General features: G+C 64.2%; 54 protein-coding genes. 22 read left to right on the forward strand and 32 right to left on the reverse strand.

The window, feature by feature from the left end:
• Positions 1-466: 466 nt before the first annotated feature.
• Positions 467-2,119 (forward strand): AMP-binding protein, encoded by a 1,653-nt coding sequence (locus ABWO90_RS19725; protein WP_353192924.1) that lies wholly within the window; start codon positions 467-469, stop codon positions 2,117-2,119.
• 248 nt (positions 2,120-2,367) lie between these two features.
• On the opposite strand, the gene tcdA is transcribed toward ABWO90_RS19725, so the two are convergent.
• Positions 2,368-3,213, reverse strand: a complete 846-nt coding sequence (gene tcdA / locus ABWO90_RS19730; RefSeq protein WP_353192925.1) for a tRNA cyclic N6-threonylcarbamoyladenosine(37) synthase TcdA — start codon at positions 3,211-3,213, stop codon at positions 2,368-2,370.
• On the opposite strand from tcdA, the gene ABWO90_RS19735 reads away from it, so the two are divergent.
• The 4 genes from ABWO90_RS19735 to ABWO90_RS19750 all read left to right on the forward strand — a co-directional run bounded on the left by ABWO90_RS19735 (position 3,212) and on the right by ABWO90_RS19750 (position 8,783).
• Complete coding sequence (locus tag ABWO90_RS19735) at positions 3,212-5,302, forward strand: AsmA family protein (RefSeq protein WP_353192926.1); 2,091 nt, start codon at positions 3,212-3,214, stop codon at positions 5,300-5,302. The two genes, tcdA and ABWO90_RS19735, sit on opposite strands and share 2 nt — an antisense overlap.
• 288 nt (positions 5,303-5,590) lie before the next feature.
• Entirely contained in the window at positions 5,591-6,238 is a 648-nt protein-coding gene (gene pdxH / locus ABWO90_RS19740) for a pyridoxamine 5'-phosphate oxidase (RefSeq protein WP_353192927.1), read from the forward strand.
• Between the two features lie 113 nt (positions 6,239-6,351).
• Positions 6,352-7,563 carry a class I SAM-dependent methyltransferase gene (locus tag ABWO90_RS19745; RefSeq protein ID WP_353192928.1) on the forward strand — a complete coding sequence of 404 codons (1,212 nt, stop codon included), beginning with the start codon at positions 6,352-6,354 and terminating at the stop codon, positions 7,561-7,563.
• Positions 7,560-8,783, forward strand: coding sequence for a DUF72 domain-containing protein (locus ABWO90_RS19750; protein ID WP_353192929.1), 1,224 nt, complete (start codon positions 7,560-7,562; stop codon positions 8,781-8,783). The genes ABWO90_RS19745 and ABWO90_RS19750 overlap by 4 nt, the downstream gene beginning before the upstream one ends.
• A 128-nt stretch (positions 8,784-8,911) precedes the next feature.
• Here the strand turns inward: ABWO90_RS19750 and fabV are convergent, their stop codons facing one another.
• Together fabV and ABWO90_RS19760 are read right to left on the reverse strand one after the other, a co-directional pair.
• Positions 8,912-10,105 (reverse strand): enoyl-ACP reductase FabV, encoded by a 1,194-nt coding sequence (gene fabV / locus ABWO90_RS19755; RefSeq protein WP_353192930.1) that lies wholly within the window; start codon positions 10,103-10,105, stop codon positions 8,912-8,914.
• Positions 10,106-10,187: 82 nt separating this feature from the next.
• Complete coding sequence (locus tag ABWO90_RS19760; RefSeq protein WP_353192997.1) at positions 10,188-11,726, reverse strand: MFS transporter; 1,539 nt, start codon at positions 11,724-11,726, stop codon at positions 10,188-10,190.
• Positions 11,727-12,281: 555 nt separating this feature from the next.
• Between ABWO90_RS19760 and ABWO90_RS19765 the strand changes: the two genes are divergently transcribed.
• Both ABWO90_RS19765 and ABWO90_RS19770 read left to right on the forward strand, forming a co-directional pair.
• Positions 12,282-12,701 carry a hypothetical protein gene (locus tag ABWO90_RS19765; protein WP_353192931.1) on the forward strand — a complete coding sequence of 140 codons (420 nt, stop codon included), beginning with the start codon at positions 12,282-12,284 and terminating at the stop codon, positions 12,699-12,701.
• 374 nt (positions 12,702-13,075) lie between these two features.
• Positions 13,076-13,609 (forward strand): hypothetical protein, encoded by a 534-nt coding sequence (locus ABWO90_RS19770; protein ID WP_353192932.1) that lies wholly within the window; start codon positions 13,076-13,078, stop codon positions 13,607-13,609.
• 174 nt (positions 13,610-13,783) lie between these two features.
• Here ABWO90_RS19770 and msrA read toward each other — a convergent pair whose 3' ends face one another.
• From msrA to ABWO90_RS19820, 10 genes are all read right to left on the reverse strand, one after another.
• A complete protein-coding gene (gene msrA / locus ABWO90_RS19775) occupies positions 13,784-14,356 on the reverse strand; it encodes a peptide-methionine (S)-S-oxide reductase MsrA (RefSeq protein WP_353192933.1) in 573 nt (190 codons plus the stop codon).
• 158 nt (positions 14,357-14,514) lie between these two features.
• Positions 14,515-15,462: a formimidoylglutamase gene (gene hutG / locus ABWO90_RS19780; protein ID WP_353192934.1), complete on the reverse strand. Its 948-nt coding sequence runs from the start codon at positions 15,460-15,462 to the stop codon at positions 14,515-14,517.
• 18 nt (positions 15,463-15,480) lie between these two features.
• Positions 15,481-16,257, reverse strand: a complete 777-nt coding sequence (locus tag ABWO90_RS19785) for an amino acid ABC transporter ATP-binding protein (RefSeq protein ID WP_353192935.1) — start codon at positions 16,255-16,257, stop codon at positions 15,481-15,483.
• Positions 16,254-16,922, reverse strand: a complete 669-nt coding sequence (locus ABWO90_RS19790; protein WP_353192936.1) for an amino acid ABC transporter permease — start codon at positions 16,920-16,922, stop codon at positions 16,254-16,256. Before ABWO90_RS19790 ends, ABWO90_RS19785 begins: the two co-directional genes overlap by 4 nt.
• A 110-nt stretch (positions 16,923-17,032) precedes the next feature.
• On the reverse strand, positions 17,033-17,770 hold the full coding sequence (locus tag ABWO90_RS19795) for a transporter substrate-binding domain-containing protein (RefSeq protein ID WP_502922668.1): 738 nt from the start codon (positions 17,768-17,770) through the stop codon (positions 17,033-17,035).
• A 37-nt stretch (positions 17,771-17,807) separates the two neighbouring features.
• Positions 17,808-18,554, reverse strand: a complete 747-nt coding sequence (locus tag ABWO90_RS19800) for an IclR family transcriptional regulator (RefSeq protein WP_353192937.1) — start codon at positions 18,552-18,554, stop codon at positions 17,808-17,810.
• 244 nt (positions 18,555-18,798) lie between these two features.
• The gene (locus ABWO90_RS19805) at positions 18,799-20,349 is read right to left on the reverse strand and encodes a class I adenylate-forming enzyme family protein (RefSeq protein ID WP_353192938.1); all 1,551 of its coding nucleotides are present in this window, start codon (positions 20,347-20,349) and stop codon (positions 18,799-18,801) included.
• An 88-nt stretch (positions 20,350-20,437) separates the two neighbouring features.
• Positions 20,438-21,682, reverse strand: a complete 1,245-nt coding sequence (locus ABWO90_RS19810; RefSeq protein WP_353192939.1) for an acyl-CoA dehydrogenase family protein — start codon at positions 21,680-21,682, stop codon at positions 20,438-20,440.
• Between the two features lie 19 nt (positions 21,683-21,701).
• The gene (locus ABWO90_RS19815; protein WP_353192940.1) at positions 21,702-22,511 is read right to left on the reverse strand and encodes an alpha/beta fold hydrolase; all 810 of its coding nucleotides are present in this window, start codon (positions 22,509-22,511) and stop codon (positions 21,702-21,704) included.
• On the reverse strand, positions 22,508-23,557 hold the full coding sequence (locus ABWO90_RS19820; RefSeq protein WP_353192941.1) for a 2,5-dihydroxypyridine 5,6-dioxygenase NicX family protein: 1,050 nt from the start codon (positions 23,555-23,557) through the stop codon (positions 22,508-22,510). Before ABWO90_RS19820 ends, ABWO90_RS19815 begins: the two co-directional genes overlap by 4 nt.
• A gap of 160 nt (positions 23,558-23,717) precedes the next feature.
• Here ABWO90_RS19820 and ABWO90_RS19825 point away from each other — a divergent pair, with 160 nt between their 5' ends.
• The 5 genes from ABWO90_RS19825 to kynA all read left to right on the forward strand — a co-directional run bounded on the left by ABWO90_RS19825 (position 23,718) and on the right by kynA (position 27,934).
• Positions 23,718-24,236 (forward strand): flavin reductase family protein, encoded by a 519-nt coding sequence (locus tag ABWO90_RS19825; RefSeq protein WP_353192942.1) that lies wholly within the window; start codon positions 23,718-23,720, stop codon positions 24,234-24,236.
• A 28-nt stretch (positions 24,237-24,264) separates the two neighbouring features.
• A complete protein-coding gene (locus tag ABWO90_RS19830) occupies positions 24,265-24,711 on the forward strand; it encodes a MarR family winged helix-turn-helix transcriptional regulator (protein ID WP_353192943.1) in 447 nt (148 codons plus the stop codon).
• 228 nt (positions 24,712-24,939) lie between these two features.
• Positions 24,940-25,614, forward strand: a complete 675-nt coding sequence (gene kynB / locus ABWO90_RS19835) for an arylformamidase (protein WP_353192944.1) — start codon at positions 24,940-24,942, stop codon at positions 25,612-25,614.
• Between the two features lie 57 nt (positions 25,615-25,671).
• Positions 25,672-26,925 carry a kynureninase gene (gene kynU / locus ABWO90_RS19840; protein ID WP_353192945.1) on the forward strand — a complete coding sequence of 418 codons (1,254 nt, stop codon included), beginning with the start codon at positions 25,672-25,674 and terminating at the stop codon, positions 26,923-26,925.
• Between the two features lie 16 nt (positions 26,926-26,941).
• On the forward strand, positions 26,942-27,934 hold the full coding sequence (gene kynA, locus ABWO90_RS19845) for a tryptophan 2,3-dioxygenase (RefSeq protein ID WP_353192946.1): 993 nt from the start codon (positions 26,942-26,944) through the stop codon (positions 27,932-27,934).
• A 449-nt stretch (positions 27,935-28,383) separates the two neighbouring features.
• On the opposite strand, the gene ABWO90_RS19850 is transcribed toward kynA, so the two are convergent.
• Positions 28,384-29,232, reverse strand: a complete 849-nt coding sequence (locus ABWO90_RS19850; RefSeq protein WP_353192947.1) for an IclR family transcriptional regulator — start codon at positions 29,230-29,232, stop codon at positions 28,384-28,386.
• 229 nt (positions 29,233-29,461) lie between these two features.
• Between ABWO90_RS19850 and ABWO90_RS19855 the strand changes: the two genes are divergently transcribed.
• On the forward strand, positions 29,462-30,655 hold the full coding sequence (locus ABWO90_RS19855; protein WP_353192948.1) for an acyl-CoA dehydrogenase: 1,194 nt from the start codon (positions 29,462-29,464) through the stop codon (positions 30,653-30,655).
• A 227-nt stretch (positions 30,656-30,882) separates the two neighbouring features.
• On the opposite strand, the gene ABWO90_RS19860 is transcribed toward ABWO90_RS19855, so the two are convergent.
• A complete protein-coding gene (locus ABWO90_RS19860) occupies positions 30,883-31,521 on the reverse strand; it encodes a peroxiredoxin (RefSeq protein WP_353192949.1) in 639 nt (212 codons plus the stop codon).
• A 205-nt stretch (positions 31,522-31,726) separates the two neighbouring features.
• Between ABWO90_RS19860 and ABWO90_RS19865 the strand changes: the two genes are divergently transcribed.
• The 3 genes from ABWO90_RS19865 to ABWO90_RS19875 all read left to right on the forward strand — a co-directional run bounded on the left by ABWO90_RS19865 (position 31,727) and on the right by ABWO90_RS19875 (position 33,079).
• Positions 31,727-32,035: an ElaB/YgaM/YqjD family protein gene (locus ABWO90_RS19865; protein WP_353192950.1), complete on the forward strand. Its 309-nt coding sequence runs from the start codon at positions 31,727-31,729 to the stop codon at positions 32,033-32,035.
• Positions 32,036-32,130: 95 nt separating this feature from the next.
• A complete protein-coding gene (locus tag ABWO90_RS19870) occupies positions 32,131-32,514 on the forward strand; it encodes a phage holin family protein (protein ID WP_353192951.1) in 384 nt (127 codons plus the stop codon).
• Between the two features lie 13 nt (positions 32,515-32,527).
• A complete protein-coding gene (locus ABWO90_RS19875) occupies positions 32,528-33,079 on the forward strand; it encodes a DUF3318 domain-containing protein (protein WP_353192952.1) in 552 nt (183 codons plus the stop codon).
• Here ABWO90_RS19875 and ABWO90_RS19880 read toward each other — a convergent pair whose 3' ends face one another.
• The 8 genes from ABWO90_RS19880 to ABWO90_RS19915 all read right to left on the reverse strand — a co-directional run bounded on the left by ABWO90_RS19880 (position 33,080) and on the right by ABWO90_RS19915 (position 42,329).
• Positions 33,080-33,607, reverse strand: coding sequence for a GspH/FimT family pseudopilin (locus ABWO90_RS19880; RefSeq protein WP_353192953.1), 528 nt, complete (start codon positions 33,605-33,607; stop codon positions 33,080-33,082).
• Positions 33,597-34,232, reverse strand: coding sequence for a hypothetical protein (locus ABWO90_RS19885; protein ID WP_353192954.1), 636 nt, complete (start codon positions 34,230-34,232; stop codon positions 33,597-33,599). Before ABWO90_RS19885 ends, ABWO90_RS19880 begins: the two co-directional genes overlap by 11 nt.
• Complete coding sequence (locus ABWO90_RS19890; RefSeq protein WP_353192955.1) at positions 34,211-35,164, reverse strand: PilW family protein; 954 nt, start codon at positions 35,162-35,164, stop codon at positions 34,211-34,213. The genes ABWO90_RS19885 and ABWO90_RS19890 overlap by 22 nt, the downstream gene beginning before the upstream one ends.
• The gene (locus tag ABWO90_RS19895) at positions 35,161-35,373 is read right to left on the reverse strand and encodes a hypothetical protein (RefSeq protein WP_353192956.1); all 213 of its coding nucleotides are present in this window, start codon (positions 35,371-35,373) and stop codon (positions 35,161-35,163) included. The genes ABWO90_RS19890 and ABWO90_RS19895 overlap by 4 nt, the downstream gene beginning before the upstream one ends.
• 471 nt (positions 35,374-35,844) lie before the next feature.
• The gene (locus ABWO90_RS19900) at positions 35,845-36,102 is read right to left on the reverse strand and encodes an acyl-CoA-binding protein (RefSeq protein ID WP_353192957.1); all 258 of its coding nucleotides are present in this window, start codon (positions 36,100-36,102) and stop codon (positions 35,845-35,847) included.
• Between the two features lie 314 nt (positions 36,103-36,416).
• Positions 36,417-37,901 (reverse strand): AdeC/AdeK/OprM family multidrug efflux complex outer membrane factor, encoded by a 1,485-nt coding sequence (gene adeC, locus ABWO90_RS19905; protein WP_353192958.1) that lies wholly within the window; start codon positions 37,899-37,901, stop codon positions 36,417-36,419.
• A 3-nt stretch (positions 37,902-37,904) separates the two neighbouring features.
• Complete coding sequence (locus tag ABWO90_RS19910; protein ID WP_353192959.1) at positions 37,905-41,084, reverse strand: efflux RND transporter permease subunit; 3,180 nt, start codon at positions 41,082-41,084, stop codon at positions 37,905-37,907.
• A gap of 15 nt (positions 41,085-41,099) precedes the next feature.
• The gene (locus ABWO90_RS19915) at positions 41,100-42,329 is read right to left on the reverse strand and encodes an efflux RND transporter periplasmic adaptor subunit (protein WP_353192960.1); all 1,230 of its coding nucleotides are present in this window, start codon (positions 42,327-42,329) and stop codon (positions 41,100-41,102) included.
• Between the two features lie 469 nt (positions 42,330-42,798).
• Between ABWO90_RS19915 and ABWO90_RS19920 the strand changes: the two genes are divergently transcribed.
• From ABWO90_RS19920 to modC, 4 genes are all read left to right on the forward strand, one after another.
• Entirely contained in the window at positions 42,799-43,464 is a 666-nt protein-coding gene (locus ABWO90_RS19920) for a TetR family transcriptional regulator (RefSeq protein ID WP_353192961.1), read from the forward strand.
• A 383-nt stretch (positions 43,465-43,847) separates the two neighbouring features.
• Positions 43,848-44,651: a molybdate ABC transporter substrate-binding protein gene (modA, locus tag ABWO90_RS19925; RefSeq protein ID WP_353192962.1), complete on the forward strand. Its 804-nt coding sequence runs from the start codon at positions 43,848-43,850 to the stop codon at positions 44,649-44,651.
• Positions 44,652-44,666: 15 nt separating this feature from the next.
• Positions 44,667-45,365 (forward strand): molybdate ABC transporter permease subunit, encoded by a 699-nt coding sequence (gene modB / locus ABWO90_RS19930; RefSeq protein WP_353192963.1) that lies wholly within the window; start codon positions 44,667-44,669, stop codon positions 45,363-45,365.
• Positions 45,355-46,482, forward strand: coding sequence for a molybdenum ABC transporter ATP-binding protein (gene modC / locus ABWO90_RS19935; RefSeq protein ID WP_353192964.1), 1,128 nt, complete (start codon positions 45,355-45,357; stop codon positions 46,480-46,482). The genes modB and modC overlap by 11 nt, the downstream gene beginning before the upstream one ends.
• Before the next feature lie 101 nt (positions 46,483-46,583).
• Here the strand turns inward: modC and ABWO90_RS19940 are convergent, their stop codons facing one another.
• The 5 genes from ABWO90_RS19940 to ABWO90_RS19960 all read right to left on the reverse strand — a co-directional run bounded on the left by ABWO90_RS19940 (position 46,584) and on the right by ABWO90_RS19960 (position 49,625).
• A complete protein-coding gene (locus tag ABWO90_RS19940; protein WP_353192965.1) occupies positions 46,584-46,874 on the reverse strand; it encodes a pentapeptide MXKDX repeat protein in 291 nt (96 codons plus the stop codon).
• A gap of 46 nt (positions 46,875-46,920) precedes the next feature.
• Positions 46,921-47,739, reverse strand: a complete 819-nt coding sequence (locus ABWO90_RS19945) for a molybdopterin-dependent oxidoreductase (protein ID WP_353192966.1) — start codon at positions 47,737-47,739, stop codon at positions 46,921-46,923.
• Between the two features lie 5 nt (positions 47,740-47,744).
• Complete coding sequence (locus ABWO90_RS19950) at positions 47,745-48,380, reverse strand: cytochrome b/b6 domain-containing protein (RefSeq protein WP_353192967.1); 636 nt, start codon at positions 48,378-48,380, stop codon at positions 47,745-47,747.
• Positions 48,381-48,514: 134 nt separating this feature from the next.
• Positions 48,515-49,018 carry a winged helix-turn-helix domain-containing protein gene (locus ABWO90_RS19955; protein WP_353192968.1) on the reverse strand — a complete coding sequence of 168 codons (504 nt, stop codon included), beginning with the start codon at positions 49,016-49,018 and terminating at the stop codon, positions 48,515-48,517.
• Positions 49,008-49,625, reverse strand: coding sequence for an SRPBCC family protein (locus tag ABWO90_RS19960; RefSeq protein ID WP_353192969.1), 618 nt, complete (start codon positions 49,623-49,625; stop codon positions 49,008-49,010). Before ABWO90_RS19960 ends, ABWO90_RS19955 begins: the two co-directional genes overlap by 11 nt.
• A 346-nt stretch (positions 49,626-49,971) precedes the next feature.
• Between ABWO90_RS19960 and ABWO90_RS19965 the strand changes: the two genes are divergently transcribed.
• On the forward strand, positions 49,972-50,994 hold the full coding sequence (locus tag ABWO90_RS19965) for an XdhC family protein (protein WP_353192970.1): 1,023 nt from the start codon (positions 49,972-49,974) through the stop codon (positions 50,992-50,994).
• A gap of 132 nt (positions 50,995-51,126) precedes the next feature.
• On the opposite strand, the gene ABWO90_RS19970 is transcribed toward ABWO90_RS19965, so the two are convergent.
• A complete protein-coding gene (locus tag ABWO90_RS19970; protein ID WP_353192971.1) occupies positions 51,127-51,573 on the reverse strand; it encodes a carboxypeptidase regulatory-like domain-containing protein in 447 nt (148 codons plus the stop codon).
• A gap of 124 nt (positions 51,574-51,697) precedes the next feature.
• Positions 51,698-53,239, reverse strand: a complete 1,542-nt coding sequence (locus ABWO90_RS19975; RefSeq protein WP_353192972.1) for a DegQ family serine endoprotease — start codon at positions 53,237-53,239, stop codon at positions 51,698-51,700.
• A gap of 276 nt (positions 53,240-53,515) precedes the next feature.
• Here ABWO90_RS19975 and ABWO90_RS19980 point away from each other — a divergent pair, with 276 nt between their 5' ends.
• A complete protein-coding gene (locus tag ABWO90_RS19980; protein ID WP_353192973.1) occupies positions 53,516-54,022 on the forward strand; it encodes a hypothetical protein in 507 nt (168 codons plus the stop codon).
• A 60-nt stretch (positions 54,023-54,082) separates the two neighbouring features.
• On the opposite strand, the gene ABWO90_RS19985 is transcribed toward ABWO90_RS19980, so the two are convergent.
• Together ABWO90_RS19985 and ABWO90_RS19990 are read right to left on the reverse strand one after the other, a co-directional pair.
• Entirely contained in the window at positions 54,083-55,468 is a 1,386-nt protein-coding gene (locus tag ABWO90_RS19985; RefSeq protein WP_353192974.1) for an ATP-binding protein, read from the reverse strand.
• A complete protein-coding gene (locus tag ABWO90_RS19990) occupies positions 55,468-56,175 on the reverse strand; it encodes a response regulator (RefSeq protein WP_353192975.1) in 708 nt (235 codons plus the stop codon). The genes ABWO90_RS19985 and ABWO90_RS19990 overlap by 1 nt, the downstream gene beginning before the upstream one ends.
• Positions 56,176-56,548: the final 373 nt, after the last annotated feature.

The following is a 56,548-nucleotide window of genomic DNA, read 5'->3' on the forward strand; positions in this document are numbered from 1 at the left end:
CCCACGACCCCTTGGTTCGTAGCCAAGTACTCTATCCAACTGAGCTACAGCCGCGCTGTGAGAACAGAATTATGTAAGAAACCAGTCAGCCACGCAAGTGTTTTTTGCAATTCTTTTGTCACATCCCCGATTTGCCCGTCACTTTGCGCATTCCATGCGGGATTAGCGCGGAATCGCCTCCATTGGCAAGCCTTTGCCGCTAGAACATTTACTCCACGCAAACCCGCGTCAAATCAGGGCTTTCCATGTGCTCGCGGTGCAGACGGCACGGTATGCTACGGCTTTTTGCAACGCGACGATTAGTGCGTTCACTGCGCACGCGAGACCGGTTCGGGAACGAGACGCCCGCACCCGCCCCCCTGCTCTCGCGTCACCGTCAAGCAATGCGATGAAATGACGCACCGCGCGCCCTGGCACTTCCCCCGGCGACGACGATGCGATAAAAACCATATTCAAGGAGGCGCTCATGGAAAAAGTCTGGCTCAAGAGCTACCCGCCCGGCGTGCCGGCCGAGATCGACGTCAACGCCTATCGTTCGCTGAACGATCTGTTCCTGCAAAGCTGCCGGAAGTTCGCGGATCGTCCGTCGTTTACCAATCTCGGCGTGACGATGAGCTTCGCCGAGCTCGAGCGCAAATCGCGTGACTTTGCGGCCTATCTGCAAAGCCTGCCCGGGCTGGAGCGCGGCTCGCGCGTGGCCATCATGTCGCCGAACCTGCTGCAATACCCGGTCGCGGTCTTCGGGATTCTGCGCGCCGGCATGGTCGTCGTGAACGTCAATCCGCTCTACACCGCGGGCGAACTTGAGCACCAGCTCAAGGATGCCGGCTGCGGCGCCATCGTGGTCATCGAAAACTTCGCCGCCACGCTGCAAAAGGCGCTGCCGAACACGCCGGTCAAGCATGTCATCACGACCGCCATTGGCGATCTCGTGCCCGCGCCGAAGCGCTGGATCGTGAACTATGTCGTGCGTCACGTTAAGAAGATGGTGCCCGAGTGGCACATCGCGCACGCCGTGCCGTTCCGCACGGCGCTCGCCCAAGGGGCGCGCGCCAAGCACGAAGAAGCGCATCTGGATCACGACGACATCGCATTCCTGCAATACACCGGCGGCACGACCGGCGTGGCCAAGGGTGCGATGCTCACGCATCGCAACATGATCGCCAACATGCTGCAGGCCCGCGCATGGATCGGCTCCGGGCTGGAAGAAGGCAAGGAGATCATCGTCACCGCCCTGCCGCTCTATCACATCTTCTGCCTGACAGCGAACTGCCTGGTATTCCTGCAACTGGGCGCACTCAACCTGCTCATCACCAACCCGCGCGACATGCCGGGCTTCGTGAAGGAACTGGGCAAGTGGAAGTTCACGTTCATCACCGGCGTGAATACGCTTTTCAACGGCCTGCTCAATACGCCGGGCTTCGATCAGCTCGACTTCAGCTCGCTCAAGTGCGCCCTTGGTGGCGGCGCCGCCGTTCAGCGCGCGGTCGCCGAACGCTGGCAGAAGGTCACGGGCCATCCGCTGATCGAAGCGTACGGTCTGACGGAGACCTCCCCCGCCGTGTGCATCAACCCGATGAACAGCGAGTTCAACGGCTCGATCGGCCTGCCGATCTCGTCCACGGAAGTGAGCATCCGCAACGATGCCAACGACGCGCTTCCCCTCGGCCAGGAAGGCGAGATCTGCGTGCGTGGCCCGCAAGTCATGAAGGGCTACTGGAATCGTCCCGACGAAACGGCCAAGACCGTCACGCCGGACGGCTGGCTACGCACCGGTGACATCGGCACGATGGACGAGCAAGGTTACGTGCGCATCACCGATCGGAAGAAGGACATGATCATCGTGTCGGGCTTCAACGTCTATCCGAACGAAGTGGAAAGCGTGCTGGCAATGTGTCCCGGCGTGCTGGAATCGGCCGTCGTAGGGGTGCCGAGCGAGCGCACCGGCGAGGCCGTCAAGGCCGTGGTCGTGAAGAAGTCGCAGGACCTCACCGAGAAGGTCATCATCGACTTCTGCCGCCAGCACCTGACGAACTACAAGGTGCCGCACGTCATCGAGTTCCGCACGGAACTGCCGAAGACGCCCGTGGGCAAGGTGCTGCGCCGCGAACTGCGCTAAGGTCTCGCCAGCCCGAAATGCTTCGTCATACGTAGCGAAGCACGGCGATCCGGGCGAGCGGTCCAACAAAACGGCCGGGACAGTGAAAGACTGTCCCGGCCGTTTTTCATTCATCTATCGCGACAGTTTTCGAGAGATGCCCCGAGGCATCCATCAATACCGCCATCGCAAGGGCCGCGCGCGCTCGTAACTTTTCGTTACAGACACGATGCACCGGGCTTGGGAAAATTCCGGCACGTCGGTGCCCGTCAGGCGCTCACCTGCGTGACATGCTTCAAAACGTGCGCAGCGGCGGCCATGCCGAATGTCGCTGTGACACACATGCTGGAGCCGAAACCGGCGCAATTCAGGCCCTGCGGCCCGGCAGCCACATCGGCGGTATCGCCGGTATCGCCCGTCTCGCAGGCCGCTTCCGGGTAACGCAGGGGCTCGTCCGAGTACACGGCAGGCACATTGAACTTGGCTTTCGGCCCACGGACAAACCCATGTTGCTTGCGTAATTGCGCACGCACTTTCGCAAGCAGCGGATCCTGGATCGTGCGGGCAAGATCGTCGATACGAATGCGTGTCGGATCGATCTGACCGCCCGCCCCGCCAATGGTGACCAGACGCTGCTTATGCGCCACGCACCACGCGATCAGCGCCGTCTTCACCCGAACGCTGTCAATGGCGTCGACCACCCAGTCGAAGCCGCCGTTCAACATGGCGTCGAGGTTTTCCAGCTCCACGAAGTCCTCGACAAGCGTAAGCTGGCAGCCAGGATTGATGGCCAGAACCCGTTCGGCCATCGCGGCAACTTTCGGTTTGCCGTAGTTGCCATCCAGTGCGTGCACCTGACGATTGGTATTGCTTTCGGCGACGTTATCGAGATCGATGAGCGTGAGTCGGCCCACGGCGCTTCGCGCCAGTGCCTCGGCCACCCACGATCCGACGCCGCCGATGCCGATGACGGCCACGTGCGCTTCGCGCAGACGCGCAAGTCCGTCGTCACCGTATAAACGCGCGATGCCGCCGAATCGGCGGTTCGCGTCAAAATCCTCCTCCGATGGCGTGGCAGGCACCGGAGCAACAACGATCGACGGGGTACTGTTCATGATGCGATGGGTAACGTCCTTGAAATGGCTGGCGATCACGATAGTCGCCATCGTGCTGGCATTCGCGGCGTTCATCACGTGGTTTGACTGGAACTACGCCCGGCCCTTCATCAACCGGGAAGTGAGCACCGCGACCGGACGCCCGTTTGAAATCCGGGGCGACCTTTCGCTGCACTGGCTGGCCCCGAACGCACAGGCCCCGGGATTGGGGCGCTGGCTGCCGCGGCCTCGCCTGATCGCGAATGATATCGTGTTAGGCAACGTTACGTGGAGCCAGGAGCCGAACATGATCTCGGTCGGCCGGCTCACGTTCTCGCTCGAATGGCTGCCGCTGCTCGACAAGCACGTGGTGCTCCCCGAGGTCGCGCTGTCCGCACCGAAGGTGTTCGTCGAGGAACAGGCCGACGGGCGCAACAACTGGACGTTTGCCAAGGGCAACGGGCAGCCGTCGCCGTGGAAGCTGCGTATCGGCCGCCTGATTCTCGAAGACGGCGTGGTGCGCGCCAACATCGTGCCGCAGCAGTTGGACCTCACCGCCAACATTGCCACCATCGACGGCCAGGCCCCTTACGGCATCGGCGTCGCCCTGAAGGGGACCTTCCGAAAGGTCGCGGTATCCGGCAATGCGCGCGGCGGCGACGTGCTCTCGCTGGAGGATTCCGGCGACCCGTACCCGCTCGACGCCAACGTGCGTATCGGCCGAACACTCATCGCCGCGAAGGGCACATTCACCAATCCCGCCACGCTCTCTGCGCTCGACATGCACCTGCGACTTGCCGGGCCGACGATGGCAGACCTCTATCCGATCACCGGCGTGCTGCTGCCGGAAACACCGGCCTACGAGACGAACGGCCATCTCCTGCACACTGCGGGCGTGTGGCGTTACGAGCGCTTCCAGGGCAAGGTCGGCCAGAGCGATCTGTCCGGCACGCTGGTCTTCCGCCAACGTCAGCCCCGCAACATCCTGCAGGGCGCCGTGGTGTCGAATCAATTGCGACTGGTCGACCTCGGCCCGGTGATCGGCGGCAAGAATCCGTCCGGCGGGGGCGACCTGACGGGCAAGCCGAAGGCGCCGGCCTCGGACAAGGTGCTGCCCGTCGACCCGTTCAAGACAGATCGCTGGCGCACCATCGACGCCGACGTGCAGTTCACCGGCCGCAAGATCATCAAGGACAAGAGCCTGCCGATCGACAATCTCGTCACCCATGTGGTGCTGGACGATGGCGTGCTCTCGCTCAAACCGCTGGAGTTCGGCGTGGCGGGCGGACGCATTACGTCCAATCTCGTGCTCAACGGGCAAGCCGAGCCGATGAAGGTCGACTCGCAGGTATCGATGCGCCATCTGAAGATGAAGCAATTGCTGCCCGACGTCGATCTGATGAAGACGAGTGTCGGCGAAGTCAACGGCGACGCCGCGCTCACCGCCACGGGCAACTCGGTAGCGGCGCTGGCCGGGTCGTCGAACGGCGAGATCAAGATGCTGATCGACCGCGGCTCGGTGAGCAAGCTCATGCTCGAGTATCTGGGTCTGAACGTCGGCAACATCGTGCTGACCAAGCTCTTCGGCGACAAGCAGATCGAGATGCGATGCGCGGCGGCCGACTTCGCCGTGCGCGACGGCCTGATGGACGCCCGCACCTTCGTGATCGACACCGACGACACGAGCATCGGCGTGACGGGACAGGTCGACCTCAAGCGCGAGCACTTCAACCTGACGATCCGTCCGGAACCGAAGCACTTCGCCCTCATTACCTTGCGCTCGCCGCTCTATGTGCGCGGCACGTTCAAGCATCCGGACGTGGGCGTCAACGTGCCGACGCTGGTGGCGCGTGCCGGCGGCGCCATCGCGCTCGGTGTGCTCGCGCCTTACACCGCACTGATCCCGCTGCTCGAACTCGGCCCCGGCAAGGACAGCCCCTGCGGCGAACTCCTCGCGCATCTGCAACATCCGCCGAGCCGCAACCCGTCGAACGTCAAGGCGGTGCCCGACGCGAACGGCACCAAGGCGCCCGCCCGGGCCCCCGCGAACTCGCCGTCGCGCCCGGCCGCCACGCCCCCCGCATTCGGCCCGGGTCGCGAAGCGCCCTGAGCCGCCGACGGCGCGGCCGTCCCCCCTCGTTGCCGGGAAGCAAAGCCCATGCCACGCAGAGGGATTTACGGGCGGCTTCCGCGCCCGGTGCCCGGGGGCGGCGACGGCAGTCCCGCAAAATTACTTCACTCCTTAAATATCAAGCACATGGCGTGAAATGACCACGCCGTGCGGCATTCGGGCGAGTGGCGCGGGCGCAGCGCGACAAATCGTCACGTGCGCACGTTGGCAAACTCTTCGCTATACTGTGTCGCAACCCCCAACCGCCTCAGACCGACTACGATCGTCGTGACCCAGACGCTTTCTCTCGCGGACCTGCGCAAAAACTACGCCCTCGGCTCCCTTTCCGAAGCCGACGTGGCGCCTAGCCCATTCGATCAATTCCGACGCTGGTTCGAGCAAGCGCTCACGGCCCAACTGGCCGAACCGAATGCGATGACGCTCGCCACGGTCACGCCGGATGGCAAGCCCGATGCGCGCATCGTGCTGATCAAGGGCGCCGACGAACACGGTTTTACGTTCTTCACGAATTACGAGTCGCGCAAGGGGCAGGAACTGGCGGCCACGCCGTACGGCTGCCTGCTGTTCCACTGGATCGAACTCGAGCGCCAGGTGCGCATCGAGGGACGTATCGACAAGGTGAGCGACGCCGAGAGCGACGCTTATTACCACTCGCGCCCGGTGGGCTCCCGTCTGGGCGCCTGGGCCTCGGTGCAAAGCGCCGAAGTGGCCGATCGCAGCATCATCGAGCAACGCGAAGCGGAATTCCGGCGCCAGTTCGGCGACGCCCCGCCGCGCCCGCCGCACTGGGGTGGCTATCGGCTCGTGCCGGCATCCATCGAGTTCTGGCAGGGTCGTGAATCGCGCCTGCACGATCGCATCAAGTATTTCCGGCTTGCCGACGGATCGTGGCGCGTAGCGCGCCTGTCCCCGTAATCGTTGTGTCGGCCACGCCGACGCGGTACGCCTACCTGCCCGTTTGACGAGGAGACGTCACTGTGCCGTGCGGTACGGAGAACAGTTTTTTTGGTGACACTTGGAGCACATCCATGTTGTGGGAGAAAAAACTCGAAAACTGGGTCAGCGGCGTCAAGACATCTTCCAACCTGCCGATCCGCCTCGCGCTCTGGAATGGTCAGCACTACGATTTTGGTGCTTTCGATAACCCCAGCGTAACGTTACGCATCAACGGCCCCGCGGCCATGACGCGTCTGCTCAGCCCCAGCCTCGACAATCTCGGTGAGGCTTATGTGAAGGGCGAGATCGATGTCGAAGGCAAGCTGGCCGACGTCATCGACATGAGCTACGCGCTCGCCGGCAGCAGCCTTACGACCATCGGCCCGCTCGAGCGCGCCGTGCGTCACTTCAATCACAGCAAGAAGTCCGACAAGCGTTCGATCGAATTCCATTACGACGTGTCGAACGAGTTCTACCAGCTCTGGCTGGACAAGAACATGGTCTACTCGTGCGCCTACTTCGAGAATGGCGACGAAGACATCGACACGGCGCAAGAGAAGAAGATCGATCACATCCTCACGAAGATCCAGTTGCAACCGGGGCAGACGCTGCTCGACATCGGCTGCGGCTGGGGCGCCCTCGTGATTCGCGCCGCGCAGAAGTTCGGCGCCAAGTGTGTGGGCGTCACGCTCTCGCAGAATCAGTTCGATCTGGCGACCGAACGCGTGAAGAAGCTCGGGCTGGAGGATCGGATCGAGATCCGCATTCAGGACTATCGCGACGTGGAAGGTCAGTTCGACCGCATCACCAGCGTGGGGATGTTCGAGCACGTCGGGCGCAAGAACCTGCAAGAATACTTCGCCAAGATGGCCTCGCTGCTCAAGGACGACGGCATTGCCATGAATCACGGCATTACCTCGACCGATCCGGACAGCGGCGAGACGGCCATGGGCGGCGGCGAGTTCATCGACAAGTACGTGTTCCCGAACGGTGAGTTGCCGCACATCAGCCTCGCGCTCGAAGCGATGCAGCGCGGCGGGCTCGAAGCGAGCGACGTGGAAAGCCTGCGCCGTCATTACGCACGCACGCTCACCCTCTGGTCGGAGCGCTTCGAGGCCAACGCCCCGCGTCTGCGCGAGCTCGCGGGCGAAGAGCGTTTCCGCGTGTGGCGTGTGTATCTCGCGGGTTGCGCGTACGCCTTCGAGCACGATCACGTGTCGCTCTACCAGGTCATCTGCCGAAAGGCGGGGCAATCGGCCAAGCGTCTGCCCTGGTCGCGCCGTTACATGTACGAGAATCGATGAGTCAGTTCGATCTGTTTGGCGCGCCGCCTGACGATCCGCCGGCAGGCGGACGTGCCAGGCAGGTCGATAACTCCCGAACGTCCACCAGGTCCCCTCCCTCCGATTCGGACAGCACCGATCGTCGCCCGGGCGCCGCGCGCCGTGGCGGCGTCGGTGCGGCCGAACTCCCTCCGGCAATGCGCACGCTGGGCGGACGGTTGCCCGCCAACATCCGCCTGGGCACGTCGTCGTGGTCGTTCCCCGGCTGGAAGGGCATTGTCTGGGACGACGACTACAGCGACACCCGGCTCTCCCGTCAGGGACTCACCGCTTACGCGCGTCACCCGGTGCTGCGTTGCGTCGGCATCGACCGGTCGTTCTACAAGCCGATGTCGATCGTCGAGTATCAGAAGTATGCGCAGCAGGTGCCCGAGGATTTCCGTTTTCTGGTCAAGGCCCCGAGCCTCGTGACGGACGCGCTCGTGCGCGGCGAAAAGGGCGAAGGTCTCAACGCCAACCCGTGCTTTCTCGACGCGCGCATCGCCGGGGAACAGTTTGTCGCGCCCTGTCTCGCGGGCCTCGGCCCCAAGGCGGGCGTGCTCGTGTTTCAGGTCTCCCCATTGCCGTCCGAGTTGCTGCGTGACGTGCCGGGCCTGATTCAGCGTATCGAAGCGTTTTTCGCGGCATTGCCGCCGCTACCTGCAGGCGATGTGGCCGACGACGGCAAGCCAGCGCCCGGGCCGTGCTATGCGCTGGAGATTCGCGACGGCGCATTGCTCACCCCGCGTCTCATGCGAGCCTTGGGACAGTTGGGGGTGCGCTATTGCATCGGCTTGCACGCGCGCATGCCGCATGTGGAGCGGCAGGCGGCCGCGTTGGCGCTGCTCGACGAAGCCGGCGCCGGGCCGCTCGTGGTGCGATGGAACCTGAACAGCACGCACCGATACGAACAGGCCAAGGCGAAGTACGCGCCGTTCGACAAGATCGTCGACCCCGACCCCACGACACGCGATGTCCTCGCGGCGCTCGCAACGCATTACGCGCTCGCCGGCCACCCCGTCTACGTCATCGTCAACAACAAGGCAGAGGGCTCATCGCCGCTGTCGTGCGGCGCCCTGGCCGAGCGCATTACCGAGTTGGCCGGGACGACCGATGCGATGCCCGCCAGTGAGGCCGCCGAATCACCCGGATCACCGGGATCACCGGGATCACCGGCCCCGAACACCAACGGCACCGGCTAACGCTCGCCGTCGGCTGCGGCACGGACAGATTCCCGCCCATGAACGACGAAGGCCCGGGCCGGCATCATGCCGGGCCCGGGCCTTTGTCTTCCCGCGTATCGAATCCGCAGGATGGAAGCCAGAATGCCTTACGCCACCAGATGCGGGATCGGCACGTCGGGGTTCACGTCGGCGTCGTAATCCACGCCGTCGATCTCGAAGCCGAACAGGCGCAGGAACTCGTGCTTGTAACCGGCAAAGTCGGTCAACTCGTACAGGTTCTCGTCCGTCACCTTGCCCCACAACGCCGAGACTTCGCTTTGCACGTCCGGCGACAGTTCCTTCTGGTCCGTACGCACGCGGCCTTCCTCGTCGAGGCGCGGCGTGGCGTTGTACAGGCTGTCATGGTACAAGCCGTAGATCTGCTCGATGCAGCCTTCGTGCGTGCCCTTGGCCTTCATGACCTTGAACAGCAGCGACAGATAGAGCGGCATCATCGGAATGGCCGAGCTGGCTTGCGTCACGAGCGCCTTGAGTACCGCAACGCGTGCGTCGCCGCCGGTTGTGGCGAGCTTCGCGCGAATGCCCAGCACCTTCTCGTCGAGATCCTTCTTGGCTGCGCCGATGGAACCGTTCCAGTAGATGTCGTGCGTGAGCTTCTCGCCCAGATACGTAAACGCGGTGGTCTTCGCGCCCGGGGCGAGCACACCGGCCTCGGCCAGTGCATCCATCCACATCTGCCAGTCTTCACCGCCCATGACGGCGACCGTGTTGTCGATCTCTTCTTGCGTGGCCGGCTCGAACACCGACTCCTTGACGACTTCCTTGTCCGTGTCGATGCCGCGCAGCGTCACCGACTGGCCCACCGGCTTGAGTACCGAGCTGAACACCTGCCCCGTCTCCGGGTGCGTGCGGCGCGGTGCGGCCAAACTGTAGACGACCAGATCGACCTGACCGAGATCGCTCTTGATCGTCTCGATGGTCTTGGCCTTGATTTCCTTGGAGAAGGCATCGCCGTTGATGCTCTTGGCGTACAGGCCCTTCGCGCTCGCAAACTTGTCGAAGGCGGCGGTGTTGTACCAGCCCGGCGTGCCCGGCTTGGTCTCGCTGCCCGGACGCTCGAAGAACACGCCGAGCGTGGCGGCGTCGCTGCCGAATGCGGCCGTGATGCGTGCGGCCAGGCCGTAGCCCGTCGATGCGCCGATCACGAGCACCTTCTTCGGACCGTTCGCGATCGGACCCTGGGCCGTCACGTAGTCGATCTGTTGCTTGACGTTGGCTTCGCAGCCAACGGGATGGGTGGTGACGCAGATGAAGCCGCGCACGCGTGGCTTGATGATCATGGAAACCTCGTTCACAAAATTCGGTGATGCCGGCTCACCCGGCAAACACCGCGCATTGTAAACGAGGTCGGCGCCGCCCGGCTTATTCCGGCGCGGCCACGGCCGAGCGCTCGAGGTGCTTCGGGAATTGAATCTGGCGGATGCGGCGCACCAGCAGTGCCGCGACGACGGCGGCCACGCCCGTGAGCAGCACCCCGGCGTGAACGGCATTCACGAGCGTCTGCCGGGCGGTTTCGACCAGCGGCAGGCCGTCGATGCCCATCGCACGCAGGTCCGTGAGCAGATCGCCGCGCAGCGCCGGGTCGATCAGGATGCGCGGATCGAGCGCACGCGCCACGGCATGTGCCGCCGGGCTGCCATCGTAGGCCGAGACGGCGCCCGACACCCCGACGGCATACCAGTGATTGACCAGTGTGCCTACGATCGTCGTGCCCAGCATGCCGCCGACCATGCGCGTCGACTGAAGCAACGCGGTGGTAATGCCGAAGCGCTCGCGCCCGGCAATCTCCTGCCCGAACACGTTCATGTTGTTCAGGATGAAACCGATGCCAACGCCTGCGCACGCCATTGCCAGCGCCAGCAGCGCATGCGACGTGTCGCGGTGCGCCAGCCCGATCCCCGCCGACGCCGACGCGAGCAGGCAAAAGCCGAGGATCAGCATGTTCGTCGGGCGTGAGAGACGCACTACGATCGGCGTGTTGATGAAGCTGCCCAGGGCAATGCAGGCGGCAATGGGCGTGGCAATCAGCCCGGCGGCCTGCGGACTCAGCCCGAAGCCGCCCTGGAGCAGCAACGGCGCGAAGAAGATCAGCGAATACATCACGAAGCCGATCAGCACCGACAGCGTGAACAGCACCACCAGTTGCGGGTGGCGGAACATATCGAGCGGCACGATCGGGTGCGTGGCACGCCGTTCCGTGCGCAACAGCGCCCAGAACCCAACGACAACCACCGCGATCAGCAACAGATTGCCCAGCGAGGCACCATGCGCCGGCACATTCTCGATGAACACCTGAAAACCGCCGAGCACAACGGCGATCCACAGCGCACCGCGCCAGTCGACGCGAACGTCACCCTTGTGTGCCGGGGGAAATTTCGGCAGGTAACGCCACACGAAATACAACGCCGCCAGACCGACCGGCAGGTTCACGAAGAACGTCGAGCGCCAGCCGAAATGCCCGGAGAGCAGACCGCCCAATGACGGTCCGGCTGCGGTCCCGATGCCATACGCCGTGGTGATCACGACCTGCCAACGCACACGCGAGCGGGCGTCGGGGAATAGATCGGGAACCGAGGCGAAGGCCGTACCGACCATCATGCCGCCGCCGATGCCCTGCAATCCGCGGGCAAACACGAGGAACGGCATGTTCGGCGCCAGCCCGCACAGCAGCGACGCAATCGTGAACGTCAGCACGGAAGCGATCACGAACTGCCGGCGACCGAAATAGTCGCCGAGGCGGCCGAACACCGGCACGGTCACGACGGAGGCCAGCAGGTAAATGCTCGCGATCCAGGCGTAATACTCGAATCCCTTGAGCTCGGCGACGATGGACGGAAGCGCCGTACTGACGACGGTCTGGTCGAGAGCGACCAGCATGTTGACGAGCGCGATGCCAATCATGGCCATCAACGCATCGCGAAAAGGCAGGGGGCGCACGGCGGACTACCTGAAAACTTCAAGGAGGGGGAGCCGCCATTTTATGCGAAAACTAGTGAATATATGAACATTCAGGCGTGACGCGGGTTTCGGCGCGAAACCGCCCGGAATGCCCCATGCTGCCGTGATTCCGCTACCGGCGGCGCAAACCTCCGCCGCCTCTCGCTGATGTGACGAAAATTCAACGGACTGCCGAGGCGGATTCACACGCCTGCGCCGCCGGTCAGGGTGACGTCCTCGGAGGCGCCCACGCGCCGATGGCCGGATCACCGGGTGATGCCCCGGAGACACCCGCCGCCGCCCAAATGCGGCGCTGTCCGATCCTCCTTTCGGACGGACCTTGGTCCCGATCGGCACTGTGGCGGGCAATATTGATGTGTCGCGAAATGTGGCGGTAGTGCGTCCGTTCCCGAAAACCGTGCCTCAACAACGGCCGCACCATCGCTCGACGCTTTGCAAAGCGTCCTCGCTCCGTAGACATGTCCGAATTCACGCACCGGCCCATCAGGAGGAATGCCCATGAAACACTGCCCCGTACGCGAAGACTATCGACGCTGGCTGGACGCCCAGGTCACAGCCGCATCGGCGACGTCGATGCATACGAGCGCCCTTCATGCGCGTCGTCCCGCCCCGCCTGCCCCCTCTGCCCCCTCTGCTTCCTCTGCCCGCCCGGCCCAACCCACCACGCTGCCCGCGCCATTGCCCACGGCGTTACCGTTCGCCGGCTACGTAGTGTGGTGCTTCGAAAGCCAGACCTACCTCGACATCCGCTTCGACCACCAGCGTTTCGAGATCGTCACGCAGCAAGTGCCGAGTGCCGCAGAAGCGTTCTACTTCGACAGTCTGAACGCCGCATATGGGCATGCCGCCGAGATGAGCGAAGCCTGCCTGATTCTCTTTGCCGACGCTGCGGACGCACCGGTTCGCGTCGTCGGCTGACGTCAGCACCGCACCGCCGCACGCCACCTAACCATGTCGAATCTCAGGGAGATCTTCCTATGTATCTGCCTTCGAATCTGATTCCCGGGCAAGCGCCTCAATTGCACGATTGGCGAATCGAAGGGCGCGAAGCGCCAGTCGCGTCGACACTCGGATCGTCGTTGAGAAGCGCCGAAAATCGCTTACCCGAAGGGCATACCGTGTATACGGCAGCCAGGCACGACCAGCCGAGCGCCGCTGCGCTGGTGTCCGCGCCAGATTGCGGGTCAGTGGACGGCAACGACTACACGTGGAATGTGTTGAGCGCTCTGGTCACGCCAAGAGGAGGATGTCCCGCAAAGCGCTATGCCAGGAATGCCGAACTGCGGGAGTCGGTGTCGACCGCCCTGAAGTTGCATTCCCGAAGCGGTGACCAACTGCTCGAAGCCAGACTCAAGTCGCTGGGCCTGCCGTCGTTGCTTCGCGACGAATCACGATATCTGCCGGGGACGCTCGCGGCGCTACGCTATGACATCGGCGCCCACACATTGAGCGCGGAGCGGCCGGGGCCGTTCGACGTCCACGACATGCTGGAGTCGGCGCTTCAGGAGGCGGGCGAGAGCGAACTGTCACGAATGGGCGGCAGTACACCGGGGGCCGATCAGGTCGGGCGTGTCCACGCCCGGATTCTGGACTTCCACTATCGGGCGGCGGGTATCGTCGACGGCGCGGACGGCGCCGCGACACCGGAGGCAGCACCGGCGGCGGGCATGGTGCGAATCAAACGCGTCGCCAAATTCGTCGATCATCTCGAACGATGTCAGCCGAAGGCGCCAACGCCTCGCCCGCGTCGCAAAGCGGCGGGACGCATACCGCTGGGCCCGTTCGCACCGCATCACGACCACATCGAAGTTTGCTCGATTCTTTGACCGTCAGGCCCGGTCCGCTGCCGTGGGGTGCGAGCCGGGCTGAACAGGAATCCCCGAGTCTGCCGGCAAAAGCAAGCGGTCCGGGGTGGCACCGAGTGGTCTTGAGTAAATCGGCCGCAGCCTCACACGGCAACGAAGCTTCGCGTCGGTGACACTGCGGCAGTCGTCTCGCCGTTACGCCGCCGGCTTCAACCGGCGAGCGAACTTCTCGCGGAATTTCTTGAGCTTCGGCGCCACGACGTACGCGCAGTAACCCTGATCGGGATGCTGGCGGAAGTAGTTCTGGTGATAGGCCTCGGCAGGCCAGAACGTCTGCTCCGGTTCCAGTTGCGTGACGATCGGGTGCTGATAGGTCATTTCGGCCATCAACTCGGCAATGAGATGCTCGGCCGCCTGCTTCTGCGCGTCGTCGTGATAGAAGATGGCCGAACGATACTGCGTACCGATGTCGTTCCCCTGACGATTGAGCGTCGTCGGATCGTGGATCTGGAAGAACACGATCAGCAGTTCTTCGAACGTCACGATATCCGGATCGTAGGTCAGCCGCACCACTTCGGCGTGTCCCGTGTCGCCTTCGCAAACCTGCTCGTAGGTCGGGTTGTCGACCTGACCGCCTTCATAGCCCGAGACCACGGACTTCACGCCGTCGAGCTGCTGGTAGCAGGCCTCAAGGCACCAGAAACAGCCACCCGCCAGCGTGGCAACTTCGGTACGGGAATCACTCGGGGAGTTCGTCTGCACTGTCATCTTGACCTCGCTTGTCGGCTACGTTCGTGCGGCGGCGCACCAAACAAATAGGGCGGGCGACCGATGATTCGATCGCCCGCCCTATTGTCGCGCAGAACGCCGCCGAACGGCGCAAATAACCCTACCCGCGCTTTACCCCTTGTGCGCGGACTCGTCGCTCACGCCTGCAACTGCGTGATCAGCGGATGCAACAGACGTGCGCCCACGCGAGCCGTGAGGCCATCGCGGTCATACGTCGGGTTGTACTCGGCAATGTCCGCCACGCGCAGCTTGCCCGAACGGCGAACCACACCGATGAGCGCCTCGATCACCTCCAGCGCCACGCCATGTGCCGCAGGGGCCGACACGCCGGGGGCCTTCTCGCCCGGCAACACATCCATGTCGATGGTCAGGTACACGTGCCGAACCTGCGCGAGCTTCTTCTCGAGCGACTCGCACATCTGCGGCAGACGGTGCGCGAGCATCGTCTCGTCGAGCCAGTAGTCAACGCTCAACGCATCCGCGCGTTCGAACAGGGCGTCGGTGTTGCTGTAACGGCTCACGCCGAGGCACGCGTAGTGGAACGGCGCCTGACGCCCGGACAACAGCTGCGAGATCTGCCAGAACGGCGTGCCGGAGCTTGCCGTGGGCTGGGCCCGCAGGTCGAAGTGCGCGTCGAAGTTCAGGATCAGGATCGGCTCGTCGCGCAGGCGGTCGCCATAGTGCTCGGCCACCCCCAGGAACGTACCATAGGCGATTTCGTGCCCGCCGCCCAACACCACCGGACGCGCCCCTGCCGCCAGCACTTCGGCCACGCGGTGGCCGAGCGCAGCCTGGGCCGCTTCGAGGCGGTCGTCCGCACACACGACGTTGCCGCCGTCGAACACGGCGGGCGTGCCCTGCACCGGCAGACTCGCCAGTGCGCGACGCAGCATGTCGGGGCCGGCAACGGCACCCTGACGTCCGTGATTGCGGCGCACGCCTTCATCGCTGCAGAAGCCGAGCACGACGGCGCCGCCCGCGACCTGCGTGGCGTCGTAGTCGCGCAGCACCTGGTGCAGACGCAGGGTATGGCCGGCTTCGCCGGTATCCACACGGCCTTGCCAGACCGTTCGATCGATTGTCATACGTTTGCCTGCCTTGCCTTACCGTGCGATGACTGCTTGCAGGAATTCGCGCGTGCGCGCTTCGCGCGGCGCGGTGAAGATCTGTTCCGGTGCACCGGCTTCGATGATGCGCCCCTGATCCATCACGACCACCACGTCGGCGACTTCGCGGGCGAAACCCATTTCGTGCGTGACGACCAGCATCGTCATGCCGTCGTTGGCCAGTGCCTTCATCACCTGCAGCACTTCGCCGACAAGCTCGGGGTCGAGTGCCGACGTTGGTTCGTCGAACAGCATGACCTGCGGCTGCATGGCGAGCGCGCGGGCAATTGCCACGCGTTGCTTCTGGCCGCCCGAGAGCGTGCCCGGGAAGACATCGGCCTTGGCGGCCAGCCCGACCTTGGCGAGCAGTTCGCGGGCGAGCGTCTCGGCGTCGGCGCTCTTCATGCCGCGCAGCTTCTTCGGCGCCAGCGTGACGTTTTCAAGTACCGTCAGATGCGGGAACAGGTTGAACGACTGAAACACCATGCCCACATCGGTACGCAGCTTGTTGAGCGCGTTTTCGCCCATCATCTTGCCGTGATCGACGAGCTTCTGGCCAACGATCTCGATGGTGCCCTGTTCGGCCGTCTCCAGCCCGTTGCAGCAGCGCAGGAACGTGCTCTTGCCCGAACCGCTGGGACCGATCACGACCACCACCTGACGCGCATCGACTTCGAAGTCGATGCCCTTGAGCACCTGATGGCTGCCGTAGGCCTTGCCCAGTCCTTCGATCTTCAGGATCGGGCCGCCGAATTCTTTCTTTACATCGCTCATTGCACGGCACCTCCGGCACGCAGGGACTTCTCGGCGCGCTGCAGCAGCAGCGTGGTGGCGCCGGTCAAGATCAGATACACAAATGCGATCGCCAGATACACTTCCAGCGAACGGTACGACACGCTGATGATCTTCTGGCCCTCGTGCATCACGTCGTGAATCGTGAGCAGCGAGACCAGCGCAGAGTTCTTGATCAGCGCAATGAATTCGTTACCCAGCGGCGGGATCATGCGAACGATCGCCTGCGGCAGGATCACCGAGCGCATGGCCATGCCGTAGGGCATGCCGAGCGAGCGGGCGGCTTCCATCTGACCGCGCTCGATCGACTGGATGGCACCGCGCACGATTTCCGAGACGTAGGCACCGCTATAGATACCCAGACCCAGCACGCCGCACATGAATGCCGGCAGCAGAATGTTGAACTGAGGCAGGCCGAAGAACAGGATGAAGAGCTGCACCAGCAGCGGCGTGCCACGAATGAACGTGACATAGGCGGTACAGATGCCGTAGCGAATGCGATGCGCCGGGTTCAGGCGGCCCATGCCGACCAGCAAACCCAACACGCAGCCCAGCGCCAGGGCGCAGGCAGTTACCTCGACGGTAACAAGCGCGCCTCGCGCGAGGTCCTGCCAGTTTGCCCACACCGGCGAAAAATCGAGTTCCATGCGTACTCCGTCAGTTGCTCTGCTGCTTTATTGCTTTATTGCTTCGGCGGGCACCGTCACCCCGTGAGGAGAGACGGCCCGCCCGCCCGGTATTGCCGTCGCGACGCGTATTACTTCGCGGTGCCGAAATACTTGTTGACCAGCGCAGCGTAGGTGCCGTCTGCACGGACCTTTTCCAGCGCCTTGTTCAGGTCGTTGGTCAGCTCGGTGTCGCCCTTGCGCACGGCGAAGCCATAGCGCTCGACCGTCAGCGTCTTGTCGAGCACCTTCACACCCGGGTTGGCCTTCGCGTACAGCAGCGCCGCCGGCTTGCCGGTCACGGCAGCGTCGGCACGGCCGATCTTCACGAGTTCGAACATCTGGTCGTTCTTCTCGACTTCCACGCGCTCGACCTTCGGATAGCTTTCCTTGAGGAACTGCACCGACTTCGTGCCCACCTGGACCGAGACCTTCTTGCCCGTCAGGTCGGCCGGTTCCTTGATGGTGTTGTTGTCGGCCTTGACCAGGATCGCCAGACCGCCGGTGTAGTACGGGTGCGTGAAGTTCACGACCTTCAGGCGCTCATCCGTGATGTAGATGGCCGAAGCGGCCACGTCGACACGCTTGGACAGCACGGCCGGGATCAGGCCCTTGAAATCGATATCCGTCCACTCGACCTTCTTGCCCATTGCCTTGCCGAGGGCTTCGATCATTTCCACGTCGAAACCGGTGCGCTTGCCGTTTTCCACGTATTCGAACGGCGGGAAGGTCGCGTCGGTGGCGACACGCAGCACGTCGTCAGCCGCAAAAACCTTGCTCGAGCAGGTGACGGCCAGTGCCATCGTGAACAGGATGTGACGCAATTTCATCTGGTACTCCTTCGTGTAGTCTCGGTCGGGAAACCGGTTAAAAGTATTGCAATCGATTCGAAATACGCTCGGCTGCGGCCACCGTGAGGCGGATCAGCTCTTCGTGGCGCTGGGCCACACGCACGGCGGGCGCCATCAACGTGATGGTGCCTTCCAGACGTTCCTTGGCAGCAAACACCGGGGCCGACACGCCCCAGACACCGAAGTCGACTTCGCTTTCGGACACCGCATAACGTTGCTTGCGAATCTCGTCCACCTGCGCGATCAGGCGCTCCTGCGCCACCGGCTGGCCGGCGAGCTGACGCCCGATAAGGGTGTCGCGGGTGGCTTGCGGCAGGAACGAGAGCAGCGCCTTGGCCGATGCGCCATGCACCAGCGGATGCGCGCGCCCCTTGGCGAACGAGCAACGCAGCGACTGCTCGCTCTCGTGCATGTCGAGGCAGACGACCTGGCCGTTGGCCGCGACGAGCAGGCCGACGGTTTCGCCGGTGCGCTGTACGAGGGCCTCGATTTCCTCACGGGCCTGGGTCACAAGATGCGAGTTGTGGTCGAAACCCCACGCCAATTGCACGCCGACCGGACCCGGTTCGTAGAGCGCCTCATGGGCATGCTCCTGCACCAGGCCCCACTTCTTGAGCGGCACGAGGTGGCGGTAAACCGTGGAAAGCGGCAGGCTCGTTTGCGCGGCGATCTCGCGTGCCGCGATCGGCCGTCCGTGACGCGCCACAGTCACAAGGACCTGCAGCACGCGTTCGGAGACCGAATGCGCTTCGGTGGTGTCCATCGTCTTGAAAACAAAAGAAAGCAAAAAAATCAGCGGACTACGCCGCTGATGACGACATGGGCGCTATCTTGCGATGCAATTCCCAAAGTAAAAAATGCGATTCTCAGCGGATGGTAACAAAATGGACGGTTACGCATAGGGATTTTCCCTTATGCATCGCGGAACCTGGCCATAAAAAAACGCCAAACCCCTTATTTAACAAGGTGTTTGGCGCTTTTAAGCGGAAACCGAATAAAGCTTCTGATTACCGACTGGTGGTTGATGTTTGCGAATCCGGCGCGGCAGATAGCCACCCGATGAGAATCGGTTTCTGCACTTTCCCAAGTGCGCTCTTCGGCAAGGCGTCGAGCACAACCACGCGTCGCGGCAGTTTGAAGCGTGCGATACGCTCGCCGAGGAAGTCGAGTACGCCTTGTGGCGTCGCGGCGTCGGCAGACGTGGGTACGATCACGGCGACCGGGACTTCCCCCCAGCGCTCGTCAGGCACACCGACCACTGCCGCTTCGAGCACGCCCGGGCAGTCGATCAGCGCATTCTCGATTTCCGCCGGATAGATGTTCTCGCCGCCGGAGATGATCATGTCCTTGCTGCGCCCGACGACCTCGAAGCAACCGTCGTCACGCAAACGCGCGAGATCGCCGGAGTGAAACCAGCCATCTTCGAACGACGCATGCCCGGGTGCGCGCCAGTACTCGCGCATCACATTCGGCGCGCGCACGAGAATCTCGCCCACGTCACCGGGTGCGACCTCCTGACCGGCAGCATCGGCGAGTCGAACTTCGACCCCCGGACATGCCCGCCCCACCGCCCCCGGGTGCGCCTTCGCTTCGCCAAAACGCAAGGCGATCGACACCGGCCCGGTCTCGGTCGCGCCGTAGACCTGCCCCAGCGGAATGCCGCGTGCGTGGAATGCGTCGATGGCCGAGAGCGGAATCACGCTCGAGCCCGCCATCACGCCGCGCAGCGACGACAGATCGGTCGTCGCCCACATCGGATGCAACTGAACGGCGCGCATCGTGGCGGGGACCATGAGCGATAGCGTCGGCCGATGCTTCGCGACGTCGGCCAGCCACGCCGCCGGATCGAACCGCGGGTGCAGCGTGACGCTCGCGCCACGCAGCAACGCCGGTAATGTCTGAATGCACAGGCCGCCGACGTGGAACATCGGCAGCGTCGACAGCACGTGATCGTCGGCCGACATGTCGTGCGCCCACCAGCTTGCCTGCGCGTTGGCGAGCAACCCGGCCTGCGTGTGCAGCGCGCCCTTCGGCTCCCCCGTGGTTCCCGAGGTGTAGGCGAGCAGCACGGGGGCGTCGTCCGCCACGTCGGGATAGGCGACGGGCTTGATCGACGGCACCGCAATCAGTCCTTCGATGGGGGCGATGGCCGGGGGAGGCAGATCGGTGATGGCGTCGCGCTCGATCACATCGCGGATCTGCCGCGCGGCGTCGCGGTGCATGGCGTCGAACCACAGCACGCGTACGCCCGCGTGGCGCACGATCGCCGCCAGTTCTGGCACGGCGAGACGGAAATTGAGCGGCAGAAAGACAGCACCGGCGCGCGCGCAGGCGAACAGCAGTGCGAGTTGCAGGTCGTCGTTCAGCCCGAGGCAGGCAACGCGATCGCCCGGCGCAATGCGCCACGTCTCGCGCAGATGCCCGCCCACCCGCTCGATGCGTCGCCACAACGCCGCGTAATCGGTTTGCAACGCTTCATCGCCCACGCCACAGCGCAGCGCCAACCGCTCGGGGGTGGCGCGCGCATGACGGGCAAGCGCTTCGACAAAAGGCGTCAACTTGTTCTCCGTGACAAGTGAGACGGTGAGGCGGCCAGACCACTTCGGGGGCTTCGGCCGCGCTCGTCCATGAGCAGACTCGCGTGGCTTACTCGTCGCGCTCGCCCGGCTCGTACAACGCTTCGCGGCCGATGCGGTCGAGACACAGCTCCGCTGTCCACGGCAGCATCAATGCGCCGCAGCGCGAATCGCGATACATGCGCTCGAGCGGCAGCGTCTTGAGCATCGACTGTCCGCCACAAGTGCGAATCGCCAGACGGCACAGCTCGTTGGCATTCTCCATGATCGTGTACTGCGCGGCGTAGGCGCGCATGCGCGCTTCCTTGCCTGGATCGGCACGACCGTCCTGCACGGCACGAAGGAACAACGCACGGGTCTGTTCCAGCATGATGTGCATCTGCGCGACGGCAATCTGCTTGGTCGGATACATGCGACGCTTGACCGGCGCGCCCATGCCCTCGGCTTCCCCACGCAGATACTGGATCGTGAAATCGTACGCCACCTGCGCGATGCCCATGTAAGTGGGCGAGAGCGTCATGAACATGTGCGGCCAGCGGCTCGCGGCCTGATGGTAGACGCCGCGCGGCATCAGTTGCAGCTCGTCGGCCACGAACACGTCCTTGAAGAGCAACGTGCGCGAGACCGTGCCGCGCATGCCCAGCGGATCCCAGTCGCCTGTGACCGTCACACCCGGCGCGTCGCCCGGCACGGCGATGTAGAACGTGTCCTTCATCGACAGCTCGGGCTTGTCTTCAGTGCACAGCACGCCGTAGTAGTTGGCCGCGCCCGAGAGCGACGCGAAGATCTTGCGGCCGTTGATCTTCCAGCCGCCTTCCACCTTCGTTGCCGTCGTGCCGAACGGCGCCTTGCCCGCCGCTGCGGCACTCCCTTCCGAGAACGGCTGCGCATAGATCGCGCCGTCCTGAATCACGCGCGCGAAGTGATGCTCGCGGTAGCGCGCATGCTCGGCACGCTGCTCCGGCGACATGTCGAGATCGTCGGCAAGAATGCCGGTCCACATCATCGAACACGTGTGCATGTTGAACGTGAGTGCCGTGGCGCCGCAATGCCGGCCGAGTTCGGCGGAGACCATCATGTACGTGGCGAAATCGGCGCCGAGGCCACCGTCCGACTCGGGGATGCACAACTTCAGCAGTCCCGCTGCGCGCATGTCGTCGTAGTTCTCGAACGGGAACGACGCTTCGCGATCCCAGCGCGCGGCGCGCGGCGCGAGCGACTCGCGTCCCACCTGCTCTGCCAGCGCCAGCAGACGCCGCTGCTTGTCCGTGAGCGGGAAGTGCTCGCCGACGATCGAAGGGGGCTGATAGGCCACGGTAGTCTCCTGGTGTCTTTTAGAGTGTTGCGAGGAAGGCGCGTACCTCGGCGTCGAAGGCTGCCGGGTGCGTCAGATTCATCAGATGCCCGGCACCGCTCAGGCACACGTAACGCACGCGCGCACGGGAATCGGTGATGGCGTCGGCCATGCGCGCCATGACTTTTGGCGGCGCGTTCGTGTCGTGCTCGCCTGCGACGAGCAGCACCGGCACGGCGAGGCGCCCGAGCGCCGCGCGTTGCTCGAAGCCGACGAGCGCGCGCAGCGCGGCACGATAGGCGTCGGGCGTGAGCGCCCCCATCGCGTCGACGGCAAGGGCGTGCGCCTTGGCTCGCGTGGTGTCGTCGGGCGCCCCGAGCATGCCGGGCACGATCGCTTCGGCCATTTCACGCAGGGTCTTGCCCGCGTCGAGCGGTGCCGTGCGTTGACGCACGAATTCGCGTTGAAAATCGCCGTCAGGCTTGCCGAAGGCGGGCGACGTGCCGCAAAGGACCAGTCCGGCAATGTCATGCGTGAACGGCTCGCCGCGCGCCATCAACTCCTGCGCGACCATGCCGCCCATGCTGTGTCCCACCAGTACGAAGCGCGACGGCCCGAGCGAATCGAGCAACGCCCGCAGGCTGTCGGCCAGTGCCGCCATCGTCGGCTCTCCCGGCATGGCGCTTTGGCCGTAGCCCGGCATGTCCCAGGCGACGACACGATATCCCCCGGGCACGAAAGTCTCGAACTGCGCGGGCCAGACATCGGCGTTGCCGCCAATGCCGTGCAGCAGCACGAGTGTGAGCGGACCCTCGCCCGCCACGCGGCAGGCAGGCACTTGCGACGTCATGATGCGAACTCGCCTTGCAACTGACCGTCGCGCACCACGACATCGCCGTCGAGCGCAATCGTGCAGTGCCGCAACGGCAGATCGAAGTGACCGAGCGTGTGACGTCCCGCCACTTCGTTGGCCCCCGTCGAATACAGGAAGTTGCCTGCGAAGGCACGCTGTTCGGTGCCATTGCAGTCGCGCTTGTCGTAGCACGCGAGGGCGTCCCAGCGGGCGCGCGGGTTAAGGCCGAAGCCGACATGCGAGACGGCATACGCCTCGCGATCGCCCCACGCCGCGAAATAGTCGCGCATGAGATCGACGTCCACGCCCTCGCCGTCGATGGCCACGACGTAGTCGTCTTCGACCGTCAGCGCGATGCGATCCCGGAGGTATTGCTTGAAGGTCAGATTGATGTCGCCCGGGGCGAGAATCAGTTGGCCGTTCACGCTATGGGCGGCGGGGAATGCCAGCGCCAGACCGCCAGGCCAATGCGCGACCTGGCCCGGCTTGGCACACCAGCCCCAGACGCCACCGACGCGCGCGTCGCGCAGACCGATGTGCAGATCGGTGCCGGCGGCCGACGTCACGTGCATTTGTGCTGCGCCGCGCAAGCGCTTGATCGCGGCGCGCACCTTCGGTTCGAGCGCCGGGTCGGTGGCACACCGTTCGAGAATTTCTGGGTGTTCGTTGGAAACCATCAGCACGCGCGCGCCGCCACCGAGAATCTCCGGCAGTTCGGGGGCGTGGAGCAGGCCTTCGACCGTGCAGTCGACGACCAGTGTCGCGGCCTTGAGGGCGGCAACGACCGGGGCCAGTTGGCCGAGCGCATCGCTCGCGCCCGTGGAGCGCACCGGCACAGGGGCACTCACGCGCGGACTCGGGACAACCAGCCGGAAAGGCCTTGCGCCAAGCGATTCCGCAGCCAACTGCGCTAATTCCACGTTGACAGGCCGGGATTGCGTTTCGGCTACAATCGCCACCACATCACCGGGTCGTATGTCGCAGCGCCGAAAGGTCTCGGCAAATACGTCGATCCACTTATGCTCGATTCGCTCGATCAGCATATCGTCTCCTGAGCGTCTGACCTTCTCGCCCGCCAGGGGCTCTGCCCCATGGCACGCTGTCGGCCGTCACGCGTCTTGTCGATCTGTTGTTCGTGCCATAGTATATGAATATTCATACAAATCAACCCGATCAAATTTGCCGGACGGGAGTGCAGGGACAGTGAACGCCAAACGCGCCGCAGCGCCGGATTTCGACAGCGCAGCCTTTCGCAATGCTCTCGGTCAATTTGCGACCGGGGTCACCGTGATTACCACGCGTGCCGACGACGGCTCGCTCATCGGCATTACCGCCAGTTCGTTCAATTCAGTCTCGCTCACACCGCCGCTGATTCTGTGGAGTCTCGCCACGCGCGCCGGCAGCATGCCGGTCTTTCGCGAGAACTCGCACTATGTCGTGAATGTGCTGGCCGCCGACCAACTCGACATCTGCAAGCGCTTTGCGACGATGAAGGGTGACCGTTTCGCGGGCGTGCCGTACACGCTGTCGGCCTCCGGCACGCCGGTGCTCGACGGCGCGCTGGCCTGGTTCGAATGCCACAACCGCAGCCGCTACGACGAAGGCGATCACGTCATCTTCGTCGGGGAAGTCGAACGCTGTGGCGTGCATGCCGACGTGGCCGATCGCACCCCGCTGGTCTTCCACGCGGGTGGCTTCCACAAGCCGCAGTCGCTGGGCTGATCCTCACCCCTACCCCACGGGACCCGCCATGTCCGCCGCCAGCGCACCGTTCGTCGACGACTATCTGGCGTATCTGCTCGCTCGCGCGAGCACGCTGGTGTCCGACGAATTCCACCGCGAAGTGGCGGCCGCCGGGCTCGGCGTGCTGGAGTGGCGCGTGCTCGCGACGCTCTCCGACGGCCGCGCACGCACCATCAACGAACTGGCCGATATCGTGCTGGCCAAGCAACCCACGCTCACGAAAGTCGTCGACCGGCTCGAAGCGGCGGGGGACGTCGTGCGCGGGGCAAGCACCACCGACCGTCGACAATCGCTCGTCTCACTGACCCATGCCGGCATCACGCTCGTCACGCCGTTGCTCGCGAGCGCCCGACGTCACGAGACCAGTGTGCTGGCACGTTTCGGCGAGGCACAGTCGGCGCACCTCAAGGATTCGTTACGCGCGCTCATCGAGCAGATGGCCCATAGCCGATAGTCTGGTATGCGGGTGCTACGCCCATCAAGACGAATTCCGACGGAATCGCATCGAATTCGATCAATTTCGCAAAAATTAAAATAATCCACCGCGAAATCATCAAAATCATAGGCTCAATTTCAAATTAGCGGTTGACGCCTGTCGAATACGCAAGCACCTGCGGCGAGGAATTTCCTACACTATCTGGATTCCTTCCCCCACCAATTGCCCCGGAAATCGCGCTTGCGTATGACTGCTTCCCTTGCTTCCGCGACACCTCGTACTGCCGATACACGTGAACGTCGCGTGTGGGATATCAGCGCGCCGTTGTCGGCCGACACGCCGGTGTGGCCGGGCGACACGCCGTTTGCCGAAGCCCCGGTCTGGCAGATCGGTCCCGGCTGCCCCGTCAACGTGGGCCGGATCACGTTGTCGCCGCATACCGGCGCGCATGCCGATGCACCGCGCCATTACGACGAAGACGGTGCATGCATCGGAGAAGTGGCGCTCGAGACGTATCTCGGGCCGTGCCGGGTCATTCATTGCCTGGGGGCCTCACCGGTCGTGACGCCCGACATGGTTGAACCGCATCTGGCGAATGTGCCGCCGCGTGTGCTGCTGCGCACGTATGCACAGGCGCCGGTCTCGCATTGGGACAGTGCGTTCTGTGCGGTCGCTCCCGAGACCATCGACCTGCTCGCCGCGCATGGTGTGAAGCTCGTCGGCATCGACACGCCGTCGCTCGACCCCCAGGAGAGCAAGACGATGGATGCGCACCATCGCATTCGCGCGCATCGCATGGCGATTCTCGAAGGCCTTGTGCTCGACGCCATCGTGCCGGACGACTACGAACTCATCGCATTGCCGCTCAAGTTCATGAGGCTCGACGCGAGCCCCGTGCGCGCGGTGTTGCGTTCGCTTTGACACGCACCGAATTTCCTTTTCGATTTTTCTTTCGCTTTCACTCATCAAACGCTAACCATGACGTCTTCTCGCAACGAATGTCTGGCCCTCGACGCGGCCGATCCGCTGCGCGCCCTGCGCGCCCAATTCGATCTTCCGCCGGGCGTGATCTACCTCGATGGCAACTCGCTGGGCGCGCGTCCGATCGCGTCGGCCAAGCGCGCACAGGAAGTGATCACGGCCGAGTGGGGCGTAGGCCTCATCCGTAGCTGGAACGAAGCCGACTGGTTCGCCTTGCCGCGCACGCTGGGCGATGCGCTCGCACCGATCATCGGCGCGGGCAAGGGTGAAGTCGTGGTGACGGACACCACGTCGAGCAACCTGTTCAAGGTCATGGCCGCAGCCCTCGACGCGCAACGCGCGCGCGCGCCGCAACGCAAAGTGATCGTGTCCGAGCGCAGCAACTTCCCGACCGATCTGTACATCGTGCAGGGTCTCACCCGACTGCTCGACGACGGCTACTCGCTGCGACTGATCGACTCGCCGGACGAATTGCCGGCGGCAGTGGGCGACGACGTCGCCGTCGTGCTGCTCACGCATGTGAATTACCGCACCGGCGCCATGTACGACATGCGCGCACGCACAGCCGAGATTCACGCGGCAGGGGCATTGGCCATTTGGGACCTGTGCCACTCCGCTGGCGCCGTGCCGGTCGACCTGAACGGCGCAAACGCCGACTACGCGGTGGGTTGCACGTACAAGTACCTGAATGGCGGCCCGGGCGCGCCGGCATTCGTGTGGGTCAACAAGCAACACCAGGACACGTTCTGGCAGCCGCTGTCGGGATGGTGGGGCCATCGCACGCCGTTCGCGATGACACCGGAGTACACGCCTGACAACGGCATCGGCCGCTATCTGTGCGGCACGCAACCGATCGTCTCGCTCTCGCTGGTGCAATGCGGCCTCGACATCTTCGCGCAGACGTCGATGGAAGCGCTGCGCAGCAAGTCGCTGGCACTGACCGACCTGTTCATCGAGCTGGTCGAAACGCGTTGCGCCGAGTTCCCGCTGACGCTGGTGACGCCGCGCGATCATGCGTCGCGTGGTTCGCAGGTGAGCTTTGAGCATCCGGAAGGTTTCGCGGTGATTCAGGCGCTGATTGCGCGCGGTGTGATCGGTGACTATCGCGAGCCGCGCATCATGCGCTTCGGCATGACGCCGCTGTACACGAGCTTTGCCGACGTGTGGGATTCGGTGGAGATTCTGCGTGACGTGCTGACCACGGGTTCGTGGGACAAGCCCGAGTTTCACCGCCGCGGCGCGGTGACCTGAGAGAGGAGTTGGCAGCATGAGCAAGACTTCCTCGACGTCGCACGCTTCGCCGTCCCCGGATACGAAGCGCGACGATCAGACCAGCTCGACGGAGACCACGCCCGCACAGGGCGGGTGCCCGTTCGGCCATGGCGCAGGTGACGCGGCACAGGAGCCATCCGGCGCCGCTGCGCCGACGTCGGCCAATGCGACGCAGTGGCACGACGCCAAGCTCGACTTCTCGAAGAGCATGAGCTACGGCGACTACCTGTCGCTCGATCCGATCCTGAATGCGCAGCATCCTCGCTCGACCGACCACAACGAGATGCTGTTCATCATCCAGCATCAGACGAGTGAGTTGTGGATGAAGCTGGCGCTCTTTGAGTTGCAAGCGGCGAGTGCGTCAGTGCACGACGACCAATTGCCGCCAGCATTCAAGATGCTCGCTCGCGTGTCGCGCATCCTCGAGCAGTTGGTGCAGGCGTGGAGTGTACTGGCGACGATGACGCCGTCGGAGTATTCGTCGATGCGTCCGTCGCTGGGTAGCTCGTCGGGCTTCCAGTCGTACCAGTACCGCATTCTGGAGTTCATGCTGGGCAACAAGAATGCGGCGATGCTAAAGCCGCATGAGCATCGCCCCGATCTTTACAAGCAGGTGGAAGCGGCGCTGAACGCCCCGTCGTTCTATGACGAGGTCGTGCGCCTGCTGGCACGTCGTGGATTCGAGATTTCGCCGCAACGTCTGGAGCGTGACTGGACGAAGCCGACGCCGCACGACAAGTCGGTTGAAGCGGCGTGGCTGGAGGTCTATCGCAATCCGTCGCAACACTGGGAACTGTATGAGATGGCCGAAGAACTGGTCGATCTCGAAGATGCGTTCCGCCAGTGGCGCTTCCGTCACGTGACGACGGTCGAGCGCATCATCGGCTTCAAGCAAGGCACGGGCGGCACGAACGGCGCGCCGTATCTGCGCAAGATGCTCGATGTCGTGCTGTTCCCCGAGCTTTGGCACGTTCGGACGTTGCTGTGATGGCCGATTGACACCCGCTGCCCTTGGCTTCGGCCCGGGGCAGCGGTGCTTGCCTGCGTTGCCCCCCCTGCACAGATGAGTCTCGCGCCCCGGCTTCTGCCTGGGCAGGGGCGCTTGCCTGCGTCAAACACCTCCTGCACAGATGAGTTCCGCGCCCTTGGCTTCTGCCCGGGCAGCGGCGCTTGCCCGCCCCCTGACTCCGCTCCGATGCTTGTTAAGTCGCTACGTCAGGGGGCGGACAATCACCGCCATCATGTGCCCTGAGCGTTGACCGCCTTCGCTACGTTTGGTGTCGTCGCATCGACGACCGTGCGGATCGGGTTGGGGCTCGCCCGCGGTGCGACTAAACAGGCAATGGAGTGCCGCGGGCGAGCCCCAACCCGATGGACCACTAACGCCATTTAAGCGCGTCCATTCGCCCGCACCGCGATCAAGGACCACTACCGCCGTCAGGCTTGCCCGGTCAACCGAGCCGCAAGCTGCTTCAACCGCGGACCGATCTCTTCACGAAAGATCGCATCGGGTATCGACGACGATGGCCCGCTGCAACTGATCGCCAGCCACCGGTTCTGCCTCACGTCGCGCAACGGCACCGCGACCGCGTTCACGCCTTCGTGCCATTCCCGGAACGAGTAGCAGCACCCTTCCCGCTTGAACGACTCGATCCCCTTGTCGACGCCCGCCTGCAAGGCATCCCAACCCACATTGCGTAGCGCTGCCGGATTGGCGTCGTAGGCGTCATGCAAATCGGAAAGCATCGTCTCGCGCTCGGTCGGCGTCATGGCCGCGAGGTAGACGCGCCCCATGGAACTCGTCAGCATCGACAGACGCGAGCCCGCCGTCAGCCCCAATGTGAGATGCGCCGAATCGCTGCGAATGGTCTCGAGGTACATCATGTCGATGCCCTCCCGGCAACCCAACGAAATGGAACACCCCATTTCCCTGGCCAATGCCCGCATGTGCGGACGCGCCAACGTGAGCATGTCGGTGCCGTTCAGGAACGCGTAGCCCAGCGCCAGTACGCCGGCGTCCAGCGCGTATTTGCCCAGCTCCGCGTCGTATCGCAGATAGCCCAGTTCGGTCAGCGTGTAGGCCAACCGGCTCACGGTGGCCTTGGGCAGACCCGTTCGCGCCGCGAAGTCGCGATTGCCCAACAGGGCGTCGTCAGGGCCGAAAGCACGCAGTAATTCGAGGCCGCGCGCGAGTGCCGTCACGAATTTTCGCTCGTCATGCGACGGCGGCACGCCATGCGCAGGCGCGCCGGAAAAGGCAGACAAGGACGTTTTGACCACAACCATCGCACGCTCCGTTGAAAAGGATCCGGCCAATGCCCACACTGGCCGTTGCCCGGCAAAAAACTTTAGTGCTAAACTAACTTCGATTTCAGAACATTGTTCCGCAATGCGGAACTTTCGTCAAGTCGTCGGACTTTCCCGGAATACCTTGCAACGGCGAATGCGGTTGGGGGCGGAGAGTCAGAGACGCGAGAGTCAGCGATTTTTTCGAGAACATCGGAGGAGATAGGTCATGGCAGGCAATGCACAGTTTCATTGGGAAGATCCGCTGTTGCTCGACGCGCAGCTCACCAGCGAGGAGCGCATGATTCGCGACGCCGCAGCCGCGTACGCGAATGACAAGCTCGCACCGCGCGTGCTGGAGGCGTTTCGTCACGAACGGACGGACGCATCGATCTTCCGCGAAATGGGTGAGATCGGTCTGCTCGGCCCGACGATCCCGGAACAATACGGCGGCCCCGGCCTGAACTATGTGGCCTATGGTTTGATCGCCCGCGAAGTTGAACGCGTCGACTCGGGCTATCGCTCGATGATGTCGGTGCAGTCGTCGCTGGTGATGGTACCGATCCATGAGTTCGGCAGCGAAGCGCAAAAGCAGAAGTACCTGCCGAAGCTCGCGAGCGGCGAGTGGATTGGTTGCTTCGGGCTCACGGAACCGAACCACGGCTCGGACCCCGCCGGCATGACGACGCGCGCGAAGAAGGTTGCTGGCGGCTTCGAACTGAGCGGCAGCAAGATGTGGATCACGAACTCGCCGATCGCCGACGTCTTCGTCGTGTGGGGCAAGCTCGCCGACGAAAATGGCGACGAGAAGATTCGCGGCTTCATTCTGGAAAAGGGCTGGAAGGGACTGTCGGCGCCGGCAATTCACGGCAAGGTCGGCCTGCGCGCATCGATCACCGGCGAGATCGTGATGGATCAGGTCTTCGTGCCGGAAGAGAATCTGATGCCCGGCGTCTCGGGTCTGAAGGGACCGTTCACGTGCCTGAACTCGGCTCGTTACGGCATTGCCTGGGGCGCACTGGGCGCCGCCGAATTCTGCTGGCACATGGCACGTCAGTACGTGCTCGATCGTCAGCAGTTCGGTCGTCCGCTCGCCGCCAACCAACTGATTCAGAAGAAGCTGGCCGACATGCAGACGGAAATCACGCTGGGTCTGCAAGGCTGCCTGCGCTTGGGCCGCATGAAGGACGAAGGCACCGCCGCCGTGGAAATCACGTCGATCATGAAGCGCAATTCGTGCGGCAAGGCACTGGATGTCGCGCGCCTCGCCCGCGACATGCTCGGCGGTAACGGTATCTCCGACGAGTTCGGCATTGCACGTCACCTCGTGAACCTCGAAGTGGTCAACACCTACGAAGGTACGCACGACATTCACGCGCTGATTCTCGGACGTGCGCAGACGGGCATTCAAGCCTTCTTCTGATCGAGTCATCGGAAGGAACAGGTCGCGTGAGCCGCATGCCCCCCCGGGCACGGCACACGCGACTTGTCGGGTACGCGTCGTTTCTCAGGCCGCGCGTTGCGGGCCGTCAATCCCCCGAGCGACGGCGCGTACCCGACAAGGCAACTTGCACGGCCGCACAAACAAAAATGCCAGCTCGATGGAGCTGGCATTTTTTATTGCGTACGCTTTGACTACGTCGGACCGGATTACTTGTTCGGTTGCGGCGTGAGGCGCAGGTACGGACGCACGGCCTTGTAGCCCTTCGGGAATTTTTCCTTGAGCACGGCTTCGTCCTTGAGCGACGGCACGATCACTACGTCTTCGCCATCTTTCCAGTTACCCGGCGTGGCGACAGAGTAGTTGTCGGTCAGTTGCAGCGAGTCGATCACGCGCAGGATTTCGTCGAAGTTGCGGCCCGTGCTGGCCGGATACGTAATCGTCAGACGCACCTTCTTCTTCGGGTCGATCACGAACAGCGAGCGCACCGTCACGGTTTCGCTGGCGTTCGGATGGATCATGTCGTACAGCTGCGAAACCTTGCGGTCGGCGTCGGCCAGGATCGGGAAATTGACCGTGGTGTTCTGCGTCTCGTTGATGTCGTTGATCCAGCCCTTGTGCGATTCCGCGTCGTCTACCGACAGCGCAATCGCCTTGACGTTGCGCTTTTCGAACTCGCCCTTGAGTTTTGCGGTCAGACCCAGTTCGGTCGTGCACACCGGTGTGTAGTCGGCCGGGTGAGAAAAGAGCACGCCCCAGCTATCACCGAGAAACTCATGGAATTTGATTTTGCCAACCGACGAGTCCTGCTCGAAATCGGGAGCAATGTCACCCAAACGCAATGTCATTTACGGTCTCCTTGAGAACCTTCAACTCAGTGGGGTAAAGACTAAAGGATGCTAAGCTTAGGAAGAACGAATAAAAAATTTGGTCCAAATAAGTTTTCGAAATATAACGCCGCCGGGATGTTGTTTTCTGGCAACGACGCGTTGAAAGCGTTACGATAACACTCACATCCCCCTCGCATTTTCCTCCCGTTCCCGGGAAACGACTATGTCGCATGTGCATACCAACAAGGAGAAGTTCATGACCGATATCAAATCCGTTTTGGCCGACGCCGAAGATCTGCTCAAACAAGCCGCCAACACGACCGGTGAGCGCGCCTCCGAATTGAGCGACAAAGCCCTCGCACTGCTCAAGCAAGCCAAGGAAAAAGCATCGGACGTGCAAGTCGTCGTGGTCGAGAAGAGCAAGCAGGCCGCTCGTGCGACCGACGACTACGTGCACGATCATCCGTGGCAAGCCGTGGGTATTGCCGCCGGCATCGGCGTGGTGATCGGTCTGCTGCTCAATCGCAAGTAAGCTTCACCGACCACAACCCTTCTCTCGCCTACTCAGCCCAAGGCGGAGCCCGCCTGACCGGTGCGACGGGTCGGGTGGGCCGCCCAGCCCAGCCCATGACCGACAATGATCGTACGACCCCGCCGCGACCTTCCCTGCGGCGCCTCGCCGGCGCGTTGCTCGAGATCGTACAGTCGCGCATCGAGCTCATCGGCATCGAATTGACCGAAGAGAAGGAACGCCTCATGGGCGTTGCCTTCCTGGGTCTGGCCGCGATGCTCTTCGGCGTACTTGCCCTCGTGTCGCTGACCGCGCTGGTGATCGTCATTTTCTGGGACACCTACCGCCTCCAGGCGATGACCGGCATCTTCGTCGTGTACCTTCTGCTCGCCGCCTGGTGCGCCGCACGCGCGCGCAACATCATGCGCGACGCCCCGATGCCGTTCGAGGCCACACTGGCCGAGTTCGAAAAGGACCGCGACGCGCTGCGTCCGGACTGAAGGAGATCTGCCCGTGCCGCTGGAATCGAACCGCCCCCAACGTCCACGCCGCCCGTATCAATCACGTCGCTCGCGTCACGACCTCCTCGCCATTCGCAAGGAACTGGTGCTCACGCGCATCGCCGTCGAGCGCGCCGAACTGATTCAGGCCTCACACGTCACGCGCGAGCGTCTGCGCAATTTTCGCTGGGTGCGCTATCTGCTGCCCGGCGGCTTCGGCAAGCTTTCCGGACTCGGCGGACTCGCCAGTTCGGGGCTCAAGCTGGGCGGCATGCTCGAACGCTACCCGCTGGTAAGCTCGGTCGCCTCGCTCGCGCTCACCGGCCTGTCGCATACGCCAGTTGGCCGTGTCGTGCGCCGCAGCCTCAAGTGGGGCAGCCTCGGCGTGCTCGCCTGGCAGGGCATCAAGCTCTGGCAGGAATCGACGAAATCGTCCGACACTTCGGACACACCGACCGACCCGTCGGCGGCAAACGCAACCGCGCCCGGCGAACGCGACACCCGAAAGGCCCGCGCGTCGAGTGCCGGCAAGCCTGACGACAACGGCACGCCGCCGTTGATGTAATCACACCCCCTGGGCTTTGCAGCCACGGGCAACGCGCGCGCGGCCATAGGCATTGATCGTGATGCAGATGCGCCGCCCGTGTCCCGTAATGCGTGCCGTACCCGATAGCCACTTGCGACGATCCGATCGGATGAAGCCGTTCTCCGCGAACGCCAACCCCTCGGTGTTGAACAGTCCCCATTGCACTTCAACACTCACGCCCGGCGGTAATGGCGCGCGACGTCCCAGCAAGACTTCTCCCGCATCGAGACGGTCGTTGAGATTCTCGTCCACGAACGTCACCCAGCCACTGTTCAGACTGCCGCCGTCGTGCGGAGCAATGGCAACCCGCTGATGCCGCCCGAGCGCTTCCGCACGCGCAGCCTGCATCGTCGCCAGCAAGGCACGCGCCGTCATGTCGACGGAGACCCGCCGACGCGCCGCTTCGATGGACGGCGCGATCGCAAATAACGCCACGGCGAGCACCGCCATCGCGACGACACACTCGAGCAGCGTGACACCACGCGCGCGCCAGCGATCACGACGCATGACATGCCTCTCGACGTCTGCCCGGCTCGACCAATCCGTCTGTGTCGTCGTGCCATATCGACACCTCGCGCCAACTCAACAGGCGCGATGAAAACGATGGTGATGCCTTTGCGCCTGCGCCGGTCGCCACCTGTCTTCGCACCTCATAGATCGCCTGAAGATAAACGCGCGTGCCAGGCAGCTTTCCGCACCCCATTGCACTGACGCGATATCGGCGCCGCGACGCGTCGCCTGTCTGCGACGTTTCCGTCAGATATTCGGCCAGTGCGATTCGCTCGATGAAGTAACGCGCATTCCCTGCCGCAGCGACCGCACCGTTACGGTGCCAATCGACCGTCCGCCATCTCGGCACCCGACGCGCAAACCAGACGTCGTCACGATGATTGCCCGCCAGCACGCCGTCGGGCCCAGCTTCGAAGACGGGCACGCTGGCAACAGCGTTCGCGACGTCGTCACGCGTCAGCCAGTGCCGGGCTTCTGCGAGGGCCGCATCTGCCGCCGCGAACGCGCCAACACGGTCGTGCGTATAAGCCACGAAGCGATTCGCCAACTGACGGTGCTGCATACCCGACGCCGCAAGTGTCATCAACGCCGCCATCCACATCACGATGAAGACGCCAACCATGCCGCCTCCTCGCCCACACCGCCATCATTCCGACGGTAGGCCACCGCGGTGAACACATGCAGATGGACATCGCCCGCATTCGACAGTTGAATGAACGCACTGCCTCCCGACGCGGCATCGAATACCTCGACCACACGCCTCGTCTTCGGCTTGCCCCCTCTGCGCGGCGCGCCACGCAGGACCAGTGAGAACGCCACCGCCGCCACGTTTTCCCATCCGCCCTCACCGGGTGGCGCACGCGGCGGTTCACCGCGCCGGCTTGGCAGCGGCGTCACCCAGCGCAGCGCGTCCGTGCCCTCCGTACGGAACCCGAGTCGGATGTACATCGCTTCAACCCCACTCACGAGCACCTGCCCGGGACTCAGATCGATGGCGCGCAATATCGCCTCGCCATACCGGCAATAAAGCGAGGGAATGCCATCCGCTCCCTTCGCGACATAGAAGCTGCTGACATGACGCTTGTCCATCGCACTCAAGGCATTGGCGGCCCTGCCGGAGCAGTTCTGTACCGCGCCACTTCCTGCGCCGAACCCGGCGCCGTGGTACTGCACCTCCAGCAATGCACTGGCCTGCAAGCCGCGTCGTGGGCACGTATCCACCCGGTCCGCGCATTCGGCACGTGCGCGCAACGACGGCCAATCGCGTGTCTCTTCACCCGGCCGCCAGATCCTGCCCTCCATCGGATCCCAGTTTCGATACCCCGCCATGCCGATCGCACGCGAGAGTTGCGTCAATGCGAAGACCGCACGCTCATTAACGTCGTACCGCTCGGCCTGCACTCGCCACAACCGAAGCCCCGCGAGGTAGATGGCCGTCGCGGCCGTCACGATCAACAGCCCGAGCGGCATCGCCACGACCCACTCGAGCAACATGAAGCCGCCCGTGCGACGCCATCTCAGGGCGCCGCACACGCCGACGCGAGGCCATTTCATCGCCGACGTTCGACCGGCAACGATCTGTCGCCCGCCGGAGGCGCCGCGAGGGTCATGGCGGCGACAACCGGCGACGCGGCGAGTTCGGCAGACGTCATGCCGCCTGCAGCCTGCCATCGTGCAAAGCCCTGTGCGCCAATCGTGAGCGCCGCCAGCGTGAACATGACATCGAGCAGCGCTGCACCGCGCACCGACGATCTTCGTCGCAACGCGCCTGAGCCTCCCGCGGTAGACACAGCGCCTCCCGATGTCGATGTCACTCTCGGCGGCACGATCCGCCCCCCTCGTCCATGCCTGTCTCGCGCGTCGCGCCGCTCACGCGCACGCGTTTGACGATGCTCTCGTGTGACAGCAAGCGTATGAGGCAAATGTCGGTCGCGCACCGCGCGCCGATCCGCACGTCGGTTCGCGCGATGCGAAAAGTGGCGTCGATCCTGTTGCATGGCCGGGTATCTCGTCGAGTTGTTGACGTGTCCATCGTCGCGCACCCCGACGCCCCCGCCAATCGGACAGCACCGCAATACCTACCCCGTTATGCGCCACCGCTCGGCGCATACGCAATGCCGTTGGCGCACCCCATAAAAAAACGGCGACCGAAGTCGCCGTCCTTTTACTTGTCTTGCCGAAAGGGTTCAGCCCCGCGTCATGATCGACTCACGATCGACATGACGTCCGCCAACTCATCCCTTCAATCCCTCGACCAGCTCCACATAGGCCTGCTGGACTTCGTCTTTCGACTTTCCCTTGAGCATTTCCCAAGCGTCGTACTTCGCACGTGCAACGAAATCCATGGCGCCCGGACGCGCGCCCGTCACATCGCCTTCCGTGGCCTGCTTGTAGAGCGCGTAGATGCGCAGCAGTGTCAGATTGTCGGGGCGTTCCGGCAGATTCTTGGACTCGGCAACGGCCGTGTCGAATCGCGCTTGAAGATCGCTCATGGTGTCTCTCCCTGGAAAAGCAGTCAGCTTATAAGTTGCCCGTGCGATGTTTCGCTCGCGCTGCGAGAGGCTCGCGTCAACGCTCGGGGTGTTGCGAATACAACGCGATCAAGGATAGCGACGAAGCCATTCGCGAGGTAGGGGTGAGCGTAGAAGCGTGCATCTAAACCTCTCGGGAACTGAGCGTATTTCTCACACCGTGAGTCACACCAAAGCAAAACGCCCGGCAGATTGCCGGGCGTTTCGACTTTCAAGCTTTCCGTCCTGACGAGACATTTGCACGACTCACGCCACGCGCATGCCGCGTCAGACGATCACGACGCCGCTGCCGGTGCCGACGCTGCCTCGGCATTCGCCGGGACAGTGCGCTCCTCCCAACCACCGCCCAGCGCCTTGTACAGCGTGACGAGGTTGGTCCAGCGCGCCAGACGCGTTGCGATCAGCGTCTGCTGTGCCGAATACAGCGAGCGTTGCGAGACCAGCGCGTTCAGATAGCTGTCGACGCCGTTGCGGAAGCGCAGGTCCGAGAGCTTGTAGCTCTCGTCGCTGGCCTTCACGAGCGACTCCTGGGCCGCGATCTGATCGTCGAGCGTGCCGCGTGCGGCCAGTCCGTCGGACACTTCGCGAAACGCCGTCTGAATCGACTTCTCGTAGTTGGCGATCTCGATACGCTTTTGCACCTTGGCCAGATCGAGGTTGGCGATGTTCTGCCCGCCCGCGAAGATCGGCAGCGTGATGGTCGGTGCGAACGACCATGCCCCCTGCCCGCCCTTGAACAGATTGCTCAGCGACGCGCTCGCCGTACCCGCGCTCGCGGTCAGCGAGATCGACGGGAAGAACGCCGCACGCGCGGCGCCGATGTTGGCGTTGGCGCCTTTGAGCGTGTGCTCGGCGGCGGTCACGTCCGGACGGCGCAGCAGCAGATCCGAGGGCAACCCGGCCGGCAAGTCGGCCAGCAACCCCTGACCGTCGAGCGGACGCGCCGGCGGCAGATCGGCCGGCAACGGCTGGCCGATGAGCAGCGCCAAAGCGTTCTCGTCCTGCGCGACCTGACGCGTGTACTGCGCGAAGTTCGCGCGCGCCGTATCGACCGGCGTTTGCGCCTGGCGCAGGTCCAGCCCGGAGGCCGTGCCCACGCGGAAGCTGCGCTGGGTCAGGTCATACGACGATTGCTGGCTCTTCAACGTATCGGCCGTGAGCTTGAGCAGCTCCTGATCGGCCAGCCACGTGAGGTACGCCGTCGCCACTTCCGAGACCAGCGTGATGTGCGCCGCCTTGGCCGTATCCTCGCTCGCCAGATACGTCTCCAACGCCTGATCCTTCAGGCTCTGGATACGACCGAACAGATCGAGTTCATACGACGTGAAGCCCACGCCCACCTGATAGCTGCGGCTGATCCCCGCGCGGCCCGACGACGACAGGTCGGCCGGCGTACGCTGTACCGACCCCTGCCCCGCTGCCCCCACCGAGGGGAGCAACGCCGAGCGCTGGATCTGGTACTGCGCACGCGCGGCTTCGACGTTGAGCATCGATACGCGCAGATCGCGGTTGTTCGTCAGTGCGATCTCGATCAGCTTTTGCAGACGGGGATCGGTGAAGAAATCGCGCCAGCCCAGTTCGGCCGCGACGGCATTGCTGCCGCTGGTGCCGTTCTGGTTCGCCGCCCCCGGCGTTTTGTAGGCCGGGCCCGTGGGGAACGCCGAGGCAACCGGTGACTCGGGCCGCTCATAGTGCGGCGCGAGTGTACAGCCTGCCAGGAACGCTGCCGCCAAGGCCATCGGCAATGCTTTGTGCTTCATAGGTCAGTTTCCTTCCTTGGCGGGGCCTTCGGTTGCGTCCGGATTCTCATGACGGGCTTCCGGATGCTCCACGGTGTCCAGATCCTCGTGCGCGAAGCGCTTGCGCACCAGCACGAAGAAGATCGGCACGTAGTAGATCGCGAGGAACGTGGCAGCCAGCATACCGCCGATCACACCGGTACCGATCGCGTGCTGCGACGCCGAACCCGCACCGTTGGAGATCGCCAGCGGCAACACGCCCAGAATGAAGGCCATCGACGTCATCAGAATCGGGCGCAGACGCAGTCGCACCGCTTCCATCGTCGCTTCCATCAGCGTGCGGCCCTGCTCCTGCAGATCCTTGGCGAATTCCACGATCAGAATCGCGTTCTTCGCCGACAGACCCACCGTCGTCAGCAGACCCACCTGGAAGTACACGTCGTTCGACAACCCACGCAGCGTGGCGGCCAACAGTGCGCCCAACACGCCCAGCGGCACCACCAGAATCACCGAGAACGGGATCGACCAGCTTTCGTACAACGCCGCCAGACACAAGAACACGATCAGGATGGAGATCGCATACAGCGCCGGTGCCTGCTGACCCGAAATACGTTCTTCGAACGACAGACCCGTCCATTCCAGACCAATCCCCTGCGGGAGCTGCTTGGCGATTTCCTCGACGGCCTTCATGGCGTCACCCGACGACTTGCCCGGTGCCGGCATACCCTGGATTTCCACGGCAGGCACACCGTTGTAACGCTCAAGACGCGGCGAGCCGAAGATCCACTTGCCGGTGGAGAATGCCGAGAACGGCACCATCGTTCCGCTGGCGTTGCGCACGAACAGCTTGTTGATGTCCTGCGGCAACATGCGGTCCTTCGGTTCGGCCATCACGTACACCTTCTTCACACGACCGTGGTCGATGAAGTCGTTGACGTAGGACGAGCCCCACGATGCCGACAGCGTGGTGTACACGTCGGAAATCGACAGACCCAATGCGGAAGCCTTTTCCTCGTCGACGTCCACCTTGTACTGCGGCGTATCGTCGAGCCCGTTCGGACGCATGTTCGCGAGGTTCGGATCCTTGGCAGCCATCCCCAGGAACTGGTTACGAGCGGCCATCAGTGCCTCGTGGCCCAGACCGGCGCGATCCTGCAGCATGAAGTCGATACCGCCCGCGTTACCGAGTTCCGGCACCGACGGCGGGTTGATCGCGAAGATCATGGCGTCCTTCACGCTGGCGAATGCCTGGTACGAACGCGCAATCACCGCCTGAACCTTCAGGTTGGACGACTGACGCTCATCCCACGGCTTCATCATCGTGAACGCGATACCCACGTTCTGACCGCGGCCGTTGAAGCCGAAGCCCGTCACCGTGAAGATCGAACGCACGGCGTCCTTTTCCTTCTCGAGGTAGTGCTGCTCAACCTGCTTCATCACCGTAAGCGTACGCTCCTGCGTCGCACCCGGCGGCAATTGCACGAGGTTGAAGAAGTAGCCCTGGTCTTCGTCCGGCAAGAAGGCCGTCGGCATGCGCACGAACAGGAAGCCGACCGCCGCCACGATCACCACGTAGACGATCACGAACGGCGTGGAACGCTTCAGGAGGCGCTCCACCTGCCCCTGATACTTCTTCGAGCCGCTGTCGAACTTGCGGTTGAACCAGCCGAAGAAGCCGCGCTTCTCATGCACTTCGCCCTTCTTGATCGGCTTGAGAATCGTCGCGCACATGGCCGGCGTGAGCACGATAGCCACGAGCACCGACAGCGCCATGGCCGCCACGATGGTCAGCGAGAACTGGCGATAGATGGCACCGGTCGAGCCGCCGAAGAATGCCATCGGCACGAACACGGCCGACAGCACGAGCGCCACACCCACCAGCGCACCGACGATCTGGCCCATGGCCTTCTTCGTCGCTTCCTTCGGACTCAGGCCCTCTTCAGCCATCACCCGCTCGACGTTTTCCACCACCACGATCGCATCGTCCACCAGCAGACCAATGGCCAGCACGAGACCGAACATCGACAGCGTGTTGATGGAGAAGCCTGCGGCCCCCATGATGCCGAACGTACCGAGCAGCACCACCGGCACGGCAATCGTCGGGATGATCGTTGCCCGCAGGTTCTGCAGGAACAGATACATCACGAGGAACACCAGCACGATACCTTCGATGAGGGTCTTGATCACTTCCTCGATCGAGATCTTCACGAACGGCGTGGTGTCGTACGGGTAGTCGACCTTCATGCCCTGCGGGAAGTACGGTTCGAGTTCCGTGACGGCCTGCTTGACGGCAGTCGCCGTCTGCAGCGCGTTCGCACCGGTGGCCAGCGTAATGGCCAGACCGGCGGCGGGCTTGCCGTTGTAGCGTGCGACCACCTGATACGATTCGCCGCCGAGCTCGACGCGGGCCACATCGCCCAGACGCACTTGCGAGCCGTCCTTGTTCACGCGCAGCAGAATCTTGCGGAACTGCTCCGGCGTTTGCAGACGGCTTTGCGCCATCACCGTGGCGTTGAGCTGCTGGCCCTTCACCGCGGGCGCGCCGCCCAGTTCACCGGCCGAGACCTGAACGTTCTGCGCCTGAATGGCGTTGGAAACGTCGATGACGGTCAGGTTGAAGCTGTTGAGCTTCTGCGGATCGACCCACACGCGCATTGCATACTGCGAGCCGAAGAGCTGGACCTGACCGACGCCGTTCACACGGCTGATCGGATCCTGCACGTTGGCGGCGATGTAGTTCGCAAGGTCGATGTCGGTCATGTTGCCGTCATCGGAATACGCGCCGATCACCAGCAGGAAGTTCTTGGTCGCCTTGGCCACCTTGATACCCTGCTGTTGCACGGCTTGCGGCAGCAACGGCGTGGCGAGCTGCAGCTTGTTCTGCACCTGCACCTGCGCGATGTCAGGGTCGGTGCCCTGCGCGAACGTCAGCGTGATCTGAGCGGTACCCGAGCCGTCAGACGTCGACGACATGTACTCGAGGTGATCGATACCGTTCATCTGCTGCTCGACCACCTGCGTGACCGTATCCTGCACGGTCTGCGCGGAAGCGCCCGGATAGACGGCAGTGATCTGCACGGACGGCGGTGCGATCGGCGGGTATTGCGAGACCGGCAGCTTCAGGATCGAAAGCGCACCGGCCAGCATGATGACAATGGCGATCACCCAAGCAAAGATCGGGCGATCGATAAAAAACTTTGCCATGAATGAGGCTCCGCGTTATTGGGCTTTGGCGCTGGAAGCGGCGTCGGCCTGCGAGGCAGGGGCGGCAGCCGCCGGTGCGCTGGCACCTGCAGGGGCTTGCGCGCCCGGCAACTGGGCCGGAACCGCCTTCGCGGGCGCGCCCGGGCGCACCTTCTGAAGACCCGACACGATCACCTGATCGCCGGCGGCAAGACCCGAGCTCACGAGCCACTTGTCGCCCACCGCACGATCGGTCACCAGCTGACGCAGTTCGACCTTGCCTTCCTTGTTCACGATGAGCGCCGTGGGCTGCCCCTTCTGGTCACGCGTGACACCCTGCTGCGGCACCAGCAAACCGCCTTCCTTCACCCCTTCCTTGAGCGTGGCGTGCACGAACATGCCGGGCAGCAACTCGCGGTTCGGGTTCGGGAAGATGGCGCGCACGGTCACCGAACCGGTCGTCTGATCGACGGTGATGTCGGCGAACTGCAGCTTGCCTTCGAGCGGATACGGCGTGCCGTCTTCCAGCGTGAGCGACACGACTGCCGCGTTCTTGCCCGCGCTTTGCAGCTTGCCGTCGGCAAGCGCGCGGCGCAGACGCAGGCCGTCGGCGGCCGATTGCGTCACGTTGACGTACATCGGGTCGATCTGCTGCACGGTCGTCATCAACGTGGCGGCACCGGACTGCACGTAGGCACCCTCGGTCACCTGCGACAGCCCGGTGCGGCCCGAAATCGGGGCCGGCACGTCGGTGTAGCTCAGGTTGATCTTGGCGGTGTCGACAGCTGCCTTGCCCGCTGCGACTTCGGCGTCGGCCTGCAGCGCGCCGGCCACGGCGTTGTCGTAGTCCTGCTTCGAGACGGCCTCGACGGCCACGAGTTGCTTGTAGCGATCGGCCAATACCTTCGTCGATGCCTGGTTCGCGACAGCCTTCGCGAGCGTTGCCTTGGCATTTTCCAAAGCGGCCTGGTAAGTGGCCGGATCGATCTTGTACAGACGCTGGCCTGCCTTGACGTCACCGCCTTCGGTGAAATCGCGCTTGAGCACGATGCCGTCGACACGCGCGCGAACATCGGCAACGCGGTAGGGCGAGGTACGTCCGGGCAGATCGGTCGTCAGTGTTACGTTCTGGGGTTGCAGCGTCACGACGCCGACTTCCGGCGCCATGCCCTGCGGCTGCTGCGGCTTCTTGCCGCATGCGGCCAGGGTCACGACCGCGATTGCTACGGCAGTGACCATCCCCAGTGAACTTCTCTTGACGTGCATATACGCCCCCGATAAATGGAATGCGGTCAAACAAAATGACAAGAACGTTGCGACGATTGCGGCGGCGAAGGCCGGTCCGCAATCCCGTCGCACGAAGGCGGGTCGGCGAGTGCCGGAGGCCCCGGGTCAGCGGGCCATCGGAGACAGGCCCGCAATCGGGGCCACAAGGACGTCTCCAGCGCGGCGCATACCGCGCACGCTGGCACTCGTGTGAGATCGTCGAACAGGCTCCGGGACAACAGGTGGCTCGAATGAAGCACCCGACGGCGCCCCACCGGTCCCTCCGCTCCCTCGGACCAGTGAGGTATTTCCCTTAGAGGAAGGAGCTTAAATGTACCCTGTGCAATAGAGCAAGCGGCTGCTATTATAGATACATTCATGAATGTATGTAAATCACATTGCGTCGCACCATAGTGCGGCGCGGTTTACATCACATTTCGCCACTTTCCGCCGCACCTGTGACACGACGATGGCCCGCAGAACCAAAGAGGAAGCGATCGAGACCCGCAATCTGTTGCTCGACACCGCCGAGACGGTGTTCGCACAGAAGGGCGTGTCGCGCACGTCGCTTGCCGACATCGCGGAGGCTGCGGGCCTGACCCGCGGCGCCATTTACTGGCACTTCAAGAACAAGATCGACCTGTTCAACGCCATGACGGATCGCATTCGTCTGCCGATGGAGCGCATGATCGACGAAGAGTGTGCCGAGCCCGAAGACGGCGATCCGATGGTGCGCATGCACGACATCTGCAAGCTGGTCCTCAAGGAAACGGCGCGCAACGAGCGCCGGCGCCGCGTGCTGGACATTCTTTTCCACAAGTGCGAGTACACCAACGAGATGCTGTCGGTGCTCGAGCGCCAGCGCGAGGCCTGTGCCGACGGCAAACAGCGCATCATGCGCGACATGGAGCGCGCCATCGAGCGCGGCCAGCTCCCCCCGCAACTCGATACGCGCCGCGCCGCGATCATGCTCCACGCCCTCGTCGTCGGCATGATGTCGGACTGGCTGTTCCTGCCCGACTACGATCTGGGTGCGGAATGCGATGCGGTGGTCGACGGCTTTTTCGATATGCTGCGCACGAGCCCGGCCATGCTGCGACCGGCCGGGCAACCCACCCAGAGCGCCATCGTCTGAATGCGGCTCGCAGGGCGATCAGCCTCGCGCGAACTGCTCGCGATTTAGTACATATATTAATTAGCAGGCGCCTGCCGCCTCCGGGCACCGACTCCCGATGTCTCGTTGCGTGCGTTGCCATGCGCACCGTCCCGATTTCACCGTTTCTCCACGCGGCATTGCCGCGCCAGACGCCATTCGTGTGCCGTGATATGGCATATCGCTGTACAGCGCCGCATCGTTATATATAATTCTACACAACGCGTTGCGCCCCGCCGCTGCTGGCTGCGCTTCGTGTCAAATGCCGCCCGGCCTCGCTGCCCGGCGGCATCGACGAGCCGGCTCGCGGCGATCCTCGCCGCCAGTCGCGCCTGCCTGGCCATCACACGCTGGAGACCACTTTCGTGAACGCTGTCGTTACTGCTAGCCTCAAGTCCTCTGCTTCGAAATCGGTGTTGCGCCGCGCGCTAGGCGCGGCCGCCGTGGGTGCAAGCCTGTTGTTTGCCGGCCACGCTGCGGCCCAACAGGTGTTCGCTGCCGCCAGCATGAAAGACGCCCTCGACGACCTGTCGGCCGCGTACACCAAGGAAACCGGCAAGAAGCCGGTGCTCGTGTACGGTGCAAGCTCCACGCTCGCCCGTCAGATCGAGAAAGGCGCGCCGGCCGACGTGTTCATCTCGGCCGACCTGGACTGGATGGACTACGCGCAGAAGCACGACCTGATCGATACGGCGTCGCGCCGCAATCTGCTTGGCAACGAGCTGGTGCTGATCGCCCCGGCCACGACCACGGGCGACGTCGACCTGAAGTCGGGCACGGACCTCGACGCCAAGCTCGGCAACGGCAAGCTCGCCATGGGCGACCCCGCACACGTGCCTGCCGGCCTCTACGGCAAAGCGGCGCTGGAGAAGCTCGGCGTCTGGTCGAAGGTGCAGGGCAAGGTAGCCGCCGCCGACAACGTGCGTAACGCGCTGCTGCTCGTCGCGCGCGGTGAAGCGCCTTACGGCATCGTGTACAAGACGGATGCCAACGCCGAGAAGCGCGTGCGCATCGCCGGCACGTTCCCGGCCGACAGTCACGCACCGATCGTCTATCCGGTCGCCATCACGAAGCAGGCCAACCGGGCCGACGCCGAGCCGTTCTACAAATTCCTGCAAACGCCCGCTGCGGCGGCCACGTTCCAGCGCTACGGTTTCAGCCGTCCCTGATTCCACGCCTCTGTCATGAGCCTTACCCCGGAAGAATGGGGCATCGTTGAACTCAGCCTGCGCGTAGGCTTGTGGGGCACGCTTTGCAGCCTGCCCTTCGCCTACGCAGCGGCCTGGGTGCTCGCCCGCCGGCAATTTCCCGGCAAGGCGTTGCTCGATGCTGTCCTGCACCTGCCCCTCGTACTGCCGCCCGTGGTCGTCGGCTTTGCACTGCTCGTGCTGTTCGGCGCCCAAGGCGCCATCGGCAAGCTGTTGCGCGAGTGGTTCAACTTCACGTTCGCGTTTCGCTGGACGGGGGCCGCCCTCGCCGCCGGCGTCATGGGCTTTCCGTTGCTCGTGCGCGCCATTCGTCAGGCACTCGAGGCCTCGGACACGAAACTCGAGCAGGCGGCGCAGACGCTCGGCGCCGGCCCCTGGCTCACGTTCCTCACCGTGACGCTGCCGCTGACCGCGACCGGCGCGCTGCACGGCTTCGTGCTGGCGTTCGCGCGCGCCTTGGGCGAATTCGGCGCGACGATCACGTTCGTCTCGAACATTCCCGGACAGACGCAGACACTGCCACTGGCGATCTACACCGCGACACAGGTACCCGACGGCGACGCGATGGTCTGGCGCCTGTGCGCGATCTCCGTCGTGCTGGCCGTGGCCACGCTGATTTTCTCCGAAGTGCTGATTCGCTTCGGTCACCGCAAGGCGCTCGGCTATGACGGTTGAAGTTCGTCTCCAACACCGATTCGGCGACTTCTCGCTCGACGCGCAATTCGCCGCAGGCATGGGCGTGACGGCGCTCTTCGGCCCCTCGGGCAGCGGCAAGAGCACAGTCGTCAACGCCGTGTCCGGACTGCTCGAACCCGACGCCGGACGCATTGTCGTGGGCGACGACGTCCTCTTCGACAGCACTGCCGGCATCGCCCTGCCCACATGGCGGCGCCGCATCGGTTATGTCTTTCAGGATGCCCGCCTGCTGCCGCATCTGACGGTGCGCCAGAACCTGCTGTTCGGCCGTTGGCTGCGGCGTCGCGACGTCGCCGCTGCCGGCACCGGCGCGATCGCACTCGAGCATGTCGTCGACGTGCTGAATCTGGGCCACTTGCTCGGCCGCCGTCCGGGCGCGCTGTCGGGTGGCGAGAAGCAGCGCGTGGGCATCGGCCGGGCCTTGCTGTCATGCCCGCGCATGTTGCTCATGGACGAGCCGCTCGCGTCGCTCGACCACGCGCGACGACTCGAAGTGCTCGACTATCTGAATCGCATTCGCCACGAGCTGAAGCTGCCGGTGCTCTATGTCACTCACTCGCTCGACGAGGTCATGCGGCTGGCCGATCAGGTCGTGCTCTTCCGCGAAGGCCGCACCATCTCGCAAGGCGCACCGGCCGACGTGCTCAACGTGCATCGCGACGCACTGGACGGCACGGCGGAATCGCCGGGCACCGTGCTGGAGACGCGCATCGTCGCGCACGACACACGCTACGGCCTGACGGAACTGGCGGTGAACGGCAACGACACGGTGCGGTTGCGCGTGCCGCGCGCGGGCGGCGAACCGGGCGAAGCCTGCCGCATTCTCGTGCGCGAGCGCGACGTGGCGGTCGCTACCGAGCCGCCCGCTGGCACCAGCGTGCTCAACGTGCTGCGCGCCCGCGTAAGCGGGCTGCGCGATCTGGGCGACGCAGTGGAAGTCAGCGCCACGTTGCTGGCCGATACCACGACAAGTGGCACGCGAGGTGCCCCGACCACACTGCGCGCGCGCATCACGCGCTACTCCGCCGATCAGCTTCAGCTCGACGCAGATCGTGAGGTGTACCTGCTCATCAAGTCGGTCGCCCTGACACGCTAATTTCACGCGCCAGCCTCACGACCGGCCCGCCACAAGAATCAGGGCGCCACAGCGACCTCCGCTGCGGCGCCCTGCCGTCTCCTCACGTCAGTCCCTTACTGTTACTGCCCCTTGGACATGCCGTCTCCCTTGCCCATGGCGTCGGGTTTGCTCATCGCGCCTCCCTTGGACATGCCGTCGCCTTTGCTCATGGCACCGCCCTTGGACATCGCATCAGGCTTGCCCATCGCATCGCCCTTGGACATCTTGCCGCTCTTGTCCATGTCCTTGTGCATGGCGTCGCCCTTGCTCATTGCGTCGCCCTTGCCCATGGCGTCCTGAGCAAACGCGGCGCCTGTGCCGAGCGTCATGGCAAGGGCCGTCGTTGCCGCCATCAGATATCGCATTTTCATTGTGGTGCTCCTCCAGGAGAGTGAGTGATTCATCGAGGCGCCCGCCTCAACTGCCGCCGAACCAGTTGTAGCCCTGGTCCTCCCAATACCCGCCCGGGTACGTGTTGGTCACGAAGATGGCGCGGATATGCTTGGGATTCTTGTAGCCGAGCTTCGTGGGAATGCGCAGCTTCATCGGAAAGCCGTACTCCCTCGGCAGCGTCTGGCCGTCATAGGTCAGTGCCAGCAGCGTCTGCGGATGCAGTGCCGTCGGCATGTCGATACTCGTGTAGTAATCGTCGGCGCACTTGAAGCCGACGTAGCGCGCAGTCGTGTCAGCGCCGACACGTCGCAGAAAGTCGGCGAATGTCACGCCGCCCCAGCGGCCGATGGCACTCCAGCCTTCCACGCATACATGACGCGTGATCTGCTCGGCCGGGCGCATCTGCGCGAAATCGCGTAAGGCGTCGAGCCGCCACGCCGCCTTGTCGGCAACAAGGCCCGACAGTTCCAGTCGGTAATCGGACGCGTCGACCACCGGCGCTTCGTCCATGCTGTAGAACGCATTGAACGGGAACGGACGCGTGATGCGCGACGCGGGAAACGTCGGTGCCAGCACGTCCTGACGGAACAGCGCCGCCTGCACCCGGTCGTTCCAGCGCGAGATCTTGTCGAGTGCGGCGTCCACGCCGGGGTTGTCGTCGAGCGAGCAGCCCGAAAGCAGCGCCACGCCCCCTAGCGTGAGCGTGCGCGTCAGAAAAGCGCGGCGCGACGGCTCGGACACACGACGCGTCACGAGCACGCGCGCCTCGCGCAGGATCGCTTCCCCATCGCGCACGACCGGCGCTTCAGGCGAGGGTGGAACAGGTTTTCGCTCGAGGCTCATGGCAATCACCGTCCGGTAATCATGGTTCTCAGCGTGCGTGGCACCAGCGCCACCATCGCGACGTGCACGACGACGAAGGCCACGAGGCCGGCCATCGCAAGGAAATGCACCAGACGCGCCCCCTGGAATCCCCCGAACGTCGCGCACAGCCAACCCAGTTGCACCGGCTTCCAGATCGCGAGCCCCGAGGCCACGAGCAGCATGAGGACGAGCACCGCGAACAGATACGCGAATCGCTGCACCTGGTTGTAGTGACGCGGGTCGTCGTGCGTGAGACGCCCACGCAGCGCGGCGACGAAATCGCGCCATACGCCTCGCGGCGTAATCGGGAGGAAGCGCTTTGCAAAGCGTGTGCTGACGAGATTGATCAGCAGGTAGACGAGACCATTGACGGCCAGCAGCCACATGGCGGCGAAGTGCCAGCGCAGTGCACCGCCGAGCCAGCCGCCGAGGGTGATCTCGTCAGGAAAGTGAAAGCCGAAGATCGGCGACGCGTTGTAGATTCGCCAGCCGCTCGTGACCATGACGAGGACTGCCAGCACGTTGAGCCAGTGGGCGATGCGCAGCCACGCAGGCTGTACCGGCCGGGCTTTGGCCGGCGGAGATGCCGCAGGCGGTACGGACTTCGTCAGGGCGGACATGGCGACCTCCATCGCGAGATTCGCGTTGATGGAGTCAGTGTCGCCCCGGGCCGGTGACGAAGTCCTCACGAAGCGCTAACGTTTTCGTGATACCTCGCCGCAAGGAAGTGAGGGATGGCGCGCGTGTCGCGCGCTTACTCGTCGTCCGGATCGATGGCCGCGCCGCCTTTGAGATACGCGTCGAAGGTCGGCACGTGGGCGTCGAGCAGCGAGCGAATTTCCTTGAGGAGGGTGTCGTAGTGTGCGGCGAGGTTCTGCGCGAACGGCGTGAGCTGTGCGCCACCGCCCGACACGCCGCCGATGTGGCGCGTAACCAGCGGTTCGCGGAATTCGTGATTCATGGCTTCCACCAGCAGCCATGCGCGTCGGTAAGACATGCCCATGCGCCGCGCCGCCGCCGAGATCGAGCCGGTCGCCTCGATGGCGCGCAACAACGTGAGGCGCCCCGGGCCGAACACCGGCGTGTCGCCATCGCGCACACGCACCCGCACGTCGTAGCCCGCCACGCCGGGTTGGACCGGCGCCTCACCTGCGGTTTCGAGCGCCTCGGCGGCCGCCAGCAACTCACGTGCGTGCGATTCGGGTGACTCAGCCCCCTGACCCTTGCCGGCCTTCGCCTGACGACGCTCAACTGGCATGGTTGCCCCACATCACGATAAGGATCAGCACCAGCAGCGCCAGGGCCCACGGCCACCAGCGCACCCCCTTGCCGCGCGCATTCGACGTGTCGCGCATTGCCGCATCGGTTGCGAGCGCGGCGGCCACTTCACCGTCGGCCGCGACGGGATCGTTGAGCTTGTGATGCGGAGCAATGGCCGCGATCAGACGCGTGAAAAACTGGTCGGCCAGCTTGCGAGCCGCGGCGTCGATCTGCGGCGCATCGAGCGGCGTATGTTCGCCCCCGAGCTGCACCTTCAGGTCATAGGTCAGCAGTGTGTTCATCGGTCCTTGCGAATGCAGCGTCACCACGCCTTTGCCGCGCGTGAGCCCGGCAGACGAACCGAGCCCGTCGAAATTCAGGGTGTACGACGCCGGTGGGAACACGTCTGAGAGCGTGATGCGCCCGTTCCAGCGGCCGCTTACCGGCCCCAACGTGGCGGCGATGACCACCGTCCAGGTCGTGTCGTCGATACGCTCGATCGACTCGCAACCGGGAATGCACCCGCGCAACACGCCCGGGTCGTTCAACGCGATCCACACCACGTCGCGTGCTGCCGGCAAGCGCCGGCTGTCCTGTAGTTCCATCGCCTCCCTCCCATGAGCCACATCGCCGGCCATCTCCCAGCGACCTCTCAGCGACCTTTCAGCCCCTCTCAGCCACGGATCGGCGCAGATCGACCCGGCGGCAGCGCGTCGGTACTTCGGCCTTGTCTCGAACATCGAACTATTGTGACACGAGTTACCGCCCGTCAGAGGGCAGGCGCGACAGTTCGTCCGGCCCCTGACCGGAATATCGTGTGAGATACAGCGCGCGCCAAGGCGCGATATACTCGCCGAATCTCATCGAGCGGCGACTTGTCGACGGGGCCACAAACTGTCCGGCCCGGCGGACGACGACTTGCCGCTCGCGTATTGGCGAAGGAACCGTGCTATGGACAGTGTCGATCTGGAAGTGCTGAAGTCCGCCGTACAGTGGACCCGCGCCGGCTTTTTCGTCACGCTGGGCACCGTTGTACGCACCTGGGGCTCCGCCCCGCGTCCCGTGGGCTCGATGCTCGCGATTCGTGAAGACGGCCACGTGGTCGGTTCCGTGTCCGGCGGCTGTGTCGAGGACGACCTCATCGCGCGGATTCGCGAAGGCGACTGGCCTTACGACCGTCCGCAACTCACGAGCTACGGCGTAACCGCCGAGGAAGCGCATCGCTTCGGCTTGCCCTGCGGCGGCACGCTGCAACTCGTGCTCGAACCGTTGAGCAACGCTTCGCGAATCCCGGAGCTGCTCGAAGCCATCTCGCAGTTCCGTCTCGTGGTTCGCGAACTCGACATGGAGACGGGCGCCGTGCGCATCGCGCCGGGTCATCACACGCCCTCGCTCGAATTCGACGGCGTGCGCCTGATCTCGTCGCATGGACCGCGTCACCGGCTGATCGTGATCGGCGCAGGACAACTCTCGAAGTACGTGGCGAGCATGGCCTGCGCGCTCGACTATCACGTGATCGTCTGCGACCCGCGCACGGAATATGCCGACGAATGGCAGGTGCCGGGCACCGAACTCTCGCGCGAGATGCCCGACGATCTCATCGTGCGGCTGCAACTCGATTCGCACAGTGCGGTGCTCACGCTCACGCACGATCCGAAGCTCGACGACATGGCGCTGCTCGAAGCGCTCAAATCGCCCGCGTTCTACATCGGGGCCATCGGCTCGCGCGTGAACAACGCACGACGTCGCGAACGCCTGTCGCTGTTCGACCTGAGCACGACGGAGATCGAACGGCTGCACGGCCCGGTGGGCATGCACCTCGGCGCGCGCACCCCCGCGGAAATCGCCGTGTCGATTCTCGCGGAAATGACCGCGATCAAGAACGGGATCACCGTTACGCAGACCTTCGCCGTTCGCACACCGCACGAGGCCGTCGAGGGCGCCCCCACCGAGTGTCGTAGCGCGGCCGCATAAGCGCGTCGCACAGGCAAAAAAAAGCGCCGCCAAGATGAACATGGCGGCGCAACTCGCTCACTCGTTGCGGAGTGATACTGCCTGGGTTACTTCGTCACCCGTGGTACGTCTCTTGCCCGACCGATCGGCACATCAGTCGTGCGGCCACAGGAATGTTGCTGCGGCGTGCCCCTTCGCGGACACCTTGACATCCTTCGTCATCGGCTTGCCGTCATGGGTCGCCTTCACGGTGTAGTCGCCTTCGGGCAGCTTCACCAGCATGAACGGTCCCGTCGCACGCGTATCGAGCACCGTGGTGCCGCCGTGCATGATCTGCACCTGGGCGTCGGCCACATACTCGTTGGCACCATTGCCGCGTGCCGCCATCTCGATGGACAACGGCCAGCGCGATGCCTCACGCTTGAAGGCGCCCGACTCGTCGCTATCGATACCGCCGGACACATACGTCACGTTGCCCTGTTGCATCGACGGCGGCAGCGTGCCGCCCTGTGCATGGGCGACGGAGATGCCGCCCAACGTGCCTGTCAATGCCACGGCCGTTGCAGCGGCCATCGACCAGCGTTGCCATTGTTGCCACATGTTCGACCTCCCGTTTCATCACTTCACGATGCCGGATCGTACCGGTGATGCGGCGCCGGTACACAAGGTAGTGCGTGGCATCCCACGCGCATGCCCATTCGCATGCGCGCTTGTCACCCGACCATCAGCCGAGGTCGACCGGGATGAAAATCTGTTGCCCGTCGCGCTGCACCAGCAGCGCCACGTTGTTGCCCGCCTTCTTGAGCTTGTCGCTCAATTGCGAGGCGCTGGTGACCGGCGTGCCGTTGAGCGACAGGATGATGTCACCCGCCTGCACGCCTGCCTGTTCAGCCGGACCGCCCGCACGGGCTACCAGCAGGCCGTTCGTGACCTGCGCTGCGCGCTTCTCCTCGGGGGAGAGCTCGCGCACCGCGAGACCGAGCCGGCCGTGCGTGGCCGAGTCGTCGTTGCTCGCCACGTCCTTCTTCTCGTCGAGCGCCGCCACCGTCACGCTCACCTCTTGCTTCGCGCCGTTGCGCCACACGGTGAGCGTCGCCTTCTCGCCCGGACGCATGTCGGCAATCCGCGCCGGCAACTGCGTCGATTCGTCGATGGTCGCGCCGTTGACTGCCAGAATGACGTCACCCGGCTTCAGATCCGACTTCGCTGCCGGACCCTTCTTGTCGATCGACGACACCAGCGCGCCCGTCGGCTTGGGCAGGCCGAACGACTTGGCGAGCGACTGATTCACTTCCTGAATCGCCACACCGATCCGGCCACGGCTCACCTTGCCATACTGCTGGAGCTGCGACTTGACCTTCATCGCCATGTCGATCGGAATCGCGAACGACAGGCCCTGGAAGCCGCCCGTGCGCGAATAGATCATCGAGTTGATGCCGATGACTTCACCATTCAGATTGAACAGCGGGCCACCCGAATTGCCCGGGTTGACCGGCACGTCCGTCTGAATGAAGCGTGTGTAGTTCTCGTCGGGCAGCGCACGTGCCTTGGCCGACACGATCCCCGCCGTCACCGTGTTGTCGAAACCGTACGGCGAACCGATGGCCACGACCCACTCGCCCGCCTTCGACTTCGCCGGATCGCCGATCTTCACGGTCGGCAGATCGGTCGCGGCGATCTTCAGCAGCGCGACGTCACTCGTCTTGTCGCTGCCCACGACCTTCGCCTTGAATTCTCGCTTGTCGGTGAGCTTGACAGTCACCTGACTCGCGTCGTCGACGACGTGTGCGTTGGTCAGGACATAACCGTCCGCGCTCACGATGAAGCCCGAGCCGAGACTGCGCGTCGGCCCGCTACCGCTGCCACCCTCATCGCCATTGTCGTCGCCGCCGTCGTTACCCGGCGCGCCGTAGAACTTGCGGAAGAACTGGAACAACGGGTCGTTCGGGCTCATGCCCGGGGGCATCTGCATCTGGCTGGATGTCGAACCGCGTGCCGCCGAAGGTTTCGCATCGTGCGTCACACTGATGTTGACTACGGCCGGTCCGTATTGTTCCGCCAGTTGCGAGAAGTCCGGCACCAGCATACGGGGCCCGGCATTCGGGGTGTTTGCCGCCGCAACGGCCGCGCTCGCCGCGTCGGCGTTGGTGACCATTTCCGACGCGAGCGGGGCTTGCCAATGCTGGCGTCCCGCCACATAACCGCCCGTCAGGGCGACGAGTACAGCGCTGGCAACGAGGGTACGAGTGAATTTCGAGGTCCGCATGAGTCTTCTCCTAACCGACGACCGCGTTTGATATGGCTCTGATCGTAGGCAGACTCCCTTAAGGCAACCTTAAGAGCCCCGAATCCATCCCTCTGCGACACGCCATTGCCACCGATCGGCTACGAAATCGGGTCCGAATGAGCGCTATGCGTTACGACGGCAGGCGTTTGAAGGGGCAACTCGCGCAGTTCGCCTTGCCTGTGGCGTTGTCCCCTGTCTACGGTGGCTGGGTGGCGCACTTTCGCGTCGCACGTTCTCGCCTACAGGAGACTCATCATGCAAACGATCGACCGTTCGCCCCAATCGTCATACCCGACCGACCGTCAGACGCGCTCGCGCCACGGGCTTCGTGACACCGGTGCGCATCGGCGTGCCGCACGCTGGACCGCATGTGCGGGCGCCGCGTTGTGCCTGACATTCTCGATTTCCGTGTTCGCCGCTGGTGCAAATGGCATGGGGGGTACGAATGGCGCTCAGGGCCACGGCAATGGCAACGGGGTCGGCACGCAAGGCCCGGCAAATGACGCGATGCAAGGCAATACGTCGGGGAACATGCAGGGCAATATGTCGGCCGCTCAGTCGGGGAGTTGCACGCCGGACCAGCCGCAGGACAACGCGCTCGTGGGCAAGTCGGTTTCGGAGGCGAAGTCGATGCTGCGCGGCTGCCCGTGGCGCATCGGCAAACAGGACGGCAAGACCCTGCCGACCACGCGCGATCACCGCCCCGATCGTCGCACGCTGACGATCGAGAACGATAAGGTCACCGACGTGCAGCGCGGATGAGCTGACGCCTGGCTCGACGTTGCGGTGCCGGTGCGGGCGCCGTCACCGCATCACCGGCGCTCAAAGCGGCGGAGGGGGTGCAGCGCGCTCACCGCCAAAGCTCACACGCACGCGCAACCCGTGTCCTGCGCGTGCGTCGAGCAGGTCGACGCGCGCGCCGTGCGCTTGCGCGATGTTGCGCACGATGGCCAGGCCCAGGCCACTGCCCTGGGCACGCGGCGGCGTCGCGGCATCGGCAGTATCGGGGGTGGCGTCGGCGCCCCCGCTGCCCCGGAAGAACCGGTCGAAAACCCGCTCGCGCTCGGCCGGTGCAATGCCCGGACCCGTGTCCTCGATTTCGACGACGGCCGTCGTGCCCGGCAAAGGTGCCACGAGCCGCACGTCGACATGCCCGCCATGCGGCGTGTACTTCAACGCGTTGTCGACGAGATTGCCGAAGAGGGTCTGCAATGCATGGGCGTCGCCACGTACGCGACTGATGGCGGCGAGCGATTCAGGCGCGTCGAGACCGAGGTCGACGCCGCGCGCCACCGCCAATGCAGCGTGATGCGCAACGACATCCTGCAACAACGGCGCGAGCGGCAGCTCGACGAAGGCCGTCGCCGCCCGGGCCGCATCCGGCTCCTGACGCGCCAGCGTGAGCAACTGCGCGACCATGTGCGAGGCGCGTCGCACCCCCTCACGCAGGTCGCGCATCGCCTCGGCTCGCTCGGCATCCGTCTGTGCGCGGTCGAGCAACTGCGCCTGAAGCTGCAACGCGGCAAGCGGCGTACGCAGTTCGTGGGCCGCATCGGCCACGAAAGCCTTCTGCTGCACCAGCGCCGCATCGAGCCTGCCGAGCAGGCTGTTGAGCGCGCGCACCAGTGGCCGCACCTCGTCCGGCAACCCCGTTTCAGGCAACGCTTCCAGCGCCCCCGGCGCCCGGGCGTCGAGCGCCGTCGTCACGCGACGCAACGGCGCCAGACCGCGCCCCACGACCAGCCAGACGAGCAACCCGAGCAACGGCATCGCCACCACCAGCGGCAACAAGGTGCGCAGCGCCATCGACACGGCAAGCGAGTCGCGAATGACCATCGGCTGGGCGAGCTGCACGACGTTGTCGCCCACCAGTGCCGAATAGACACGCCAGTCCCCGCGCGGCGTGCGTACCGTCGTGAAGCCGAGTTCGGCACGGCGCGGCAACGGCGTGCGCGGATGCGAGTAGTACAACTCGATGCCGTTGCGGCTCCATATCTGGATCACGAGGCCATCGGCGCCGTTGTTTTCGCCCGGCACACTGGAGAACGACTCCGCAGGCAGCGACAACGCCATCTGCTGCAACTGAAAATCGAACAGCGCGTTGGCTTCGGTACGCGCCTGACGGAAGATCGCGATGCCCGCCAGCAGCAATGCCACCGACAACGTGATGAACAGCCCCAGCAGCAAGCGACGACGAATCGAGCGCATCAGTTTGCCTCCGGACTTGCGGCCTGCCCCGTGGACGCGGCGTCGCCCGTCTGGGCGGGCATCATGTAGCCCACGCCCCGCACGGTGCGGATCGTGTCGGCCCCCAGCTTCTTGCGCAGTCCGTGGATGTGAACCTCGACGGCGTTGCTGGCGACCTCTTCTCCCCATCCGTAGATGCGCTCTTCGAGCTGCGCCTTCGACAGCACGGCCCCCGGCCGGTTGAGCAACGCCTCGAGTACGGCGTATTCCCGCGCGGACAGCACGACAGGTGCCCCCGAACACGTGACCTGACGCGTGGCCGGATCGAGCACGATCGCCCCGTGACGCAGCAGCGGCTCGCTGCGCCCGGCCTGACGTCGCACCAGTGCCCGCAGGCGCGCCGCAAGTTCGTCGAGATCGAATGGTTTGACGAGATAGTCGTCGGCGCCTGCGTCGAGGCCTTTGACACGATCGGCCACGGCGTCACGCGCGGTGGCGATGAGCACCGGAAGTGTCTGGCCACGCCCGCGCAACGTGCGCAGCACATCGATGCCGTCGCGACGCGGCAAGCCGAGATCGAGCAGTAACGCGTCGTAGGACTCGAGCGCCAGGGCATCGAGCGCGCGCTGCCCGTCGTCGACGTGATCGACGGTCCAGCCGTCCTGGCGCAGCCCTTTCGTCACGGCCGTGGCGATCATCGTATCGTCTTCCACCAACAGAATTCGCATGGATTGAGTACCGGTAGAGACTGTTTCCGGGCGATGCGCCGGCCCTCTCGGCGCCGGGCCGCCTGCTTCTGTAACAGGCCGTAAACATCACACGCGCTTCACACGCGCGGATGTTGCCTATGCGTGACACTCGCCGGATTTCGACTCATTGTAGCGACAGTTCGTCGCGCGACCGACTTACAATGACACGCATCGTACCGCGCCTGTCCGACGCACTTCGCGGTGCCGCCATCCAAATTACCGCTTCACCGCTGTCTCTGCACCGCATTGCCCGGGCATTGTGCGCGTCGCGTGCATTCCCGCCCCGAGCGCCCTCCGCGAACGTCGGGGGCGACGCCCGCGATGCGTGTCCGGTCAGCCCGCACTACTGGAG

This window comes from Pandoraea pnomenusa (assembly GCF_040391475.1).
GTDB classification, from domain to species: Bacteria; Pseudomonadota; Gammaproteobacteria; order Burkholderiales; family Burkholderiaceae; genus Pandoraea; species Pandoraea pnomenusa_C.

Coding starts and splice junctions, on each gene's coding strand:
- ABWO90_RS19725 (WP_353192924.1), top strand. CDS start 467: ATGGAAAAAGTCTGGCTCAAGAGCTACCCGCCCGGCGTGCCGGCCGAG.
- ABWO90_RS19735 (WP_353192926.1), top strand. CDS start 3,212: ATGATGCGATGGGTAACGTCCTTGAAATGGCTGGCGATCACGATAGTC.
- tcdA (WP_353192925.1), bottom strand. CDS start 3,213: ATGAACAGTACCCCGTCGATCGTTGTTGCTCCGGTGCCTGCCACGCCA.
- ABWO90_RS19745 (WP_353192928.1), top strand. CDS start 6,352: ATGTTGTGGGAGAAAAAACTCGAAAACTGGGTCAGCGGCGTCAAGACA.
- ABWO90_RS19750 (WP_353192929.1), top strand. CDS start 7,560: ATGAGTCAGTTCGATCTGTTTGGCGCGCCGCCTGACGATCCGCCGGCA.
- fabV (WP_353192930.1), bottom strand. CDS start 10,105: ATGATCATCAAGCCACGCGTGCGCGGCTTCATCTGCGTCACCACCCAT.
- ABWO90_RS19760 (WP_353192997.1), bottom strand. CDS start 11,726: ATGATTGGCATCGCGCTCGTCAACATGCTGGTCGCTCTCGACCAGACC.
- ABWO90_RS19765 (WP_353192931.1), top strand. CDS start 12,282: ATGAAACACTGCCCCGTACGCGAAGACTATCGACGCTGGCTGGACGCC.
- msrA (WP_353192933.1), bottom strand. CDS start 14,356: ATGACAGTGCAGACGAACTCCCCGAGTGATTCCCGTACCGAAGTTGCC.
- hutG (WP_353192934.1), bottom strand. CDS start 15,462: ATGACAATCGATCGAACGGTCTGGCAAGGCCGTGTGGATACCGGCGAA.
- ABWO90_RS19785 (WP_353192935.1), bottom strand. CDS start 16,257: ATGAGCGATGTAAAGAAAGAATTCGGCGGCCCGATCCTGAAGATCGAA.
- ABWO90_RS19790 (WP_353192936.1), bottom strand. CDS start 16,922: ATGGAACTCGATTTTTCGCCGGTGTGGGCAAACTGGCAGGACCTCGCG.
- ABWO90_RS19795 (WP_502922668.1), bottom strand. CDS start 17,770: ATGAAATTGCGTCACATCCTGTTCACGATGGCACTGGCCGTCACCTGC.
- ABWO90_RS19800 (WP_353192937.1), bottom strand. CDS start 18,554: ATGGACACCACCGAAGCGCATTCGGTCTCCGAACGCGTGCTGCAGGTC.
- ABWO90_RS19815 (WP_353192940.1), bottom strand. CDS start 22,511: ATGACGTCGCAAGTGCCTGCCTGCCGCGTGGCGGGCGAGGGTCCGCTC.
- ABWO90_RS19820 (WP_353192941.1), bottom strand. CDS start 23,557: ATGCTGATCGAGCGAATCGAGCATAAGTGGATCGACGTATTTGCCGAG.
- ABWO90_RS19830 (WP_353192943.1), top strand. CDS start 24,265: ATGTCCGCCGCCAGCGCACCGTTCGTCGACGACTATCTGGCGTATCTG.
- kynB (WP_353192944.1), top strand. CDS start 24,940: ATGACTGCTTCCCTTGCTTCCGCGACACCTCGTACTGCCGATACACGT.
- kynU (WP_353192945.1), top strand. CDS start 25,672: ATGACGTCTTCTCGCAACGAATGTCTGGCCCTCGACGCGGCCGATCCG.
- kynA (WP_353192946.1), top strand. CDS start 26,942: ATGAGCAAGACTTCCTCGACGTCGCACGCTTCGCCGTCCCCGGATACG.
- ABWO90_RS19850 (WP_353192947.1), bottom strand. CDS start 29,232: ATGGTTGTGGTCAAAACGTCCTTGTCTGCCTTTTCCGGCGCGCCTGCG.
- ABWO90_RS19855 (WP_353192948.1), top strand. CDS start 29,462: ATGGCAGGCAATGCACAGTTTCATTGGGAAGATCCGCTGTTGCTCGAC.
- ABWO90_RS19860 (WP_353192949.1), bottom strand. CDS start 31,521: ATGACATTGCGTTTGGGTGACATTGCTCCCGATTTCGAGCAGGACTCG.
- ABWO90_RS19865 (WP_353192950.1), top strand. CDS start 31,727: ATGTCGCATGTGCATACCAACAAGGAGAAGTTCATGACCGATATCAAA.
- ABWO90_RS19870 (WP_353192951.1), top strand. CDS start 32,131: ATGACCGACAATGATCGTACGACCCCGCCGCGACCTTCCCTGCGGCGC.
- ABWO90_RS19880 (WP_353192953.1), bottom strand. CDS start 33,607: ATGCGTCGTGATCGCTGGCGCGCGCGTGGTGTCACGCTGCTCGAGTGT.
- ABWO90_RS19885 (WP_353192954.1), bottom strand. CDS start 34,232: ATGGTTGGCGTCTTCATCGTGATGTGGATGGCGGCGTTGATGACACTT.
- ABWO90_RS19890 (WP_353192955.1), bottom strand. CDS start 35,164: ATGAAATGGCCTCGCGTCGGCGTGTGCGGCGCCCTGAGATGGCGTCGC.
- ABWO90_RS19900 (WP_353192957.1), bottom strand. CDS start 36,102: ATGAGCGATCTTCAAGCGCGATTCGACACGGCCGTTGCCGAGTCCAAG.
- adeC (WP_353192958.1), bottom strand. CDS start 37,901: ATGAAGCACAAAGCATTGCCGATGGCCTTGGCGGCAGCGTTCCTGGCA.
- ABWO90_RS19910 (WP_353192959.1), bottom strand. CDS start 41,084: ATGGCAAAGTTTTTTATCGATCGCCCGATCTTTGCTTGGGTGATCGCC.
- ABWO90_RS19915 (WP_353192960.1), bottom strand. CDS start 42,329: ATGCACGTCAAGAGAAGTTCACTGGGGATGGTCACTGCCGTAGCAATC.
- ABWO90_RS19920 (WP_353192961.1), top strand. CDS start 42,799: ATGGCCCGCAGAACCAAAGAGGAAGCGATCGAGACCCGCAATCTGTTG.
- modB (WP_353192963.1), top strand. CDS start 44,667: ATGAGCCTTACCCCGGAAGAATGGGGCATCGTTGAACTCAGCCTGCGC.
- modC (WP_353192964.1), top strand. CDS start 45,355: ATGACGGTTGAAGTTCGTCTCCAACACCGATTCGGCGACTTCTCGCTC.
- ABWO90_RS19940 (WP_353192965.1), bottom strand. CDS start 46,874: ATGAAAATGCGATATCTGATGGCGGCAACGACGGCCCTTGCCATGACG.
- ABWO90_RS19945 (WP_353192966.1), bottom strand. CDS start 47,739: ATGAGCCTCGAGCGAAAACCTGTTCCACCCTCGCCTGAAGCGCCGGTC.
- ABWO90_RS19950 (WP_353192967.1), bottom strand. CDS start 48,380: ATGTCCGCCCTGACGAAGTCCGTACCGCCTGCGGCATCTCCGCCGGCC.
- ABWO90_RS19955 (WP_353192968.1), bottom strand. CDS start 49,018: ATGCCAGTTGAGCGTCGTCAGGCGAAGGCCGGCAAGGGTCAGGGGGCT.
- ABWO90_RS19960 (WP_353192969.1), bottom strand. CDS start 49,625: ATGGAACTACAGGACAGCCGGCGCTTGCCGGCAGCACGCGACGTGGTG.
- ABWO90_RS19965 (WP_353192970.1), top strand. CDS start 49,972: ATGGACAGTGTCGATCTGGAAGTGCTGAAGTCCGCCGTACAGTGGACC.
- ABWO90_RS19970 (WP_353192971.1), bottom strand. CDS start 51,573: ATGTGGCAACAATGGCAACGCTGGTCGATGGCCGCTGCAACGGCCGTG.
- ABWO90_RS19975 (WP_353192972.1), bottom strand. CDS start 53,239: ATGCGGACCTCGAAATTCACTCGTACCCTCGTTGCCAGCGCTGTACTC.
- ABWO90_RS19980 (WP_353192973.1), top strand. CDS start 53,516: ATGCAAACGATCGACCGTTCGCCCCAATCGTCATACCCGACCGACCGT.
- ABWO90_RS19985 (WP_353192974.1), bottom strand. CDS start 55,468: ATGCGCTCGATTCGTCGTCGCTTGCTGCTGGGGCTGTTCATCACGTTG.
- ABWO90_RS19990 (WP_353192975.1), bottom strand. CDS start 56,175: ATGCGAATTCTGTTGGTGGAAGACGATACGATGATCGCCACGGCCGTG.